The sequence below is a fragment of the Bradyrhizobium sp. Leo78 genome, from assembly GCF_059512425.1.
In genome coordinates this window covers 167413-223848 of record NZ_JCAMOT010000009.1, presented here as the reverse complement: position 1 = coordinate 223848, position 56436 = coordinate 167413, and the positions used below count along the sequence as shown (strand labels likewise).

Sequence of the window (56436 nt, the reverse complement as noted above, 5' to 3'; positions counted from 1 at the left end):
GACGAGGTCAGGAACGAACCGCGCTGGAAAGCGGCGCGCGACGCCTCAATCAATCTTTGCGAGAAATGCCGGCAGTGCAAGTTCATGAATGCTTGCGGAGGGGGGTATCTTCCGCATCGTTTTTCCAAGGCGAATGGTTACGACAATCCGTCGGTATATTGCGACGATCTCTATTCGATGTTCGAGAACATGCAATCCGTCCTGGAGGGCCATCTTTATGTCAGCAAGCCAGGCGGGGAACGTGTCAACGTGCGCGAAGCGTTGACACGCGCTTAGCGGCTGGATGGCGAAGGCGACCGGGAGTTCGAGTCTCGAGCGCTGGATCATGCTCAAACAAAGAGATGAGAACATGATCCGAATCCGCCTAATCGGGTCATGGTCTAATGCGCCTCGTTATGCGGCGAGACATTCCGCTTTGCAGCCGGCGGGTGGGGCGCGGGGCGCGACGCTGGATGCGACGCGGCGGCAACTCGATGTGGCGCTGGAGCAGCGGATGGATGCTGGGGCGGCTTCGGGGCCGCGGCAACGGCGCCGGGTTTTGGCGCCAGTGGGGCGGCGACCGGTTTCGCTGCGACATTTGCCGGCTTCGCTGCGGCATTCAGAGGCTTTGCTTCCGGTCTGACCGCCGCATTCGGCGGCTTGGGCAGCGCTCCGTTGGTCGGCGCAGCATGCTCCGAGCCAACAGATGCCTTGTTTTCAAGTGACTTGTTCGCGGCGGGAGGATCGTTCGCAACAGGCTTATTGCCGGGTGGGGTGGCCGCAAGAGGCTTGCTCTCGAGCGGCTTGTTGGCGACCGCATTGTTCGCAGGCGCTTTGGGAGCGACCGGCTGCGGCAGCGGCGCGGGTCCCGGCTTGGCTTCCCGTGCGGCGACAACACCCTTGCCGGTGAACTCGCCTGGCTTGGCTGTCGCTGCGATTGCCGGGCGACCGTGGTTCTCGGAGGCGAGCAGCGCTCTGTTCGTGCTCGCCAGGTGCTGCTGCTGGATCTGCGCGGGCGCAGGAGCAACGTGGTGATCCTGCGCAGCCACTTGCTCTTGCGCCGTCGGCTGAGACGTGATGCCACCACTGCCGCCGTTGAAACTGACACGCGTGATGTTGTTGTTGATCACGGTCTTACTATAGACGTTGGTGACGTTGACACTGCCGAAATTATTGATGGTGCGGTTGTAGGCCAACACGCCATTGTCCCAGTGGCCGCCTTCATAGCCGACGCCGCCATAGCCGAAACCATAGTTGACGCCACCGTAGAAGCCGACACGCGGCCCCCAATAACCGGTGTTCCACGCGTAAACACCGTCACGCCATGCCCAGTAACCGGGTGTCCACAACAGGCCGACGGCCGGCGGCTCCACCCAGGTGCCCGGAACCCAGTAATAACCGTCCGTGCTGTAAGCCCAATAGCCGGGCGTCCAAATGTACCCAGGGGCTGGAAGCGGCGGTTGCTCATAGACCGGAAGCTCCGGTGGGGCGATCGTAATGCTTATGATTTGGGCTTGGGTGACGGGGGAAATGATCAGCGCGGCAAGGAGCCCGATGATGAATAGAAAGCGTCGCATGCTTGTTCCTTCCACATGAGCAGCTCCCCGCGAGTCGGAACGATGTTGAGCGAATGACGCAATATTATGGCGCACTGGTCTAGTGCAGCAGGCGCTGCTGGATGATGTAGGCGGCGGCGCTGAGCAATCCCAGCGCAATGACGATGATATCCTGGCGCCCGATCTCGCAGGTCCGCTCTCACGTCCGGAAACTCGCTCGCGCGAGTTTCTACCGCCGCTTGTGACCCATAGCGATCAAAGGAAGTCGGCGATAAAGATGTTTGCGTGAAACTAGAGCGTCGAAGTGAGGCCTATGGTTTTCTGGACAGGCTAAGTAGACCGACCCATACGGATTGGGGGACGTCGCGCTTTGACCCGAAGCCGCTGTTAACCAAAGAGCGGAGCGTGTCCGCTCGGCCCGGCAATTCAGACTTCGACTCGTTCCGCAATGTGACGTGCGTCGTCCACGTCGCCAAATTGATATCGAGCGTCACTCCCAATTTTTATGTTGCCGAACAAGAGTTCGGCGTTAACCACCGCTAACGGTTCCAGCCTGAGCGAAATCGCTTCGAAGTTTCTTAAATTTTGCTGGGTACCTCTTCCGGGCATGGTGACTGGGGGAAAGATATGAGTAAGCGGGCCAAACGTGGAAAGGCAGAAGCGCTCGCACTACCAATGGCCGCGAGAGTTGCAGTTGGCGCCGTGGCCGTGGCCGCATTGGGATACAGCTTGCTGTCTCGCCCGACGAGCGTGCAACCGATACGGAAGCCGTCCGCTCCCCAAGCCCTGGCATCGTCAACTCCGGTTCACGTGTTAACTCCAGTTCATGCATCAGCGCCAGCTCCGGCTCCGATTTCGGTCCCGGCGCCTCTGGTCGAACCACCAAAAGCTGCTGACGGTCCCGGAGCATTTGTTCGGCAGGTAGTTGACTACGCGAGCCACCAGACGCCGGGCACCGTGATCATCGATACCAAGAACACATTCCTGTATTTCGTTCTGAGCGACACGCAAGCGTTGCGCTACGGCATCGGTGTTGGCCGCGAAGGTTTCACGTGGTCAGGCGAGCAGACTGTGGCCCGTAAGACGGAATGGCCGGATTGGCGTCCGCCGGCAGAGATGCTTGTGCGTCAGCCTTATCTGCCGCGGTTTATGGCAGGCGGTCCCGGCAACCCGCTCGGCGCTCGGGCGATGTATCTGGGCGAGACCGAATATAGAATTCACGGCACCAACAAGCCCGATACGATCGGGAAGCGGGTTTCGTCCGGCTGTATCCGGCTGACCAATGAGGACGTCGTGGACCTTTATGAGCGGGTGAAAGTCGGAGCGAAAGTGATCGTGCTTCCGGCAACCGCTGCCCGTCGACCATCCCAGGGAGCGCCGCCCGACGCCGCTTTCCGATCGCCGGACCCGGCATCGCCGTCGAACCGGCCCTCGGTAACCAACGCGCAGATGCTGTCATCTGAACCGAAGATCGCCGAGGTCCAGTAACTCAGTCCTCCGTCCTCGGTCTGCAACTGAGGACAAGGAGGCAATTCAAGTCGTCGCTTTTAAGTGAGTGTCTGGTCCTGAGCGGCAGTTCTGGAATGTCTGCTATCACGCCGCTATGGGCGGTTGAGCAGACGTAAACCAAGCCAAGCGACTTATGAATCCAAGTGTCGTAGCCCGGGTGAAGCGCTAGCTAGTGCAGCAGGCGGTACTGGATGATGTAGGCGGCGGCGCCGGCGAAATAGCCGAGCAAGGCAAGGCCGCTGATGCGGCGGACGTACCAGAAGAAGTGGATCTTCTCCAAGCCCATCGCGGCGACGCCTGCCGCCGAGCCGATGATCAGGATCGATCCGCCGGTGCCGGCGCAGTAAGCGATGAACTCCCACAGGAAGCTGTCGGCGGGATGCTGCGTCAGGCTGTACATGCCCATCGTCGCCGCCACCAGTGGCGCGTTGTCGATGACGGCGCTGAGAAGCCCGAGCGCGATGACGATGATGTCCTGGCGCCCGATGGTCGCATCCAGCCACCTGGCCAGTATTTCCAGAACATGGGTGTGCTCGAGCGCTGCGACCGACAGCAAGATCCCGACGAAGAAGACGATCGAGCCCATGTCGATCCGCGTCAGCGCGTGGAGGAGGGTGAGATGCTCCTTTTCGTCTTGCTCCTTGTGTCGATGGATCAATTCGCCAACCGTCCAGAGGATGCCCAGTCCAAAAAGGATTCCCATGAACGGCGGCAGGTGCGTCACGGCCTTGAAGGCGGGCACCGCGATCAGGATGCCGAGGCCGAGGTAGAACATCACGTTGCGCTCGAAGACGCTGGTCTCGGGCGTCTCACGCTCTACCTCTGCGAGCGCTGGAATTTCCTTGCCCCGCAAGAAATAGCAGACGACGAGGAGGGGGACGATCAAGTTGATCAGCGAAGCGAGGAAGACCCCCTTGATGATCGCGAGCGGCGTGATCTGTCCGCCGATCCACAGCATCGTGGTCGTCACGTCGCCGATCGGCGACCATGCGCCGCCTGCGTTGGCCGCGATCACGATCATGGAGGCGAAGAACAGGCGATCGTCTGCATCGTCGAGCAGCTTCCGCATCAGCGATATCATCACGATCGTGGTCGTCAGATTGTCCAGGATCGCACTCAGGAAAAAGGTTACGAAGCCGACCAGCCACATCAGGGTGACTTGCTTCCTGGTGCGGATCAGCGAGGTGATGACTTCAAAGCCGTTATGGGCATCGATCACCTCGACGATCGTCATGGCGCCGAGCAGGAAGAAGACGATCTGCGCGGTCGTGGAGACGGATTCGTTGAGCTGCTTGTCGATCAGGGCCGCGTCGCCGCTCGCGACGGCGTACACCGTCCAGAGCAGTCCGGCGCCCAGCAATGCGGAGGCTGACTTGTTGATCCCGATCGGGTGTTCCAGCGCGATCGCGGCGTAGGCGACGACAAAGATCGCGACGATTGCGGCCAACAAGACCTGATCCCCCCAAGCCCGTCCATACCGATCCCGATCGGCAGCCGTCCAGCAGCTTCGCCGTGGCTATTTGCCCGCGCACCCTCCGGAGGAAGGGCACGGCCAGATCAGTTCGCCAGTTCAATTCTTGGGCTGACCAAAATCGAGCGGCGGCAGGTCGATCTGCGGCACCTCGATTTTCACCTTGGTCAGGTCGACGTCGAGCGGCTTGTCGAGCAGGGCCGTCACCGTGATCGGGAAGGCGATCACCAGCGCGACCATGATCGCCTGCAGTCCGATCCAGGGCATCGCGCCCCAATAGATGTCGGAGCTCTTCACTTCCTTCGGCGCCACGCCGCGCAGATAGAACAGCGCGAAGCCGAACGGCGGATGCAGGAACGACGTCTGCATGTTCACGCAGAGCATGACGCCGAACCAGATCAGGGCGGCATCGGGGCCGACGACCGGCGCCAGGATCTTCTGCGCGATCGGCGCGATCATTGGCAGGATGATGAAGGCGATCTCGAAGAAGTCGAGGAAGAAGGCCAGGAAGAAGATGAAGAGGTTGATGAAGATCAGGAAGCCCCAGACGCCGCCGGGCAGCGAGGTCAGATGGTGCTCGAGCCAGACGCCGCCGGAGACGCCGAGGAACACGACCGAGAAGCAGGTCGAGCCGATCAGGATGAAGGTGACCATGCAGGTGATGCGCATGGTGGTCTCATAGCCCTGCTTGATCAGGTCGCGCAGGTCGGGAATGCGCACCGCCTCGAGGCAGATCCAGACCACCGCAAGGTAGGTGATGGCGAACATGATCTTGAAGATCAGGTTCTCGCTGTAGAGGATCGCGACGATGGTGCCGATGCCTGCGGCGATGACGCCGGCGATCATCACCTTGTGGCCGGTCGAGCTGAAATCCTTGTGGTGGATCGCGGCGAGCACGATGGCGCCGACCGCGCCCATGGCGCCGGCTTCGGTCGGGGTCGCAAGGCCCATCATCATGGTGCCGAGCACGACGAAGATCAGCACCGCGGATGGGATGATGCCGAGCAGGCATTTCTTCCATAGCGCCCAGCCGGTCAGCGTGCGCGCTTCCTTTGGCACCGCCGGCACGTGGCTCGGCTTGATGATGCCCAGCACGAAGGTGTAGCCGGCGAACAGGAGGATCTGGAAGATCGACGGCCCCCAGGCGCCGAGATACATGTCGCCGACCGATTTGCCGAGCTGGTCGGCGAGCACGATCAGGACCAGCGACGGCGGCACCAGTTGGGTGATGGTGCCGGAGGCCGCCAGCACGCCGGTGATGTAGCGTATGTTGTAGCCATAGCGGATCATCACCGGCATCGAGATCAGCGCCATCGCGATCACCTGCGCCGCCACCGTGCCGGTGATCGCGCCCAGGATGAAGCCGACGATGATGACGGAATAGCCGAGGCCGCCGCGGATCGGGCCGAACAACTGGCCCATCGAATCCAGCATGTCCTCCGCAAGCCCGCACCGTTCCAGGATCGCGCCCATGAAGGTGAAGAAGGGGATCGCGAGCAGCAGCTCATTGGACAGCACGCTGCCGAAGATGCGGCCGGGGATCGCCTGCAGGAAGTTGAGGTCGAAGAAGCCGAGATAGATCGAGAGGAATCCGAACGAAAGCCCGACTGCGGCCAGCGTGAACGCCACGGGGTAGCCGATCAGCATGGCTATGATCATGCCACCGAACATCAGTGGCGGCATCATCTCCAGCGTAATCATTGGGTCGGCCTCTCGTACTTCGCGTCGATCGTCACATAGCCCTGCAGCGCCGCGATGCGCTTGATCACCTCCGAGACGCCTTGCAACGCCAGCATCACGAAACCCGCCGGAATGACGAACTTGATTGGCCAGCGGACCAGGCCGCCGGCATTGCTTGAGATCTCGCCGACCGCATAGGACTGGTAGAAGAACGGCCAGGACAGATAAGCGAGCAGCAGGCAGGCCGGGATCAGGAAGAACAGCGTGCCGATCAGGTCGAGCCAGAGCTGGCCGCGTTCGGACAGCATGAGATAGAAGATCTCGACCCGGACATGCTCATTGCGCTTGAAGGTGTAGGACGCGCCGAACATCACGAGGACGGCGAACATGTACCACTGCGCTTCAAGCCAGCCGTTCGAGCTATAGGAAAAGGCGTAGCGGATCATCGCATTGCCCGCGCTGACGAGACAGGCAATCAGCACCAGGAGGTTGCAGATATAGCCGATCTTCTCATTGAGCCGGTCGATGGCTGTACTCAATCCCATCAAAGGGCGCATTATGGTCTCCGCGGCCGCGCCAAACGCGCGCCGTTTGTGTCAACGAGCATCGCTACGCCACTGCGCCAACGCGCGCGGTGCCAAAGCTCACCTCTACGAGCGATTGCAATGCCAGTCCTCCCCATCGGTGTGCTTCTGCCGTCTTGGCTGCACCGGGTAGGGCAGCGGCCTGTCCGGCCGAGCTGGCGTGAAAGCTGCCGCACCATTTCAGCGTGGGGTGATAAGGTCAATTGGAAAATGGGCAAATTGACGCGGCCCCAAGCCGCTGCATGGGCTTGGTGAAGCCCGGTCCGATCGGCCGTTTTCGAGAGGGCTGGCTGGGCCAAGGCGGGCGGCCCTCAGCCGCCGGTGACGCTCATATGCCGGCTGACGCTGGGGCGGTTGTGGCGGCGATCGATGATGAAATCGTGCCCCTTCGGCTTCAACCCGATGGCGCGGTCGATCGCGGCGGACAAGAGCTCGTTGTCTGCCGACGCGCGCAGCGGTTTGCGCAAATCGGAGGCATCCTCGTGGCCCAGGCAGGTGTGCAGCGTGCCGGTGCAGGTGATGCGCACGCGGTTGCAGGATTCGCAGAAATTGTGGGTCATCGGCGTGATGAAGCCGAGCTTGCCGCCGGTCTCGCTGACACGGACATAGCGGGCAGGGCCGCCGGTGCTCTCTTCGAGATCGGTCAGCGTGAATTGCTTTTCCAGCCGCGCGCGGAGAAGCGACAGCGGCACATACTGATCGATACGGCCGGCGCCGATGTCGCCCATCGGCATCACCTCGATCAAGGTCAGCGCCATGCCCTTGCCGTGCGCCCACTCCATCAGCGAGGGGATCTCGTCCTCGTTCATGTTCTTGAGCGCCACAGCGTTGATCTTGACCGCAAGCCCCGCGGCCCGTGCCGCCTCGATCCCGGCCAGGACCTTGTCGATGTCGCCCCAGCGCGTGATCGCGCGGAACTTGTCGGCATCGAGCGTGTCGAGGGAGACGTTGATACGGCGCACGCCGCAATCGGCGAGTTCGCCGGCGAAGCGCGCGAGCTGTGAGCCGTTGGTGGTCAGTGTCAACTCATCGAGCGCGCCGCTGGCAAGATGCCGCGACAGCGAGCGCACCAGCGTCATCACGTTGCGCCGCACCAGGGGCTCCCCGCCGGTCAGGCGGAGCTTGCGCACGCCCTTGGCGATGAAGGCCGAGCACAGCCGGTCGAGCTCTTCCAGCGTCAGGAGATCGGCTTTCGGAAGAAAGGTCATGTCTTCCGACATGCAGTAGAAGCAGCGCAGGTCACAGCGGTCGGTGACGGAGACGCGCAGGTAGCGGATCGTCCGGCCGAACGGATCGGTCATCGGACGGAACAGGGATTCGGAGGGGGGAAGCGAAATCGCGCTCATTCACACGCCTTGCCAACGCCTTGCTCGACGGAGCCGGACGAAAGGGAAGTGGCTCCGCGAGCACAATCTAGGCAGCTTGTTACCGTCCGACAATGCGCGCCGTCAAATAGTGCAGTGCGAACGTGTAATTTAGAGCGTTTTCGAGCGAAGTGGACGCCGGTTCGCATAGCAATCAAGTTTACGCAGATTGCGTAGACTTATCTGCGCAGAAAACGCGTCAAAACAAGAATCTGGAGCTTCGGTTCTGATTCAATCAGAATCGAATATGCTCTAGCGCTGCACCGGCGCGTTCGGATCCGGGAAAGGCGTACCGGCAGCGGTGGCCGGCTCGGCTGCGGGGGCTGCCGCAGCGGCGGCCGGCTTCGGCCGCTTCGGCCGTGGCTTGCGCGCCTTGGGCGGCGGAGCCGTGGGCTTCAGTTCCGCAACCACGGGATTTGGATCGACGACGGTCGATGCCGCAGTGGTGAGGTCGCCGGGGTTGCGGACCACCGTGACCGGAACCGTGGCCGATTCATACTTCGGCAGATTGAAGGTGACGGAGAAGCCACTGTCGGGCGCTGCCACCGAGACGGTGCAGGGCGTTTTGCAGCCCGGTCCGACCGAGGTCACCGCGTCCGCGCCCGGAGGCGTCGATTCGAGCTGAACCTGGACCGGCGCAGGCGCCGACTTGAACGAATCCCAAGAAAAAGACGAACAGCCCGCCAGGCTTGCCCCGGCGACGGCAATCGCGATGACACGACGCATGATTGATCCACCTAACTGTGGCTGAGAGCCACAATCCCCGGCCGGACCATAGGAGGGTGGGCACTGCGGCGCAACGGCGCAGGGCAAATTCGCTAAGCGATGGTTAATAAGGATGCGTGGCGTTGCAGAAAAGCAACGTTATCTCAGTAGGTTAAGAGATATTCACAGCCCTGGCGAGGCTGTCGACGGCCGCCGGCAGCTCCCGCATATGGCCGATCAGCCGATCCGGCTTCAATTCGGCAATAGGTATCTCGGTATAGCCGAATTCGACCCCGATCACCGGGATACCTGCCCGTCGGGCGACCCCGACATCCGGCCCGCCATCGCCGACCATGATTGCGGAGGATAGCTGTCCCTCCGCCCGCGCCACCGTTTGCCGGAGGATCGCGGGATCCGGTTTCGAGATTCCGAAGGTGTCCGCGCCGCAGATTGCAGCAAACCGGCCGCTTAGGCCGAGCTGATCGAGCAGGAGCTTTGACAGGAACTCGAGCTTGTTGGTGCAGACCGCAAAGCGGAACCCCTGCGCGGCGAGTTCGTCCAGGGCGGTTTCCAGGCCTTCGAACGGGCGCGATTCGTTGGCGATATGGGCGGCGTAATAGTCGATGAAATCCTTGGTCAGCCGGCTGACGTCGTCCGTGCTGATCTGGCGGCCCTCGACCTCGAGCGCGCGCTCGATCAATCTGCGTGCTCCGCCGCCGATCATGGTCCGCGCCGATTGTAGCGGCATCGGGGCCAAGCCCTCGCGGTCCAGCACGTAATTGAGCGCGCTGATCAGGTCGGGCGCGGTATCGACGAGGGTACCGTCGAGATCGAAAACGACAATGCCGGGAGAGTTCATCCTCCTTTGGCTATCGTTTCCGGCGCCGTCATGCAAGAGAAGAGGGCGGACTTCGCTGCGCATAGAGCATGATCCGGAAAAGTGGAGACCGGTTTTTCCCTCGCGACAAACGCGAAGCGTTTCCGCGGGAAGATCATGCTCAAACAAAAGATCCGAGGGAGGGCGTTCCATGCGTGAACTTGCCGGCAGAACAGCCTTTGTCACCGGCGGGGCCAGCGGCATCGGCCTTGCGCTTGGTCGTGCGTTCGCGGAGGCCGGCATGAAGGTGATGCTCGCCGACATCGAGGCGGACGCGCTCGAACGCGCCGTCAAAAGTCTGGCTGAGTTTGGCTCGAGCGTCAGAGGCACGCTCTGCGATGTCGCCGATCCCGCAAGCGTCGAGGACGCCGCCGGTGCCGCGTTCGATGCCTTCGGCAATGTCCACATTCTCTGCAACAATGCCGGCGTCGCCGCCGGCGGCGGCATTGACGCGATCTCGCTCGAGAGCTGGCGCTGGGTGATCGATGTCAACCTGATGGGCGTCGTGCATGGCATCGCAAGCTTCCTGCCGCACATGCGCAAGCACGGCGAGGGCGGGCACATCGTCAACACCGCCTCGATGGCGGGGATAAACGGCGGCCTCGGCTTCAGCCCTTACTCGGCGACGAAGTTCGCGGTCGTCAGCATGTCCGAGGGGCTGGCCCTGCGGCTCAAGCCGCTTGGCATCGGCGTCAGCGTGCTGTGCCCGAGCTTCGTGCGGACCCGGATCGGCGAGAGCGGACGCAACCGCCCTCCGCGCTACGGTCCGACGCCTGCACTCGATCCTGACAGCCCGGCGGCCGCTATGGTCGCGGAGATCGCGCGGCAGCTCGAGGCTGGCATCGATCCGGCCGACGTCGCCGCACGCGTCCTTGCCGCCATACGGGAGGATCGCCTCTATGTATTTACCCATCCCGGGATGCGGGCCGAGGTCGAGACTCGGTTTGGCGCGATCCTGGCCGCGATGGACGAGGTCTGAAAGTTAATCTTTCGGTAGAGGACGAAGCGTCGCGTCGCCGGAAGAAAGCGTGGAAAAACAGCGCGCTGGCGCCGGGTTCTGATCGAATATTAAAACTGCGTTGCGCGGCCGTATAAGGCGCTATTGGCGCTGTCCCTGCGCGCAAAAGGCGGCTAGATATGCGCCGCCGGAGCGGGGATGGGGCCGCTCCCAAGCCTTGACAACTGGTCCCGCGAACAAGTTCTGGGAAATCGTCGCACGTGGACATGGACGGATTGAAACGACAGGCCGCCGCGCGCGCCCTGCAAGAGGTGCGCGACGGCATGAAGCTCGGGCTCGGCACCGGGTCGACCGCCAAGCATTTCGTCGACCTGCTTGGCGAGAAGGTGCGCGGTGGCATGAAGGTCGTGGGCGTGCCGACCTCGGAGGCGACCCGCGCGCAGGCGGAAGCCTGCGGCATTGCGCTCGCCACACTGGACGAGATCGACCATCTCGATCTCACGGTCGACGGCGCCGACGAGGTCGATCCCGCGCTCAACCTGATCAAGGGCGGCGGTGGCGCGCTGCTCCGCGAGAAGATCGTGGCGGCCGCATCCGATCGCATGGTCGTGATCGCCGGTGAGAGCAAGTGGGTCGATCCGCTCGGCCGTTTCCCGCTGCCGATCGAGGTGATCCCGTTCGGCCTCGCGGCGACCAAGGCGGCGATCGCCAAGGCCTTTGCGGAGGCCGGCGTTGCCGGCCAGATGGTGCTGCGGACGGCCAAGGATGGCCACGTTTTTGTCACCGATGGCGGCCACTGGATTGTCGACGCCCATCTGGGACGGATAGGGGATGCGCCGCGCCTGGCGGGACTGCTGAGCGTGATCCCGGGCGTTGTCGAACACGGGTTGTTCATCGGTCTCGCCGGCACGGTCGTGCTGGCGGGCGCGCAGGGAATTCGCGTTGTTGAACGGCGCTGACGCCGTAAATTCTGGGAGAATTAGAATGACGAGCTTTGTACGGATTTTGTCGGCCACAGGCCTCGGATTGGCTGTGGCCCTGACCGCCGTATCGGTGAGCGCGCAGCAGAAGGCGCCGGCTCCCGCGGCGGCGCCCACGCTGAAGGAAGGCTCGCCGGCGGCGATCGCGGCGGCCAAGGAAATCCTCAAGATGAAGAACGCGAGCGCGATGTACGCCAACGCCGTTCCCAACATCGTGCTGCAGACCAAGGAAAGCCTGCTGCAGTCCAACCTCAACTACCAGAAGGACCTCAACGAGGTCGCCACCATCGTCGCCAAGAACCTGGCCGGCCGCGAGCAGGAGATCGGCGATGGCATGGCCAAGGTCTATGCCAACGAATTCACCGAGCAGGAACTGAAGGACCTCGTCACCTTCTACAAGTCGCCGCTGGGCCAGAAGCTGCTCGCCAGCGAGCCCCGGGCAATCCAGTTTTCGATGTCCTATATGAACCAGTGGGCGCAGCAGTTCGCCGAGACTGTGAACGCCCAGTTCCGGGCCGAGATGCGCAAGCGCGGCAAGGAGATCTAATTCTCTGGAGTAGGACATAGAGCGCCATGGCTGAATACGACGTCGATCTGTTCGTCATCGGGGGCGGTTCGGGCGGGGTTCGCGCCGCCCGTATCGCCGCCGGCCATGGTGCCAAGGTCATGGTCGCTGAAGAGTACCGGATGGGCGGTACCTGCGTGATCCGCGGCTGCGTGCCGAAAAAGCTGTTCGTGATCGGCTCGCACGTCCAGCAGGAGATCGAGGATGCCGCCGGCTTCGGCTGGACCATCCCGCAAGCCTCGTTCGACTGGCCGACGCTCGTGGCCAACAAGGACAAGGAAATTGCGCGGCTAGAGGCGGCCTATACCACCAATGTCGAAAAATCCGGCGCGCATATCGTCAAGACGCGGGCCGTCTTCGAGGACGCGCACACGCTGCGTCTTGCGACCGGCGAGACGGTCAAGGCCAAGTACGTGCTGATCGCGACCGGCGGCGCGCCCAACCATGGGGCGGTAATCCCCGGCCTCGAGCACGTGATCTCGTCCAACGAGGCGTTTCACTTGCCCGAGTTGCCGCGGCGCATCGTGATCCAGGGCGGCGGCTACATCGCGCTGGAATTCGCCGGCATCTTCGCCGGCTTTGGCTCGGACGTCACCGTGATCTACCGCGGCGACAACATCCTGCGCGGCTTCGACAAGGACGTCCGAGAGCATGTGCGCGACGAGATGGAGAAGCGCGGCATCACCATCCTGACCGGCTGCACCGTTACCAAGGTCGATCGTCACGGCAAGGAATTCACCACGCATCTGTCCAACGGCTCGAGCCTCGCCTCCGAAAAGGTGATGTTTGCGATCGGCCGGCATCCTAACGTCGCCAATCTCGGCCTGGAAAAGGCGGGCGTCGCCATCAACGCGGACAATGGCGGCATCGCGGTCGATGCCTGGTCGAAAAGCTCGGTGCCGAACATCTACGCCATCGGCGACGTCACCCATCGCCACAACCTGACGCCGGTCGCGATCCGCGAGGGCCACGCCTTCGCCGACACCGTGTTCGGCAAGCGCCCGGTCCAGGTCGACCACGCCAGCATTCCGACCGCGGTGTTCTCGCAGCCGGAGGTCGGCACCGTGGGTCTGACGGAGGCCGAGGCGCGCGCGCAGTTCAGCCACGTCGACGTCTACAAGACCAGTTTCCGCCCCATCAAGGCGACGATGTCAGGCCGCGACACCCGCGTGCTGATGAAGCTCGTGGTCGACGGCGTAAGCGACCGCGTGCTTGGCTGTCACATCGTCGGCGATTGCGCCGCCGAGACCATCCAGGTGGTCGCGATCGCGGTGAAGATGAAAGCGACCAAGGCCGACTTCGACGCGACCTTCGCGCTACACCCCACCGCCGCCGAAGAACTCGTGACCATGCGCACGCCAAGCGCGCGATACGTCAGGCAGGCCGCGGAGTAGTACCCCGCTCGTCATTCCGGGGCGCGCGAAGCGCGAGCCCGGAATCCGTCTTGCCATTCGCGTCCGCGGTCCGATGGATTCCGGCCCTGCGTGCTGCGCACGCATCCCGGAATGACGAGGGCGGAGGGGCAACGCTCCCGTCTCACTGCACAAGACTGCGCACCGCCCACAGCCCTGCGAACACGGTGCGCAGCGGGGGCGATCCGGCCATGACACCGGAAACTTGAATGCCCATGCGACGCATTTTGCTTCCGCGGCGGCGCCTCCGCGCCAGCAAGCGCTCAAGAACCTTTCCGGAGTTCGGCGATTAGGCGAACGAGGTAGCCCCTCAAAACCTGCGGAGAGTTCCATGCAAGTCCAGGAAATGATCAGTCGGCACCCACGGGCCCATGGCGAGGGCGATGGCCTGCTCGTCCGCTGCATCGAGCAATGCTATTCCTGCGCCCAGATCTGCACGTCTTGCGCCGATGCCTGCCTCGCGGAGGAGATGGTCAAGTCGCTGACGCAATGCATCCGCCTGAACCTCGACTGCGCGGACGTCTGCAATATCACCGGCAGGATGGCCACCCGTCAGACGGGTTGGGACGACGAAATGATCCGCCGCATGCTGCACACTTGCACCGCGGCCTGCCGGCTTTGCGCCGACGAATGCCAGAAGCACGCAGGCGAGCACGAGCATTGCCGCATCTGCGCCGACGCCTGCCGCCGCTGCATGCAGGCCTGCGAAGAGGCCGGGCGCAGCATGGCGCATTGAGGGAACTGGCCGATGGCCATCTGTCGATCCGGCTATTCCGCGCCTTGCCGCCGGAACGAAGCGGCCGCTCTTGGCTTATGAGAACAGGAGTTTTGGTTTCGAGCAGAGCGGCGAGGAGCACATGCTCGCCCTGTCCATCATATGGAGCTGTCCAAACTGTCATCTGCCGCTGACGCACGTGGAGACAGTTTGGGACATGGAGAAAAGAGAGCGTATTCGGATATTCGAGTGTGGTCGCTGCACCGAATTGATCTGGGAGGATTCGTCGTGCGCGGTGGCCGCTTCACGCGCGAAGCGCTCGACTGTCCGTCAGCCTCACCACGTTAGGCGAAAGGCCACCTTGCGCCCATAGCGGGGAGAAATCTCACCTGCCAGGAGCATCGGCGGCGCTGCGGGGGCTCCCGCCGGCCGCCATCCGAGGCTAACCGGGGCGGTCGAGTATCTCGCGGACGCGCAAAGCAAGCTTTGCTTGCGATACGGGCTTTTCCAGGAGATCGACCCCTTGATCCAGCCGGCCTTGGTGCACAATGGCGTTGCGCGAATAGCCCGTCATATAGAGGATTTTGAGTTCCGGCCGGATTTGGATCGCTCGTTTGCCCAGTTCCCTGCCGTTCATGCCGGGCATCACCACGTCCGTCAGCATGAGATTGATGTGCGGCTGATCCTGCAGCAGCAGCGTGAGCGCCGCTTGCGCGCTTGGAGCGGTGAGCACGCGATAGTTCAGGTCGCGCAGCAGCTCACCTACATAGGCGCGGAGATCTTCGTCGTCCTCAACGACAAGGATTGTCTCAACCTTGTCGCCTTCGGCGAAAGGCTCGCTGATCTCTTCCGCTTCCATGACCGCGCCATGGTGGCGCGGGAAATACATCTTGATGGTTGTTCCCTGTCCCACCTCGCTGTAGATCTTGACGTGTCCGCCCGACTGCTTGACGAACCCGTAGACCTGGCTGAGACCGAGGCCCGTGCCGTGGCCGGCTTCCTTTGTCGTGAAGAAGGGCTCGAAGGCGTGATGCAGCACGTCCTGGTTCATGCCCACGCCGTTGTCGGTGACGCATACGACCACATACTGGCCCGGCGTCAGCTCGGGATTGCGTGAGCAATATTCCTCGTCGGCGGCGACGTTCACCGCTTCGATCGTGAGCTTGCCGCCCTCCGGCATGGCATCGCGCGCGTTGATCGCGAGGTTGACGAGCGCCGATTCCAGGTGGTTGGGATCGACCTCCACCTGCCAGAGGCCGGCGCTGCCGACGGTCTGCACTTCGATCCGCTCACCAAGGGTCCGCTGCAGGAAGTCCTGCAGGCCGGCCAGGAAGTTGTTGAGGTTGATCGACCTGGGGTCAAGCGCCTGGCGGCGCGAGAAAGCGAGCAGCCTGCTGGTCAGCGCGGCCGCACGTTGGGCGCCGCGCTTGGCGTGAGCGAGCGCGCGTTGGATGCTGCTGTTGGCCGGAACCTGCTTGAGATGGCGTTCGGCGGTTTCGAGATTGCCCATCACGATCATCAAGAGGTTGTTGAAATCGTGCGCGATGCCGCCGCTGAGCTGTCCGACCGCTTCGAGCTTCTGCGAGGCGACCAGCTGGTTTTGAATTTCCGCCAGCTTATCCTGGGCCTCCTTGCGCTCGCTGATGTCCCGCGTGACCTTGGCAAATCCGATCAATTCGCCGTTCTCGTCGGTGATCCTGTCGATCACGACGGAGGCCCAGAACTTCGAGCCATCCTTGCGGATTCGCCAGCCCTCGGCCTCGAACCGGCCCTGGCGCGCGGCCTGCTCCAGCGCCTTCCTCGGAATCTCGAGGGCGCGATCCTCTTCGCTGTAGAAGCGTGAGAAATGCTGGCCGATGATCTCGTCCGGCTCGTAGCCCTTGATCCGCTGCGCACCGGGGTTCCAGGTAACGATGTTGCCAGCAGCATCGAGCTGGAAGATCGCATAATCGACGACCGCTTCGATCAACCGCCGATAGCGCTGCTCGCTCTCCAGCAGCCTCTGGTGGGCCTCCTGCCGCTCGGTGATGTCGCGGGTCAACTTGGCGAAGCCAAGCAGCCTTCCTTGTTCATCCTTGATGGCGTCGAGCACGACCATTGCCCAGAACCGGCTGCCGTCCTTGCGCACCCGCCAGCCTTCGGCGGTGAACCGTCCTTTCTCGCGGGCAGTGGCGAGCGCCCGGTCTGGCAGCCCAGCGTCGCGATCCTCGGGTGGGTAGAACATCGAGAACGATTTTCCGATGATTTCATCGGCGCGGTAGCCCTTCAGGCGCGCGGCGCCGGAATTCCAGCTCGCGATCGTGCCATCCGGCTCGACCATGTAGATGGCGTAGTCGACAATGGCGTCGATGAGGAGTTGAAGGCGTTCAGCGTCCGCTATCTGGTTTACGGGGTGTTCCATGCTTGGGAAGGCTGCTCGCGTGTCGAGGCATACTCGGTCGGAGTGATTGGGGCCGTGCAGGTTGTGCGCTACACGATTGGCGGTGTTGCTGACAATAATAGCAGTAGCTCCAGCTAGTTCCGCTATCGGCCAAACGGCTTACCGTGACCGGTAGGCAGTGATGATCGACGGGTCCGATTCACCCCTAGGGATAGATATAGGTTGTGGCGCGAGTCGGCGGCGGCTGTGAGCATGACGTGCCGGACTATTGACACCCCTTGTGAGTCCGGCAGGCCTCCGGTCCCCAGCTCATGCGGAGCTGGGGATTTTTATTCCTGCAGCCGCGGGCTGCGATGGATCGTTGCGGCCGCAGCCTTTTCTGGTTTGTTTGGAAATCCGGCTTGCGTTGGCGCGGATGGAAAGCGAGGAAATCTGGTTCCGGAATTAACCTGAATCCGTAGCATCAAGCTTAATTCCGGTATTGTGCTGCGGCCGGGAAATGTTGGCACTAGGTTGCGGTATGCCAAACCGCAACCGCCGCAATGAGCCGCCATCAGCGCCCTGGATCAGAAACGATCTGCGCGCCCAGTACGAAGAGATTCTTCGCCTGCGAGCCAAGTTGAAGCGCTTGCTCGCGAAGAAGAAGCGCGGCCAATCGAAGCGACGGGCCAGCCACCATTAAAGCGAAGGACGAGCTATGATGTGCTCTTGCACATCAGAGAATCCATTAGGCCACAAGCGTGAACGGCGAAATGGACTCAATGCCGGACTTGGGCAAAATGCGATCTCACTCTCGTGGAATTTGTGCACCCGGCGCGGCGTGACTGTGAGGCCTCCTTTCCGGCGGCGACACAATGCAATCGATTCTACGGCACATAGCCTTGTAGCAATCGCATGCCGCTGCTTCGAGCCGCGGTCTGTCAATCTCAATCAGACCCCGCCGATTGGACCGGATGGCGCGCGACACCCGAAGCTTGTGCACGACCTGCGTCACGGTCGTTCGCCGCACGCCGAGCAACGTCGAAAGTTCCTCCTGCGTCACCGGCAGGATGTCACCATGAATTCTATCGTGGATATGGAGCAGCCACCGCGCCAAGCGGGCGTCGACCGAGTGCAGCGCATTGCAGGCGCCCACGTACTGGAATTGCGTCATCAGGACCCCGGTGTGGGCCCAAACCAAATCCCTGATCGCGCCACTGTGGCTGAAGGCCGCATGAAATCTTGCAGGAGAAATCTGCAACGATGTCCCAGCGACGAGCACGATCGCGGTCGCCTCAGAGCGGGTGGGGCCCAGCGCCGACAACAGCCCCGCGGCTGCCTCATTCCCGATGACAGCGGTTGCCACCGTTTGGCCGTTGGGCATGTCCAGCATGAACGAAATCGTCGCGCTGCATGGGAAATAGATCTGCTCAATTCGCTCCGTCGATCGTATCAGAACCTCGTCGCGTTCAAGCGATACGTTTCGGAGGTAGGGAGCGAGCAAATTAAAATCTGCCGGCGGCAGTGCAGCTAACAGTCGATTACCGACCCTGGTAGGGTGCTCCATCACGGGAAAGCTCCTTCCCTCGACGGACGTGCGGCTCTCTGCAGAGAATTTCGGGGGCCAGGCTGCGGTGCCGCGCCTGATGGTCTTTCATTTCGCTAAGGTGTCCTGCTTGAAACGCAGTGGTGGTAGCTTGGCAGCCTCTTCGCGAAGCGCCTTAGCGTCCGCAGCCGGCGGGAGCACAACCGATCTCTCGGTTACCGACGCCCGCGAATAAACGCCACCAGCAACGCTAAAATTATGCGCCTAAATCCAAAATCGCGCTAGCCCTCCACGATGAACGATTTCGTAAGAACCTCGGGGCGTTTTGATCTGGATCAAGCTCGGCGGATGGGGCGGTGAACTCGTGGAAGGCTTTGATCTAAGTCAAACGAAATGCAGGCTCGCAACGAAAACTGTTGATGGTGCTGGTCCCCCTTTGGCGCGGGCATCTCTGCCGGAGCTATCGGATCGACGGCACTCCACAATCGGGAGGATGCCCATGGCTCGTTACGGTCTCATCGGCTTCGCGGCAGCCATTCTTGTCGCTGCCAGTTTGGTTCCAGATGACGCTTTTGCCCGCCGTGGTGGAGGTGGAGGGCTCCGTGCCGGTGGATTTCATGGCGGCGGCATGCGCGGCGCTCAGTTCCGGGGCGGGGCTGTTCATGCCGGGCGCGTCGGCGGATACGGGGTCGCCGGACGTGGATACGGGTATCGGCCAATAGCGGGGCGCCCGGTCGCCCGCGCGGCAGTTGCCGGAGGGGTTTACCGCAATGCGGCATATCGCGGGGCGTGGAGAGGGGCGGCCTATGGCCTCGGTGCGGCAGCGGTAGGAGCTGCCGCGGCCGGAGCCTACGGCTACTACGGCGGCTACAATAGCTGCTCCTACGACACCTACGGCAATTGGGTCTGCCCGGGTCAGTATCCTTACGGATATCGATACTGACGAACACCATCCATTGCGGACGGCAGTTCGGTAACGCGGCTGCCGCCTGCTCTCAGTTGAGGTTGATCTAACATGGCCGACACTCCCAAGCTCTCAGTTGAGAAAGCGCTTGAAAAGCTGCGCGGCAGCGAGTCGCCGAAATCGAAGAACGAGCGGTTCGGCGAAAAAATGGAGGAGCTCGACGAGGAGATAAAGCGCATGAGGGCGCAGAGGCTTCGCCTCGATCAGAACCGGCGCAAGCAGGATTGAGCGCGGTACCAGCAGCCGTTGAGCGGGTTCGTGTCACTCAGATCGGCTCGTGCGATCCGGGTGGCACCATATACAGCGTCATGGCGAAGATCGCGTAGATGAATAGCAGCAAGGCACCAATAAACCATGCTGACCGTCCGCTGTTGGTGATGAAGCAGGATGTAACGGTGGCGATCATCACCATGGTGACGGCGCCCGGCCAGAACTGCAGGTCCATTGGTTTCGGACCGATAACGTAGCTGAGAAGCACCAGTACCGGCGCAACAAACAGGGCAATCTGCGAGGCGCTTCCGAGCGCAATGCTGACGCTCATATCGAGGCGGTTCTTCCGGGCCGCAGAAAACGCCACCGCCATTTCCGCCGCAGCACCGACAAGCGCGACGATGATGAAGCCGACGAACGCAGGGCTTATCCGTAGAGTCTCTCCTGCCTTCTGCACGGAACCAACGAATATCTCGCTCACCAGGGCAACTAGCACCGTGACGACGATGAGTGTGCCGCTCGCTAGTCCAATCGGCCAACCAGCTCCGCCCGCCTCGCCGTGATCCTCGCTCGCGAAGAGTTCCTTGTGCGTCTTGAGCGAGAACAGCAGGCCCAGCGCGTAGGCAAGTATGAGCAATACGGCAAGGCCTGCACTGAGCTTCTGTGCCATCACCGCGCCTCGTGCCAGATCGAGGTCGGCGACCGCTGCCGGTGCGAGCAGAGCGATCGTGGCCATCAACAGCAATGCCGAATACAGCCTTCCTCCGGCGCGATTGTAGTCCTGAACGTGATGCCTGAGCCCGCCGAGCAGAAATGAAGCTCCCAGCATGAACAGCGAATTGGTGACGATGGCGCCAGCGATCGATGCTTTCACCAGCATGTACTCTCCAGCGCGTAGCGCGGCTATCGCGATGATCAGCTCGGTTAGATTTCCTAACGTGGCGTTGAGCAGGCCACCTATCGCATCACCGGTCTTTTCAGCAACGCTTTCGGTTGCGTGACTAAGCAGAGCCGCAAGCGGTACGATAGCCAGCACAGCGAGTACAAAGAGGACTGTGTGGGCGGAAGGCGCCGTTCTTTCGACCACGAGCACGACAGGCACGAAAACCAGCATCCAGAGCAGCGGATTGTGCCTGATTTCCTTGAGCAGAAGGTTCATTGTTCTACCCCTCCGCAAGCAGTCGACGGCACGTTTCTGAGCGCAGAGCCCCGTTTGTTATTGATCTAGCTCAAGGCGGGACTCTTCAGCTTCCCGATGCCCTCTGCATGACGGGCTGCTCACCCCCGTCATTCCGGGGCGCGCCTCTTGGCGCGAGCCTGGAATCCATTCGTCCACTTGCGCGGGTGGTGAAATGGATTCCGGGCTCGATGCTGGCGCATCGCCCCGGAATGACGGCGGAGAAAAATTCGCCAGCGTATTCAACCTGATTTGCCTCGTCCACTCCTGCAGCGAAAAACATTCCGCTTCCGTCGTCGGGCAAATCAGTGATTTAACTCCGCGCGTCTCACGGCGGATGAGGGGCGGGTCGCGATCGTCACGAACGTTGCGGTGGGATGCGGTGGACGAGAGTGTCACGACTGACGAGCGTGGCATTCACGGACGGCGAAGTCGTGTGGTCCTGGCGCCCCGACGCTGGCGCTAAGCTTGCGAGCAGCAAGAGCTGCCGCGGGTGACGGTGGCAAGAAAGCCCGGTCACCGAGGAGAGCACGAAGGAAACCGTAACACCATCGCGCAGGGAAAGCCGGAATGCTTCGGTTGAACCTGTGGTCCTACCCCCGTGCTTTTTGTTGCACGGGACCCACGGGTGCAACCGGCACCCGGCTTTCCCTGCGCCCTCTAAGTCGAGGAGGGTGAAACGAGACGCAAAGCTCGGGCAATACATGCCGCGAGAATGCAGATTCACGTTTTTTCCTCAAACTCTATCGTCATGCCCCGCGAAAGCGGGGCATCCAGTATCCGGCGGCCTCTCGGCTCAAGCACCGCCGCCTCTGAATACTGGATCGTTCGGTCAAGCCGGATGATGACAGCGGAGAAGCTGTTTGACATTTGAATCAAATGAATCAGAGCTCGCAATGACGATAGCGCTTGAGCTACTCACCCGCCTCGAGCCATTCCGCGGCGCCGCGCCAGAGCGTGTCGCGGTGCTCGGGCGGAAGAAACCGAAATGGCCGATCTTCGCAACGCCGGCATCATCAGGCGTGATCGCGATGATCTCCGGTTTGGCGGCACCAAATCCCGAGCACAGCAATTCGACCGCGGGCCGCGTCGCCCAGGGATCGTCGCTGATGCAGAGCGCGCGCAGGGCGCCCTCGAACTTCGCGAAGTTCGATAGCGTGGTGAGCGCAGCATCATCGAACAGATAGCGCGGGCGGTTCACCCAATTCGTCCACTGCTCGAACACCCCCTTCGGCAAATCCATGCCGAGCCCGGCCCAGCCGGGTGTGTAGCCGAGCATGCGGGTCAACGGCAAAAGGATGTAGTTCATGGCGCCGTAGACACGATAGCGTTCGGGCGAGGCCATCAATCGCCAGGTCGCGGCCTGCGAGGCGACCAGCAGCGCGCGCGACACCTCGATGTTGTTCGGGATCAGTCCCAGCGCCTGGCCGCCGAAGGAATGGCCGATATAAGCGAGCGGCAGCGCCCGGTTGCGCTCGCGCATCCATCTCACGGCGGCGGTGACGTCGAGCGCGGCCCAGTCCGACATCGAAGCCTTGAAGCCGACCAGCGATTTCGGCTGCTTGTCTCCGCTCACGGACTTCGGCCCGGAATCGCCGGTGCCGCGATAATCGTAGGTGAGGACGACGGAGCCGCGCTTGGCGAGATAGGCGGCAAAGCCCTTGTAGACCTTGCGCGGCACGGCGGTCGCCGAATTGATCAGGACCGCTTGCCACTTGGCGCCGCGGGGCAGGAACAGCGTCGCTCCGAGAGGGTAGCCGTCGATGGCGGGTACAATGATGTCGTCGGCGAAGACGTCGTCGAGCGCAGCCTCAGCCACTTACGGATTTTCCTTAAGCGTTGACGTTTTGCTCTAACAAATGCGAATTCGACTGTTGTTGCAAGAGCTTGAGCGGACAGATGGAATTCCGGCTGGCGGTCCTTCAACAGCCTGTATATATAGCTTCGCTTTCCCGGATAAGTAGCGGTTTTTGCTCAGGAGTTAACGCCCATGTCCGAGCGCTGGACACCCGACAGTTGGCGCGCCAAGACGGTCTTGCAGATGCCGGACTATCCGGATGCCAAGGTACTGGCCGACGTGGAGGCGCAGCTTGCGACCTTTCCGCCGCTGGTGTTCGCGGGCGAAGCCCGCAACCTGAAGAAAGCGCTGGCGCGTGTCGCTGCCGGCGAGGCTTTCCTCTTGCAGGGCGGCGACTGCGCGGAGAGTTTTGCCGAGCACGGCGCCAACAACATCCGCGACTTCTTCCGTGTGCTGCTGCAGATGGCGGTGGTCCTGACTTATGCCGGCGCGCTGCCAGTGGTGAAGGTTGGCCGCATCGCCGGGCAATTCGCCAAGCCGCGCTCCTCGCCGACCGAGAAGGCAGGCGACGTCGAACTGCCGAGCTATCGCGGCGACATCATCAACGACATTGCCTTCACGAAGGAGGCGCGCACGCCCGATCCGCAGCGCCAGTTGATGGCCTATCGGCAGTCGGCGGCGACCCTCAATTTGCTGCGGGCGTTCGCCACCGGCGGCTTCGCCAATCTTGGGAGCGTGCACCAGTGGATGCTCGGCTTCCTGAAGGACTCGCCGCAGTCACGCCGCTACAAGGAACTCGCCGACCGCATCTCGGAAGCGCTGAACTTCATGCGTGCCTGCGGCCTAGACCTCGAGAGCCATCCGGAACTGCGATCGACCGATTTCTATACCAGCCACGAGGCCCTGCTGCTCGGCTATGAGCAGGCGCTGACGCGGGTCGATTCCACGACCGGCGACTGGTACGCGACCTCGGGCCACATGATCTGGATCGGCGACCGCACCCGCCAGCTCGAGAACGGCCATGTCGAATATTTCCGCGGCATCAAGAATCCGATCGGCCTGAAATGCGGCCCGTCGCTGAAGGCCGATGAGTTGTTGAAGCTGATCGACGTGCTGAACCCTGACAACGAGCCCGGCCGGCTGACGTTGATCGCCCGCTTCGGCGCCGACAAGGTTGCCGAGCATCTGCCGGCGCTGATCCGGGCGGTGCAGCGGGAAGGGCGCACGGTGGTGTGGTCCTGCGATCCCATGCACGGCAACACCATCACCTCGACATCAGGCTACAAGACCCGTCCGTTCGACCGGGTGCTGTCGGAAGTGAAGTCGTTCTTCGCCATCCATCAGGCCGAAGGCACCTACGCCGGCGGCGTTCACCTGGAGATGACCGGGCAGGACGTCACCGAATGCATCGGCGGCGCGCGCGCGATCACGGACGAGGATCTCAACGACCGCTACCACACGGTCTGCGATCCCCGTCTCAACGCCGAACAGTCGATCGATATGGCCTTCCTGATCGCAGAGCTCCTGAAACAGGAGCGGGCGAGCAAGGTCAAACCGATGCCGGCAGTAGCGGGGCTCTAACACTTGCTGCGGTTCTGGCGGGCCACCATCAATTCGTGGAACGGCCTTGGTTTTGCGATCCGTTCCGAGCAGGCGGTTCGCGAGGAGGTGGTGGCGCTGTTGTTGTCGGTGCCGGCGGCGTGGCTGATCGGCGCCACCGTGATGCGCTCCGTCGAGCTCGTTGCATCGGTGGTGCTGGTGCTCGTGATCGAGCTGCTCAACACCGCGATCGAGAAGCTCGCCGACCGCCTGACCACGGACCATGATCCGCAGATCGGTCGGGTCAAGGACATGGGCTCCGCCGCGGTCGGCGTTGCGCTGGTGATGGCCGGGCTGTTCTGGCTGTTCGCCCTCGCCGAGCGCATGGGCATGATCTAACGCAGGCGATTGCAGTTTACAGGGGTGCAAGGCACCATTGATCCCATGAGCGAACCTGAGTTCATTGTTACACTGGCGCAACTCAATCCGACTGTCGGCGACGTCGCCGGCAACGCCTCGAAGGCGAGCGCCGCGCGGCAGACGGCGAAGGCCGCCGGCGCCGATCTCATGGTGCTGTCGGAGCTGTTCATCGCCGGCTATCCGCCGGAGGACCTGATCCTGAAGCCGGCGTTCCAGGCCGCCTGCCGTGCCGCGGTCGAGGAACTGGCGCGTGAGACGGCTGATGGCGGTCCGGCGGTCCTGATCGGGACGCCCTGGGTCGAGGACGGCAAGCTCTATAACGCCTGCGCGCTGCTCGACGGCGGCCGCATCGCAGCGCTGCGCTTCAAGGCCAACTTGCCGAACTACGGCGTGTTCGACGAGAAGCGGCTATTCGCACGCGGACCGGCGCCGGGGCCGGTCACGGTGAAAGGTGTCCGGGTCGGCGTGCCCATCTGCGAGGACATCTGGCTCGAAGAGTCCGAGGATTATGAGAACGTCGTCGAATGTCTCGCCGAGACCGGCGCGGAAATCCTAGTGGTGCCAAACGGCTCGCCCTATGCGCGCGACAAGAACGATCTCCGGCTTTCGATCGCGGTCGCCCGCGTCACCGAGAGCGGCTTGCCGCTGATCTATCTGAACGAGGTGGGCGGGCAGGACGAATTGGTGTTCGACGGCGCCTCGTTCGCGCTCAACGCTGATCTGTCGGTGGCGGCGCAGCTTCCGGCCTTCGAGGAGAGCATCACGACGCTGCGCTGGACCAGGAGCGAGGCGGGCTGGCGCTGCAACGGACCGATCATGCCACTGCTGGAGGGCGACAAGGCGGACTATGCGGCCTGCGTGCTCGGTTTGCGCGACTATGTCCGCAAGAACGGCTTTCCGGGGGTGCTGCTCGGCGTCTCCGGCGGCATCGATTCGGCGCTCTGCGCGGCGATTGCGGTGGACGCGCTCGGTACTGAGCAGGTCCACGGCGTAATGCTGCCGTTCCGCTACACCGCGCAGGTGTCGCTGGATGATGCGGCAAGCCTGACCAGGATGCTCGGCATCCGCTACGAGGTGCTGCCGATCGCGGACGCCGTGAACGGGTTCGAGAAGATCCTTGCCGAGCCGTTCAAGGGCCTGCCGCGCGACATCACCGAGGAGAATTTGCAGGCGCGGACCCGCGGGACCTTGTTGATGGCGCTCTCCAACAAGACCGGCGCGATGGTGGTGACCACCGGCAACAAGTCGGAGATGTCGGTCGGCTATGCCACGCTCTACGGCGACATGAATGGCGGCTTCAACCCGATCAAGGACATCTACAAGACCGAGGTGTTCCGGCTTTCCGCCCTGCGCAACACCTGGAAGCCGGACGGCGCGCTCGGCCCGTCGGGCGAGGTGATCCCGCCCTCGATCATCACGCGGCCGCCGACGGCCGAACTGCGCGAGAACCAGACCGATCAGGACTCGCTGCCGCCTTACGACGTGCTCGATGCGATCCTGGAACGCCTGATCGAGCGCGAGGAGCCGCTCGCGTCGATCGTCGCCGCAGGCTTCGATCGCGAACTGGTCGCGCGTATCGATCGCCTGCTTTCCATCGCCGAATACAAGCGCCGGCAGGCCGCGCCCGGCGTCAAGGTCACGCCGAAGAATTTCGGCCGCGACCGCCGTTATCCCATCACCAACCGCTTTCGCGATCGCGGCGAGGCGTTGCCGCAGCCGGAAGAGAAGCTGGTGACGCGCGGTACCCGCGCTTCGGTGGAGGCGTTCGAGGGCTGATTATTGTTGTTTCTTCGGGAGGAAAGTCGGGCCAACGGTGCGGATCGGCCGATCTCCCGGCGGGGTCTGGTCGACCGGCGCTGCCGGTGCGTCGGGCGCCGGGCTGGCATTCGCTGATGTCGCGCCCTTCTTCCCGGCCGGGGCTTGCTTGGTGGACTGCTGTTGCGCGCGTTGCTGCATCTTCCGCGCGCTCTCCTCGGTGACGATGATGTCGCCCTGCTGCTCGACGGCGGCCCTGTCGTCGACCGATTTCAGCGCTTCCGCCCAGGTCTGCCCCGCCGGCTTGCAGGAGCAGGACGGGTTGAACTCGGTGCGGAACTTGAACGCGTTCGGCAGCGACGTGTAGGGCTGGCCATTGACCGAGACCGCCTGGTTGATGTCCTCGCCGGGATTGCGATAGGCGAACAGGGTTGCTTCCGCCGCCGGGCACTGCGCCTTGCAGGTCTTCTCGTCGTCGGCGAAGCGTCCCTGCACCGTCGCAAACGAGATCGGGAAATAGGCGCCGTCACAGCTTCGCACGCAGACCGTACGGTAGGTGCCGGATTGCGGGGCGAGGTCGCCGGTCGGCGGCGCAATGGTCACGTTATCATCGTTACGATTGCCAAAGAGATTGTCGAGGAAATTGCCAGGCCCCCGCACGGCATTGGCATATTGCGGGCCGCAATTGTTCTGCGCGAGCGCAGTCAACACCGAGCGGCGCTGGTTCTCGCGGTCGCCGCCGCCGAGCCCGCCGCTGCGCATCCGCTCCAGGGTCATCATGATTTGATCGAGATTGCTGCGCATCTGCTGGATCTGGGTGTTGATCGGACCGCATTGCGCCGGGCCGTTGTTGAACAGCGAGAAGAAGCCGGAGCCATCGCAGCCCATGCGCCGCCCCTGCGCGATCACACGGTCGAGCTCGGCCTGCTGTCTCGAGGCGGCTTCCTGGTAGCGGCGGATCTGCTCGTCCCTGATCGAATCGCCGCTGCCGCCTCCGCGGTCGATGCTCGCAAGCTGACCCTCGAGCCGGATGCAGATCGGATTGGACGGCGCGCCCGGCGGCGCGTCCTGAGACATCTGCGCGTAAGCATCGTCAGGCGTCTGCGCCAACGCATCAGTGGCCGGCAGGGCAGTGCCGACCAGAAGGGCGCACATCAAAATCCAGCGGGAGAAGCAAGAGTTCAGGCGATTGGGCATGTCCAGTCACAGAATGACGCCGCGCGGCGGGCGAGCCCGACGGCGCGGCCAAGGCCGCCTGCAATAGCCGTTTCTCGGGGCAGCGTCACGTCGTTTCCGGGGCCCCGATGTGGCAAAACCCCGTGAGAATACCGGCCCTTGGCAGGCCCTTGGCTGCCCCTTGGCCGGATCAGCGCTGGCAGGTGATGGCGATATATTCGCCGCAGGCGGCGCCGCTGCAGTTTCCCGCGGCCTTCGGAACGGCGCCGGTAATTTCGTCAGGATCGACGCGGCGATAGGCGGTGGCCTGGGCAAAATCTCGTGACTGGCAATAGGAGCGGGCGGCGTGCGCCCCGCACTTGTCGCCCCGCGCGAGGCATTCGTCGACACCATAGCCGTCATCATGGTTGGCGATGATGAAGACGCGGCTGTCGGCCAGTGCGGCGGAGGTGGCTAAAATGAATGTGCAGGCAAGGAATGCCGATCGAAATCGCATGGAGCACCGAGTGGGGAAGGGAACCAGTGCCTATCCGATTACGCCCAATACGTTAATAATGATTAACCATGGTGCGTTTGGAATCATCGGAAGGGGCGGAATCGCCTTCAGAACGGGCGCAAACAGCCCTTGACGCCGTCCCCCGGATGGCGCCATGGTGGAACCATGAACGGCCACCTCGCCATCTGCAGCATTTGCCGCGAGATTATTAGCTAGCGATTCGCTGGCTGAGGCCGTCTTTTCTCACATCGAGATCACGTGACGACCCGGCCACAAGGGACGGGTATTCCATGCAATTGCGTCTGTACGATACGTTGACCCGGGAAAAGCGGCCCTTCGTGCCGCTCGATCCCAACAATGTGCGCATCTATGTCTGCGGGCCGACGGTCTATGACTTCGCCCATATCGGCAACGCGCGCCCGGTGATCGTCTTCGACGTGCTGTTCCGCTTGCTGCGGCACGTCTATGGCGACGACCACGTCAAATATGTCCGGAACATCACCGACGTCGACGACAAGATCAACGATCGCGCGGCGCGGGATTATCCCGGCCTGCCGCTGAACGAGGCGATCCGCAAGGTTACCGAGCAGACGGAGCGGCAGTTTCACGACGACGTCGATGCGCTCGGCGCGCTGCGTCCCACGGTCGAGCCGCGCGCGACCGAGCACATCGCGGAGATGCGGGTGCTGATCGAGAAGCTAGTCACAGATGGTTTTGCCTATGTCGCCGAAGACCACGTGCTGTTCTCGCCGCAGGCGATGAACGCCGCCAACGGCGTGCTGCCGCGTTACGGCGCGCTCGCCAACCGCTCGCTGGATGAGATGATCGCGGGCGCCCGCGTCGATGTTGCCCCCTACAAGCGCGACAACACCGATTTCGTGCTGTGGAAGCCGTCCAAGCCCGGCGAGCCGTCGTGGCCGTCGCCGTCAGGCATCGCAGCGCCGGGACGTCCGGGCTGGCATATCGAATGCTCGGCGATGGCGTGGAAGCATCTCGGCGAGCAGTTCGACATCCATGGCGGCGGCATCGACCTCGTGTTCCCGCATCATGAGAACGAACTCGCGCAAAGCTGCTGCGCCTTCCACGAAGCGCGGATGGCGAACACCTGGATGCACAACGGCTTCCTGCAGGTCGAAGGCGAGAAGATGTCGAAGTCGCTCGGCAACTTCGTCACGATCAGGGAGTTGCTGGCGGATTGGCCGGGCGAAGTGCTGCGCCTGAACATGCTCAAGACGCACTATCGCTCGCCGATCGACTGGACGCTGAAGGGATTGGAAGAAAGCGCCAGGGCGCTCGACGACTGGTACGCCGTGGCAGCAGATGCCGTGGGCGATCGGCCGGCTGAGGGCGTGGTCGAGGCATTGTCCGACGACCTCAACACGGCGCAGACGATCACGGCGCTGCACGGGTTGCGGAATGCGGCTGTGAGCGATGGAGAGGCGCGCGGCACTTTTGCGGCATCGCTCCGCTTCCTGGGCTTCCTCGGCCAGAGTGCCGCGGAATGGAAGGGCCGCAAGCAGCAGGCGAGTGGCATCGATCCGAAATGGGTTGAAGGCCTGATCTTGGATCGTGCGGCCGCACGTGCGCGGAAGGATTTCAAGGAGTCCGATCGCATCCGCGACGAGCTTGCGGCCAAGGGCGTCGTGCTGAAAGACGGCAAGGGGGCCGACGGCAAACCCGTGACCACATGGGAGTTGGCATGATGGCACAGGCACTCCCACAACCCGGACTGCGACCGTTCCTGCCGGCGGATACGCCGATGCTGGCGGCGATCTTCGTGGCCGCGATCCAGGAACTGACCGGCGACGACTACGGCGAGACGCAGCAGGAAGCCTGGGCAGCCGTGGCTGATGACGAGGTGGCCTTCGGCAAGAAGCTCGCCGGGGAGTTGACGCTGATCGCAACCATCCAGAATTCGCCGGTCGGCTTTGCTTCGCTGAAGAACAACAACCAGATCGACATGCTCTACGTGCATCCGAGCGTGGCCGGGCAGGGCGTCGGCGCGATGCTGTGCGACGCGCTGGAAAAGCTCGCCGGCGCGCGCGGCACCAAGACGCTTTCGGTCGATGCCAGCGACAACGCGCTCGATTTCTTCCGCAAGCGCGGCTACGTCGCCAAGCAGCGCAACAGCGTGAGTATTGAGGGCGAGTGGCTCGCCAACACCACGATGCAGAAGACGCTGGCGAATGGCACTGCCGCGGGAGGCACGCCGTGAGCCGCGAACGTCTCTATCTCTTCGACACCACCCTGCGTGACGGCGCGCAGACCAATGGCGTCGATTTCACCTTGCAGGACAAGCAGGTGATTGCGCAGATGCTGGACGAACTCGGCATCGACTATGTCGAGGGCGGTTATCCCGGCGCCAACCCGACCGACACCGAATTCTTCTCGGCAAAGCCGAAATTCGACCATGCACGCTTCACCGCCTTCGGCATGACGCGGCGTCCAGGCCGCTCGGCGTCCAACGATCCCGGGTTGGCGACGATCCTGGAGGCGAAGGCGGACGCGATCTGCTTCGTCGCGAAATCGAGCGCCTATCAGGTGCGCGTCGCGCTGGAGACCACGAACGAGGAGAACCTCGCTTCGATCCGTGACAGCGTCGCCGCGGCGACGGCTGCCGGGCGCGAGGTGATGGTCGATTGCGAGCATTTCTTCGACGGCTACAAGGAAAACGCCGAATTCGCGCTGGCGTGCGCCAAGGCCGCCTATGAGGCCGGCGCGCGCTGGGTGGTGTTGTGCGACACCAATGGCGGCACCATGCCGCACGAAATTGAAACCATTGTCGGCGATGTCGTGCGCCACATCCCCGGCAGCCATCTCGGCATCCACGCCCATAACGATACCGAGCAGGCGGTGGCGAACTCGCTTGCCGCGGTGCGCGCCGGCGTGCGCCAGATCCAGGGCACGCTGAACGGGTTAGGGGAGCGCTGCGGCAACGCCAATCTCTGCTCGCTGATCCCGACGCTCAGGCTGAAGAAGGAGTTCTCCGAGAGGCTTGAGATCGCCGTTACGCCAGAGAAGATGACGACGCTGATGAAGGTGTCGCGCACGCTCGACGACATGCTCAACCGCGCGCCCAACCGGCACGCGGCTTATGTCGGTGAAAGCGCCTTCGTCACCAAGACCGGCATCCATGCGTCCGCCGTGCTGAAGGACCCGCAGACCTATGAGCACGTGCCGCCGGAATTCGTCGGCAATCACCGCAAGGTGCTGGTGTCGGACCAGGCCGGACGTTCCAACGTCATCGCCGAGCTCGACCGGGCCGGCATTCCCTACGAGAAGAACGATCCAAAGCTGACGCGGCTCGTCGCTGAGCTGAAGGAGCGCGAGGCCGCGGGCTTCGCCTATGAATCCGCCAACGCCTCGTTCGAGCTGCTGGCGCGGCGCACGCTTGGAAAGGTGCCGGAATATTTCAAGGTCGAGCAGTTCGACGTCAATGTCGAGCAGCGCGACAATGCCCTCGGCCAGCGCGTCACGGTCGCGCTCGCGGTAGTGAAGGTCAACGTCGCCGGCGAGCGGCTGATCTCGGCCGCTGAAGGCAACGGCCCCGTCAACGCGCTCGACGTCGCCTTGCGCAAGGACCTCGGCAAGTATCAGAAATACATCGAGGGATTGAAACTGATCGATTACCGCGTGCGTATCCTCAATGGAGGCACGGAAGCGGTGACGCGCGTGTTGATCGAGAGTGAAGACGAGACCGGCGAAAGCTGGACCACGGTCGGCGTGTCGCCGAACATCATCGATGCTTCGTTCCAGGCGTTGATGGATTCGGTATTCTACAAACTGGTGAAGTCAGGCGCGACGGGGTAAGGGGCGCGGCGACCCATCGGCAAACACCGTCATTGCGAGCGCAGCGAAGCAATCCATCTCTCCACGCGTGGAAGCATGGATTGCTTCGTCGCTTCGCTCCTCGCATGACGGTGAACCTGGGGTGAGGGTAACGCATGATCGACCATCTCTCTGTCGGTGTCAGCGATCTCGAACGTTCCGCGCGCTTCTATGAAGCAACGTTCGCGCCGCTTGGCTTCTCGCGCCTGGTCACGCGTCCGGCCACGATCGGGTTCGGCAAGAGCTATCCCGAATTCTGGATCAACCTGCGCGCCGGGATGAAGCCGGTCGCGTCTGATACGGGCAGTCACATCTGCCTGCGGGCGAAATCAACCGCCGAGGTCGATGCCTTCCATGCCGCGGCCCTGAGTGCCGGCGGCCGTTCCGACGGCGCGCCTGGGCTGCGCCCGCACGACCGTATCAGATACTACGCGGCGTTCGTCACCGATCCCGACGGCAACCGCATCGAGGCGGTGACGTTTCCGAGCGAGTGAGCCTCTTCGTTGGAGCATGATCTCCGCGCAAACGCTTCGCGTTTGTCGCGAGGGAAAACCGGTTTCCACTTTTCCGGATCATGCTCTTACAGTCGCCGCGCCACGTCCGGCGCGAGTTCCTTGCCGGCCTCGGGCGCGCGCGCGGCAGCGGCGCGCAGGCGCGGCACGATGTCCTCGACGCGGTCGGCCGTCAGCACCTCGAGCGGCAGCGTCGGGCGGATGAAGGCCGTCGAGCGCATATGATCGAGCAGCGCGAGCAGCGGCTCCCAGAAGCCGTCGATATTGGCGAGCAGCACCGGCTTGGTGTGCCGGCCGAGCTGCTGCCAAGTGAGCTGCTCGACCAGCTCCTCCAGCGTGCCGATGCCGCCGGGCAGCGCCACGAAGGCATCCGAGCGCTCGAACATCAGCCGCTTGCGCTCGTGCATGTCGGGCGTGACGATCATCTCCTGGACGCGGGTGAGCGCGTTCTCGCGGGCGCGGAGAAAATCCGGGATGATGCCGGTGACCTTGCCGCCATGGTCGAGCGTGGAGGTCGCGACCGCGCCCATCAGTCCGATCGAGCCGCCGCCATAGACGAGGCGGATATCACTCTCGGCAAAGATCCTTCCGAGCGCGTTGGCTGCTTCGACAAAGCTGGGGCTGGTGCCGGGGCCGGAGCCACAATAGACGCAGACGGTTTTGATCTGGTTCATAGGTCTGATTTGGTTCATCCGCTCATGTGGCACTGCAACGAAAAAAACGTCAAGCCCGGCATTTCCCGTGTCGTGGCGTAAAAGTGGCGTAAATCGCTGAAAATCGTGAAAGATCCACTCCATGAGGGTTTCCGCGAGGTCAAAATCCCCTATATGACGGGCACAATGCGGATCCATGCAAATCACGTGACAGCGAACCGGCGCGCCGTCCTAACGTCGGCGATGGCTTAATGTCGTCCCAACCCCAACCGCGCCTGAACGATATGTCATCTGCCGACGCAAGCAGCGCCGAGAAGGCGACCCTGGTCGGTACGCTCGCGCATCTGTGGCCCTATATCTGGCCTGGCGACCGCACTGATCTGAAGATGCGCGTCTTGTGGTCGATGGTGCTTCTGCTCCTCGCCAAGCTCGCGACGCTGTCAGTGCCCTTCACCTTCAAATGGGCGATCGACGCGCTGAACGGCACGCCCAGCGCGCCGCTGCAATCGTCGAACTGGACGATGTGGCTGATCGCTTCGCCGCTCCTGTTGACGGCTGGGTACGGTGCGGTGCGTGTCCTGATGGCGGTGCTGACGCAATGGCGCGACGGCATCTTTGCCCGCGTCGCCATGCATGCGGTGCGGCGGCTCGCCTATCTCACCTTCGTGCACATGCACGAATTGTCGCTGCGTTTTCACCTGGAACGCAAGACCGGCGGACTGACGCGCATCCTCGAACGCGGCCGCACCGGCATCGAGACCATCGTGCGGATGGTGATCCTGCAGTTGATCCCGACGGTGGTCGAGGTTGCGCTATTGGCGGCCGTGCTGCTTTGGCAGTTCGATTGGCGCTATGTCGGCGTCGTCGTGATCACTGTCGCGGCGTTCATGTACTACACCTATGTCGCGACCGAATGGCGGATCGAGATCCGCCGCAAGATGAACGACTCCGACACCGAAGCGAACACGAAAGCGATCGACTCGCTCCTCAACTACGAGACCGTGAAATATTTCGGCGCCGAGGCGCGCGAGGCCGAGCGCTACGACCGCTCGATGGAGCGCTATGAGCACGCCAGCATCAAGACCTATACGTCGCTGGCGATCCTCAACACCGGCCAGGCGATCATCTTCACCGCCGGCCTGACGGCGATCATGCTGCTGTGCGCGATCGGCATCCGCAATGGCAGCAACACGGTGGGCGATTTCGTGCTGGTCAACGCCATGATGATCCAGCTCTACCAGCCGCTCAATTTCATGGGCATGGTCTATCGCGAGATCAAGCAGGCGATCATCGACATCGAGAAGATGTTCGGCGTGCTTGCGCGCAAGGCGGAGATCAAGGACGCAGCCGATGCCAAGCCGCTCGTGGTGACGGCGGGCAGCGTGCGGTTCGAGGACGTGCGGTTCGCCTACGAGCCTGATCGCCCGATCCTGAAAGGCCTCTCCTTCGAGGTGCCGGCCGGCAAGACGGTCGCGATCGTCGGTCCCTCGGGCGCCGGCAAGTCCACGATCTCGCGGCTGTTGTTCCGCCTCTACGACGTCTCCAGCGGCAGGATCCTGATCGACGGCCAGGACATCCGCAACGTCACGCAAAATTCGCTCCGCGCCTCGATCGGCATGGTGCCGCAGGACACCGTGCTGTTCAACGACACCATCCGCTACAACATCCGCTATGGCCGCTGGGATGCCGACGATGCCGAGGTGGAAGAGGCGGCGAAGCTCGCGCAGATCGATACGTTCATCCGGATGTCGCCGAAGGGCTACGAGACCCAGGTCGGCGAGCGCGGCCTGAAACTGTCGGGCGGCGAGAAGCAGCGGGTGGCGATCGCCCGCACGGTGCTGAAAGCGCCGCCAATTCTGGTGCTGGACGAGGCGACGTCCGCGCTCGATAGCCACACCGAGCATGAGATCCAGGCTGCGCTCGAGCGGGTCTCGCGCAACCGCACCTCGCTGGTAATTGCACACCGGCTCTCGACCATCGTCGGCGCCGACGAGATCATCGTCATCGACCAGGGCCGCATCGCCGAGCGCGGAACCCACCCCCGGCTTTTGGCGCAGGGCGGGCTTTATGCCAGTATGTGGAACCGGCAGCGCGAGGCCGAGGAGGCGCGGGAGAAGCTGGCGATGGTCGACGACGGAAGCGAGGCGCCGAACCGCGAGCCGCCGCCGGTCGACGAACCCGAGCCTGATCCCGTCGAGAAGCCCTTGCCGACGGCTGCCGAATAGGCTCCATCTCCGTCGCGAGCCTGATCCAATTAGACGGAATCGGATCATGCTCTCATCTCTTTGTTTGAGCATGATCTTTTCGGAAAACCGGTTTCCACTTTTCCGGATCATGCTCTAGGACCGGAAAACCGAGTGAGATTCGATGTCGATCGCCAATTCCATCCGCGCGCAGATTCCGCCCATTCATCCTGAGGGCTATCCGTTCATCGGCGGCTTCGCGCTGGCGAGCCTGATCCTGTTCTGGATCTGGACGCCGCTGGGCTGGATCGGGACCGTGCTGACGGTCTGGTGCGCGCTGTTCTTCCGCGATCCGGTGCGGGTGACGCCAGTGCGGGACGGGCTGGTGGTGGCGCCCGCCGACGGGCGCGTCTCGATGATCACCCAAGCCCTGCCGCCGGCCGAACTGGGGCTAGGCGACCGGCCGCTGACGCGGGTCTCGATCTTCATGAGCGTGTTCAACTGTCACGTGAACCGCAGTCCGGTTGCGGGGCGGATCGACCGGATCGCCTACCGGCCGGGCGTCTTCATCAATGCGGAGCTCGACAAGGCCAGCGAGGACAATGAGCGCAACTCGCTCGTGATCTCGACGCCCAACGGCCGCATCGGCGTGGTCCAGATCGCAGGCCTGGTGGCGCGGCGCATCGTCTCCTTCGTGCGCGAAGGCCAGTCGATCGGCGCCGGCGAACGGTTCGGCCTGATCCGGTTCGGCTCGCGGCTCGATGTCTACTTGCCCGAAGGCACGAAGCCGCTGGTATCCGAGGGCCAGACGGCGATCGCCGGCGAGACCGTTCTGGCCGATTTCCGCACCCCCGAGCCGGGGTGGACGTACCGGGCCGATTAACCATCGGCACCGCCAATTGCGGCGCCTTGCCGCTGCAATGGCGGAGGGCGCCGGCGCTTGCTATATAATCGCGAGCCATGATGCCGATCGATTCCAAATACCCGGAACTGCGCCGCCGGCGGTTTCGCCAGATTCCGGTCCGGTTGCTGGTGCCCAATGTCATCACGCTGCTCGCGATCTGTGCCGGCCTGACCGCGATCCGCCTGTCGACCGAAGGGCGGATGGAGCTCGCGGTCGCGGCGATCGTGTTCGCTGCAGCGCTTGACGGCATCGACGGGCGCATCGCGCGCCTGATCAAGGGCCAGTCGAAATTCGGCGCCGAGCTCGACAGCCTCGCGGATTTCGTCAATTTCGGCGTGGCGCCTGGTCTGATCCTCTATTTCTGGCAACTGCACGAATTGGGCAATGGCGGCTGGATTGCGGCCATGGTGTTCGCGATCAGCGGCGGGCTGCGGCTCGCCCGCTTCAACGCCTCGATCGACGATCCAAACAAGCCGGCATTCGCGGCGAATTATTTCACCGGCGTGCCGGCGCCAGCTGGCGCCATCACGGTGTTGCTGCCGGTCTATTTGGGCTTCCTGGGCATCACTACGCCGCCGACGATGCTGACGGCCTTCTACACGCTCCTGATCGCGTTCCTGATGGTGTCGCGCCTGCCGGTGTTTTCCGGCAAGACAATGCGCATGCGGGTGCCGCCGGAAATGCTGCTGCCGGTGTTCGTGTCGGTGGTGTTCTTCATCGCGCTATTGGTCAGCTATCCCTGGCACATCCTCTCCGCGGGCTCGGTGCTCTATCTGATCAGCCTGCCATGGGGCTGGAAAACCTATCGCGACCACGCGCGCGCCGCGGAGGCGCAGGCCGCTGTGCCGGCCGGAGCCCCGACGTCGGCAACTCCGTCGCCGAGCTATCCGGGTGTCGCTGACGCCGACCACGACGACCGTCCGGCGCGGCTTAATTGATGTGCCAAACCCTCATGGTGAGGAGCGGCCTTAGGCCGCGTCTCGAACCATGAGGCCCGGCCGGTGGCCTCATCCTTCGAGACGCGCGTTCCACGCTCCTCAGGATGAGGGACGACACCCAAATATCAGCCATGAGCGGAAGCTTGGTTGGGTTCACGGCCGATCTCGGCTATAGGCATGGGCCAAGATCGTCTCGCCAAAAAGCGTCCATTTGCCAGGAGAAACGCCGTGAATAAAGCCGTCACCGCCCCGCTGTCCGCGTCCGTCCTCGAAGCCTTGGCGCGCTATGACACGCCGACGATCTGCAATGCGATGGAGATCGTCGCCCCGGAACGGCGGTTGATCGGCTACACCACCAAGCCATTGGTCTGCCCGTTCCCGGACCTGCCGCCGATTGTCGGCTATGCCCGCACCGTGACGATCCGCTCCGTGCTGCAATCCGGTCTGCCGGCGGCCGAGCAGGCCAAGCGCCGCATCGAATACTACGAATATGTCGGCACCGGCTTTGGTCCGCGCATCGCCGTGATCCAGGATATCGATGGCGCCGATGTCGGCTATGGTGCGTTCTGGGGCGAGGTGCAGAGCAATGTGCACAAGGCGCTCGGCTGTCTCGGTGTGATCACTGACGGCTCGATCCGTGACATCCCGCAATGGGCGCCGGGCTTCCAGGCGCTCGCCGGATCGATCGGCCCGTCGCACGCCTGGGTGCATGCCGAGAGCTTCGGCGGCGAGGTGCGGGTTGCCGGCATGACCGTGCGCTCCGACGATCTTATCCATGCCGACAGCCATGGTGCGATCGTGATCCCGAACGATGTCGCCGCCAAGCTGCCGGATGCGGCCGAACTCTGCGCGCGTCGCGAGACGCCGATCCTGGAGATCGCACGCAGCCCGGACTTCTCGCTCGAGAAGCTGAAGGAAGCGCTGAAGCGCTCGGCTGAGATCCACTAACTCCAATAAGTCGCGGCTCAGAGCGCCGCGACCTTGGCGACGTCGTGGGCGCCGCGAATGACCATGTCGATGGCGACATAGAGGATGACGGCGAGGCCGACATAGGCGATCCAGCGATGCTTCTGCAGCAGCCGCGCGATGAAGGTCGCGGCTGCGCCCATCAATGCGATGGAGAGGATCAGGCCGAAAATCAGCACGCTCGGGTGCTCGCGGGCCGCTCCCGCGACAGCCAGGACGTTGTCGAGCGACATCGAGACGTCGGCGATGATGATCTGCGTCGTGGCCTGGAAGAGCGTCTTCCGGGGCGCCCCGTCTGCAGACGCGCCACCGAGCTCTGCGTCGGCTTCCTCTTTCGCGGTGGCGCGCAGCTCTCGCCACATTTTCCAGCACACCCACAACAGCAGGATTCCGCCGGCAAGCAAGAGGCCGACGATCTGCATGATCTGCGTTGCCACGACGGCAAACATGATGCGCAGCACGGTCGCCGCCAGAATGCCGATCAGGATCGCCTTGCTACGTTGCTTCTCGGGCAGGCCGGCTGCGGCAAGGCCGATCACGACGGCATTGTCGCCTGCGAGCACCAGGTCGATCAGGACGACCTGCAACAGCGCGGTGAGAAATTCAAAGCCAAGAAATTCGGACACGGGTCATGCTCCCCTTCTGGTCTGGAGAGTGACCCGGATGAGATACCGGCTTGATGGCGACGCACATCGGTGAGGGATTCACCGATACGTCCCGCGATCAATGCCGCAGATCAAAGCAGGGCCACTCCAACTTAACTCCAGTCCGACATCGCAGCCTGTCGGCTGCCAGAGGGGCCCGGCCTGGTACGCTTTAGATCATGATCCGATGAGACGGATCATGATCTCATCTCTTTGAGTTCGAGCATGATCTCTTCGGAAAACCGGTTTCCACTTTTCCGGATCATGCTCTGTTACGGTCGCGAATTCGCACGCGCGACGGCTTCTTCCTCGAAGAACATCGCCGCCTGGTCCGGTTCGCCAAAGATTGCCGCTGCACACCCCATGAAGGTGAATGCACCGGCAAAATCCCACCACGTGACTTTCCCTGAGTTCTCCTGAGCCTTGATCAGGCGCGCCAGGATGGCGGCCACTGCGGCCTCCGCGAACAGCAGGATGCTGAACGCAGGCAGCACGAGCTCAGGTTCGAGCACGCGGATCATCAGGATGGCAGGGAACACGGTCAGGGCGCCGAACAGTGCGAACAGACCGAAAGGCTCCAGCGACGGAGCATTTCGCATGATCCAGTTTGAACTGGAGGCCAACATCGGTTCCCTTTGAATGAACGAACGCCCAATAGCAGCCGCGCAGCATCTGCTGACGAGCCAGCTATTGGCGGCAACCAATAGCAAAACACTCTTGCGCGCGGGAGGTTTCTGACCCGTGGCGCAGCGCCGCAGACGGGTGTAGTTGTCCTTCGACCGCCGTGTGGAACCCGGGCGGGCAGGGACCGGAGGTGTGCGATGGAAATGCGTGACAAAACCGTGTTCATCACCGGCTCAACCGACGGTGTCGGCCGCTACGTTGCTAAGAGGCTCGCCATCGGCGGCGCCAGCGTGCTGGTCCACGGGCGCGACAAAGCGCGCGGGGCATCGCTGATCGAAGAGATCAGGCGGGCAGGAGGCCGCGAGCCCATTTTCTATCAGGCCGACCTGTCCTCGCTTGCCGAGACGCGAAAACTCGGCGAGGCCGTGCTCGCGAACCACAAGCGGCTCGACGTATTCATCAGCAATGCCGGGATCGGCTCGCAGAACGAGGGACCGGCGCGGCAGACCAGCAGGGACGGCTATGAGCTGCGCTTCGCCGTGAACTACCTTGCGGGTTTCCTGCTCGCGCGTCTGTTGCTGCCGCTGTTGAAGGCGAGCGCGCCGTCGCGGATCGTCAATGTCGCTTCGCTCGGCCAGCATCCGATCGACTTCGACGACGTGATGATCACGAAGAACTACAGCGGCTCGCGCGCTTATGCCCAGAGCAAGCTTGCGCAGATCATGTTCACGATCGATCTCGCAGAAGAGCTGAAAGCCTCGGGCGTCACCGCAAATTCGCTGCACCCGGCAACCTATATGAACACCACGATGGTGCGCGCCGGCGGCATCACCCCGATCTCGACCGTCGAGCAGGGCGGCGAAGCGATCCTGCATCTGGTGTCGGGAGACGATGTCGCCGATGAGAGCGGGCTGTTCTTCAACGGCATGAACGAGGCCAGGGCCAATCCGCAGGCCTATGAGGCGTCGGCGCGGAGACGGCTGCGCGCGCTCAGTCTCGAACTCACGGGGCTCGATAGCGGTCACTGAGCGGCGCCGGCGATTATGGTTAGCGAAAGATTGAGACCAGCGCTGCGCTCAGGCCTGATCCGGCCACTCGGGATTTTACGGGTTCCTCTTCGGCTTAACCTTTACGGGTCTTTAATGGCGGCCACGTAGGGTTTTCCGGCGCGGTCCGCGGTTGGGTCGTGCACCGTCCAGGACAGGCGGTGTGTAGCGTACGCGTTGGAGTCTCCCATGGATATTATGACGGGCGTCGGGCTCGTGATGGGCATCATCGTGATCTCAGCGATGATGCTGATGGGCGGCGACCTACACATGTTCATTTCCGAACATGCGATGATCATCATTTTCGGCGGATCGATCGCGGCCACGATGATCCGCTTTCCATTGGCCGCGATCCTGCATGGCTTGCCGCTGGGCGCCAAATTCGCCTTCACCATGAGCCGGCTTTCGGCGCGCGATCTCGTCGACGAGCTGGCCCGGATCGCCGAGATCGCCCGCAAGCAGGGGCCGGTGGGGCTTGAAAAGGTCGAGACCAACGAGCCCTTCCTGGCCAAGGGAATCCGCTACGTCGCCGACGGCTACGACCTCGAATTCATCCGCGACAATCTCGAACGCGACCGCGACAATTTCCTGATGCATCTCGACGAGGGCAGCAAGATCTACCGCGCGATCGGCGACTGCGCGCCGGCCTTCGGCATGATCGGCACGCTGATCGGCATGGTGCAGATGTTCGCCAACATGACCGATCCCTCCAAGCTCGGCCCGTTCATGGCGACCGCGCTGCTGGCCACGCTCTATGGCGCGCTGGTTGCGAACCTGTTCTGTCTGCCGATCGCCGACAAGCTGCACGGCAAGCTCCTCGACGAGGAAACCAACCGCACCCTGATCATCGACGGCATCCTGATGATCCGCGATTCGAAGAGCCCGGCGCTGGTTCGCGAAATGCTGCTCGCCTATCTCCCGGAAAAGCACCGCGAAGGAGAGGGCGAGCCGGTGCCGGCCTGACCTTCGGCCTGGCAGCGGTCCGGAGCTTCACCCGATGGCCAAGAAAAAGCGCGGCGACGCACATACCGGAGGTCACGGCTGGTTCGTGACCTTCGCCGACCTGATGGGGTTGATGATGAGCTTCTTCGTGATGCTCGTCGCCTTCTCCAGCATGGACAACAACAAGCTGAAGATCGTCGCAGGCTCGATGCGCGACGCCTTCGGCTCGCAGACCAATGTGCGCTATTCCGGCATCATCGAATCCGACGGCCTGCCGACGCGGCCGAAGTTGAAGAACGTCGAGCATATCTCGCCGGAGGAGACGTCGGACAGGCCGACGCCCGACGAGAAGGAGCGCAACCAGGAGAATGGCGCCAAGCTGCACACCGACCGCGCCTTCGCGCTCGCGTCCGCTTCGCTGCGGCAGGCGCTGCAGGACATGCCGGAATTGACCGAAATGTCCAAGCACATCATGTTCGAGGAAACCAAGGAGGGTCTCAACCTCGAGATCATCGACCAGGACGGCCGCTCGATGTTCGCCGACGGCTCCAAGGTACCTTACGACCGGACACGGCGGCTGATCCAGAAGCTCGCCGGGCCGCTTAAGGCAACGCCGCTGCGCGTATCCATCGTCGGCCACACCGCCGCCGGTTTCGTGCCGGCGCGCAGCGACTACGGAGCGTTCGACCTGTCGGCGGACCGCGCCAACGCGGTGCGCCAGATCCTGGAGCGCGAAGGGCTGCCCTCCTCGCATATCTTCGCCGTCTCGGGCAAGGCCGACAGCCAGCCGTTGTTTCCGGACGATCCTTCGCTCGCGGCAAACCGTCGCGTCACCATCACCTTGATGCGTGAGGATCCGCCGCTGCCGCCCGGCTTGAAGCCGTAATCCGCCGAATTTACTATCGGCCGCCTGTCCAGCCGGAAACCGTTACGCGCTTGTCGCGGCCGCCGCAACCGTTGACAGGGAACGCGGAAGCGTGGATAGCGGCGCCGGATCAAACTAGCAGATGGGGCGTTCCTCCCGCCATGGCTGTCAGCGTCTCATCCAGCGAGGTCCAAGAAGGGCCGGTCACGTCCAACTTCTGGGCCTTGACGCTGGGCAGTATCGGCGTGGTGTTCGGCGATATCGGTACCTCGCCGCTCTATGCGTTCCGCGAGGCAGTCGCCGGCGCGACGCATGGACAGCCGGTATCCCGAATCATCGTCCTGGGTGTGCTGTCGCTGATCCTGTGGGCGCTCTTCATTGTCGTCACGTCGAAATACGTGCTGCTGCTCCTGCGCGCCGACAACAACGGCGAGGGTGGCACGCTCTCGCTGATGGCCCTGGGGCAGCGGGCGCTGGGGCGGAGAAGCTGGCTGTTGCTGGCGCTCGGCGTGGTCGGCGCCTCGATGTTCATCGGCGATTCCATGATCACGCCGGCGATTTCCGTGCTGTCGGCGGTCGAAGGCCTCAAGCTCGCGACGCCCGCACTCCAACATTACGTGGTGCCCGTCACGATCGTCATCCTGGTCGTCTTGTTCTCGGTCCAGCGCATCGGCACCGGGCGGGTAGCTTCCGCCTTCGGGCCCGTGATGGTGGTCTGGTTCGCCACGCTCGCCGTGATGGGGCTGGTCCACATCAAGGATGACCCATCTGTACTGGCGGCGATCAATCCCTATTACGCGCTCCAGTTCCTGCTCACGCATGGCACCATCGGGCTGGTGACGCTGGGAGCGGTGTTCCTGGCCGTCACCGGCGGCGAGGCGCTTTATGCCGATCTCGGCCATTTCGGCCGCAAGCCGATCCAGTCCGGCTGGCTGTTCTTCGTGCTGCCGTCGCTTCTGCTCAATTATTTCGGGCAGGGGGCGCTGGTGCTCTCCGATCCATCCGCGATCGAGAATTCGTTCTATCGGATGGTTCCCGACTTCCTGCTGCTGCCGTTGGTGGTGCTCGCGACCGCTGCCACCGTGATCGCGAGCCAGGCCGTCATCACCGGCGCCTATTCGCTGGTCCGGCAGGCGGTGCAGCTCGGCCTGCTGCCGCGTTTCGAGGTCCGCTACACCTCGGAGTCCCATGCCGGGCAAATCTATCTGCCGCGCGTCAACCGCTTGCTGTTGGTCGGCGTTCTCTTGCTGGTGCTGATGTTCCACACCTCGAGCGGACTGGCATCGGCCTACGGCATCGCCGTCTCCACCACCATGGTTGCCGACGGCATCATGGGCTTTGTGGTGATCTGGAAATTGTGGAACTGGCGCGCAGCGACCGCGGCCGCGGTGATCGTGCCGTTCGTGGTGGTCGACATGACGTTCCTGAGCGCCAATCTCCTCAAACTGTTCGAGGGCGCCTGGGTGCCGCTTTTGTTCGGCGCAGCCATGGCGGCCATGATCTGGACCTGGCGGCGCGGGACGGCCATCCTGATCGCCAAGACCCGGCGCATCGAGGTGCCGCTTGACGACCTGATCAAGAGCCTGGAGAAGCGGCCGCCGCATATCGCCAAGGGCACCGCGGTTTTCCTCACCAGCGATCCCGGCTTCGTGCCGACCGCGCTGCTGCACAATCTCAAGCACAACAAGGTGCTGCACGAGCAGAATGTCATCCTGACCATCGAGACGGCGCAGACGCCGCGCGTTGATGTTTCCGAGCGCGTCTACATAGAACGCATCAGCGACAAGTTTTCCAAGGTGCGCCTCAGGTTCGGCTTCATGGAGTCGCCGAACGTCCCGAAGGCGCTGGTGATCGCCCGCAAGCTCGGCTGGCAGTTCGATATCATGGCGACGTCATTCTTCGTGTCGCGGCGGTCTCTCAAGCCCGCGGCGCAGTCGGGCATGCCGCTGTGGCAGGATCACTTGTTCATCGCCATGAGCCGCTCCGCCAACGATGCCACCGACTATTTTCAGATTCCGACGGGGCGGGTGGTTGAGGTCGGCACCCAGGTAACTATCTGACGGGCGCACGATTGTGGCTGGTTAAACGATCGAGCTATGTGTAAAATGCATGGAGGCAGCCCATTTCTCGCCTAACCTATGCATTCGAGCGGGGATATAGGCCTGCGGCGCTGTTTCGTTGTGCAGTGAACAATAGAGGCTCCCTCCCATGTCGTCCGAGAGTGCGGTCACCGCGGCGGAAACGCCCGCGGCCAGTGGACATGGAGAGGCGCATTCCACGGCAGGGTTCGGAGCGCTGACGCTCGGCAGCATCGGCGTCGTCTACGGAGACATCGGCACCAGCCCGCTCTACGCTCTGCGCGAAGCCGTTGTGGCGGCCAGCGAGCACAGTGGCGTCGCCACGACGCAGGCGGTCCTCGGCGTGCTCTCCCTGATCCTGTGGGCGCTGATTGTCGTCGTCACGCTCAAATATGTGGTGATCCTGCTGCGCGCCGATAACCACGGCGAGGGTGGAACGCTGGCGCTGATGGCACTGGCCGAACGCGCCGTTACCAAGGGCGCCGGCGCGGTCGTGATGCTCGGCATCATCAGCGGGGCCTTGTTCTACGGCGACGCGGTGATCACGCCGGCGCTATCGGTGCTGTCGGCGATCGAAGGCATCAAGCTCGTCACCGCGACCTTCGAACATTATGTCGTGCCGGTCACGGCGTTGATCCTGGTGGTGCTGTTTGCCGTGCAATCCCATGGCACAGCGCGGGTCGCCGCATTTTTTGGACCGATCATGTGCGTCTGGTTTGCGGTGCTGGCGATTGCAGCCGTGCCGCAGATCATCAAGCATCCCGAGGTCCTTCTGGCCTTTAATCCGCTGTATGCGGTCTCCTTCATGCTTCATCACGGTGTGATCGGGTTCGTCACCCTCGGCGCGGTGTTTCTCGCCGTCACCGGCGCGGAAGCGCTCTATGCCGATCTCGGGCACTTCGGCAAACGGCCGATCCAGTTCGCCTGGATGTTCATCGTGCTGCCGGCGCTGGTGCTGAATTATATGGGGCAGGCCGCGCTCGTCATCGTCGATCCCAAGGCGATCGAGAATCCGTTCTTCCTGATGTTCCCGGATTGGGCGCTGATCCCGATGGTCGTGCTTGCCACCGTCGCGACCGTCATTGCCAGCCAGGCCGTCATCACCGGCGCCTATTCGCTGACGCGCCAGGCGATCCAACTCGGCCTGCTGCCGCGTTTCGAGATTCGCCATACCTCGGAAGCCCATTCGGGGCAGATCTTTATTCCCCGCATCAACCGGATGCTGCTCATCGCGGTGCTGTTGCTGGTGCTGATGTTCCGCTCCTCCAGCGCGCTGGCCGCGGCCTACGGCATCGCGGTGACCGGCACCATGGTGGTCACGGGCATGATGGGCTTTGTCGTGGTGTGGAAGGTTTGGCGATGGTCGCCGATCGCCGCCGCCGCGCTGATCGCGCCCTTCCTGTTTCTCGACTTCACCTTCCTGACGGCAAACCTTCTGAAGGTGCTTGAGGGCGGCTGGGTGCCGCTGGCGCTCGGCGGCGCCGTGATGGCGCTGATGATCACGTGGCGGCGCGGCAGCCGGCTGTTGTTCGAGAAGTCGCGCAAGCTGGAATTCCCGCTCGCCGATCTGGTGGCGATGCTGGAGAAGCGGCCACCGCAGCGCGTCTCGGGCACGGCGGTGTTCCTGACCAGCGATCCCGCCAGCGCGCCGACCGCGCTGATGCATAGTCTAAAACACTACAAAGTGCTGCATGAGAAGAACGTCATTCTCACCATCGAGACCGCGCCGACGCCGCGGATCGACCCGTCCGAGCGGGTGCGAATGGAGCAGATCAGCCCGACTTTCTCCAAGGTGACGCTGCGCTTCGGCTTCATGGAATCGCCGAACGTGCCGAAGACGCTGGCGATCGCCCGCAAGCTCGGCTGGCAGTTCGACATCATGTCGACCTCGTTCTTCCTGTCGCGGCGCTCGCTCAAGCCCGCCGCGCATTCCGGGATGCCGCGTTGGCAGGACCATTTGTTCATCGCGCTCAGCCGCGCCTCCAACGACGCCACCGACTATTTCCAGATCCCGACCGGCCGCGTCGTCGAGGTCGGAACGCAGGTCACGATCTAGCTTTTTGCTGGTCCTAAGCTGTTTGCGGTGCTTGATTTTCCCCGCGCAAGAGGCGACTTTGCGCCCGAAACGGGGGCCGGCTGAGCCCAAGAACTGAGCCCAAGAATTGTCTGGAGAACGCGCGTGGCCGACCACAAGGTGCATGATCTAACGCCTCAGGAAGTGTCGAACGGGATAGCGGATGGACGCTATCTCCTGGTCGACGTCCGCGAGCCCAACGAGGTCGCCGCTGAGGCCTATCCGGATGGCGTCGTCGTGCCGCTGTCGACGTTTGATCCGGACGAGATTCCGGATCCGCAGGGTAAAGAGGTCGTGTTTGCCTGCCGCTCAGGCAAGCGCTCAGTGACGGCATCGCTCGCGGCGCAGGCGGCGGGGTTGCCTTACGACAAGCATCTGGCAGGGGGCATGTTGGGCTGGAAGGCTGCGGGATTGCCGACCAAGACGGGCGGCTGACCTTTCCATGGCTTCCATGAACAAGGTCTTTGCGGACCTGCCCGTCACCATTTTCGAAGCGATGTCGCAGCTCGCGCGCGACAACAACGCCATCAATCTCGGCCAGGGCTTTCCGGACGATCCCGGTCCGGAGGACATCCGTCGCGCGGCCGCGGATGCTTCCGTCAACGGCTACAATCAGTACCCGTCGATGATGGGCATCCCCGAGCTCAGGCAGGCGATCGCGGCCCATTACGGCCGCTGGCACGGACTTAACCTCGATCCCATGACGGAAGTCATGGTGACCTCGGGCGGCACCGAGGCGCTGACATCATCGATCCTGGCCGTGGTCGAACCGGGCGATGAAGTGGTCGTCTTCCAGCCCGTGTACGATTCCTATCTACCGATCATCCGTCAGGCCGGAGGCATTCCGCGCCTGTTGCGGCTGGAGCCGCCGCACTGGCGCTTGAACGAGGAGATGCTGCGGAGCGTCTTCAACCACAAGACCAAGGCGGTGCTGTTCAACAATCCGCTCAATCCGTCCGCCGTGGTCTATCCGCGCGAGGACCTCGAACTGCTGGCGCGGTTTTGCCAGGAGTTCGACGTGGTCGCGATTTGCGACGAGGTTTGGGAGCACGTGATCTTCGATGGCCGCGAGCACATCCCGCTGATCACGCTGCCGGGCATGCGGGACCGCACCATCAAGGTCGGTAGCGCCGGCAAGATCTTTTCGCTCACCGGCTGGAAGATCGGTTTTGTCTGCGCCGCGCCGCCGCTTCTGCGGGTTGCCGCCAAGGTGCATCAGTTCCTTACCTTCACCACCGCGCCCAACCTGCAGGCGGCGGTGGCCTATGGGCTCGGCAAGACGGATGCGTATTTTCACGACATGCGCAAGGACCTGGCGCGGAGCAGGGATAGGCTGACAAAGGGACTGGAGAGCCTCGGCTTTCCCGTCCTGAAATCGCAAGGTACCTATTTCCTCACCGTCGACCTGTCGCCGCTCGGGCTCAATGAGACCGACGAGGCGTTCTGCCGGCGCATCGTGACCGACTACAAGGTGGCGGCGATCCCCGTCTCGGCCTTCTACGAAAAGGACCCGGTGACCTCGGTCGTACGTTTTTGCTTTGCAAAGAAGGATGCAACCCTCGACACTGCGCTCGAGCGTCTGTCGGACGCGGTGCACCGTCGAAAGAGGTAGAGAGATGCACGGGCAGGGCCGTCATTCAATTTGTCTCGCCGCCCTGTTTGCCGCGGCTCTGCTCGTCTCTTCATCCGCCCGCGCCGAGGAACGCACGGTCAATTTCTACAATTGGTCGAACTATATGGCGCCGGGGGTGCTGGAGGACTTCACCAAGGAGACCGGCATCAGGGTGGTGTATGACACCTTCGATGCCAACGAGACGCTGGAAACGCGGCTGCTCGCGGGCAAGTCCGGCTACGACGTCGTGGTGCCGACCGGCTATTTCCTGCAGCGCCAGATCACCGCAAAGGTCTTCCTCAAGCTCGACAAGTCGAAACTGCCGAACCTCGCTAATGCCTGGCCGGTGGTGACCAAAGAGCTCGCGACCTACGATCCCGGCAACAACTACGCCGCCAATTACATGTGGGGCACCACCGGCATCGGCTACAACGTCCAGATGGCGCAGAAGATTCTCGGCCCCGACGCCAGGATCGATAGCTGGGACATGGTGTTCAAGCCGGAGAATCTCGCCAAGTTCAAGGATTGCGGCATCCATATGCTTGATTCCGCTGACGACATCCTGCCCGCGGCCTTGAATTATCTCGGCATCGATCCGAACTCCACCAAGCAAGCCGATCTCGAGAAGGCCGCTGACCTCGTCAGCAAGATCAGGCCTTATGTTCGCAAGTTTCATTCCTCGGAATATCTGAGCGCGCTCGCCTCCGGCGAGATCTGCTTCGTGGTGGGCTGGTCGGGCGACATCATGCAGGCGCGCAGCCGCGCGGTCGAAGCCAAGAACGGCATCGAAATCGGCTACGCCATCCCGAAAGAGGGCGCGCAGATGTTCTTCGACAATCTCGCGATTCCTTCGGACGCCAAGAACGTCGCCGAGGCTTATGAGCTGATCAACTACCTCTACCGGCCGGACGTCGCTGCGAAGAACTCGAACTTCCTGTCCTACGCCAACGGCAACCTGGCCAGCCAGAAGCTGATCGATCCGAAGATTCTCAACGACAAGAACATCTACCCGGACGAAGCGACTCAGAAGAAACTGTTCGTCATCACCGCGCGCGACCCGGCCACCCAGCGGATCATCAACCGGCTCTGGACCAGGGTGAAGACGGGGAAGTGAGGCTCGCTGCCGCGGTCATTGCGAGGAGCGCAGCGACGAAGCAATCCGTATCTCCGCAAGTGGCGCAATGGATTGCTTCGCTTACGCTCGCGATGACGCGCTAAGGCAGCAGTCGGCTCACCGCCAGCGGCGGTGCAGCCAGAGCCACTGTTCCGGATATTCGCGCACCCAGCCTTCGATCACGTTGGTGACGGCCTGCATCGTGCCCTGAATATCGATCTGCCCGGACGCGTCGAACACGGGCTTCACTTCCTCCGACAGCTCGCCGCGGAAGCGATTGTCGGGCAGGCGGATGATGCGGGCGCCGTGGATCGGGCATTCCACCTGACGCCGGAGTCGCGCCAGCGTCGGGTTGGCCTTGGTCTTGCGGCCGAAGAAGGTGACCTCGACCCCGTTGGTCAGATATTGGTCGACGAGCATGGCGACGTGCTTGTTGTCTTGCAGCGCCTGCGCAAGCCGGAGCGGCGCATCGCGACCGGCGGGGATCAGCGTGCCCATCTTGATCGCGCGGATCTTCTCGATCGCACGGTCGGCGGCTTCGCTATTCGGCCGGCGGAACAAAATCGCGGTGTCGAGCCCGTGCGCGACAGCCGCCAGCGCCGGCAATTCCCAATTGCCGAGATGCGCGGCAAAGATCAGCGCCGGCTTGCCGTCGTCCCTGATCTGATCGAACAGCTCCATGGTCCGCGGCGACAATTCGATGCGGCTGTTCTCGGGATGGTCGCGGTCGTAGTCCCAGATATGGTCGAGATGGGCGAATTCGGCGCCGATGCGGCCGAGATTGTCCCAGACGCCGGCCAGGATCTTCTCGATCTCCTCAGGCGATTTTTCCGGAAACGCGGCCTTCAGATTCTCGCGACCGATCCGGTCCTCACGCAGCCTGCGACCGATGAAATGCGCGGCGCGCCCGAAGAAATCGGCAGTCTTGAACGGATCGAAGCAGCGCGTGGTGCGCAACAGCGCGATCGTCAGCGCGCCCACCGCCGCCTCGCCCACGGGCTTGACGGCGTCGCGAAGGCGCGCGCGGGCTCGAAGGAGCTGGAGGCGGTTCATCGCGACAAGCGGCGCAGCGTTTGGTTGAGCATGATCTCTTCGGAAAACCGGAGATCAGTTCTTCCGATCATGCTCTAGGCCGGCTCGCGCGTCAGGATCAATGAGGCGTTCTGCCCGCCAAAGCCGAACGAATTGGACATCACGGCAGTGACACGGGCGTCGCGCGCCTTGTTGCCGACCACGTCGAAATGAATGGTCGGATCCGGTACGTCATAGTTGATGGTCGGTGGAATCCGCTGATGCTCGAGCGTGAGCAGCGAGAATACCGCCTCGACCGCACCGGCCGCGGAGATCGTGTGGCCGACCATCGATTTGTTCGACGACACCGGAATCTTCGAGATCTGCTCGCCGAAGACCGCCGAGGTCGTCAGATATTCCATCTTGTCGTTCTCGGGCGTCGCTGTCCCGTGCGCGTTGATGTGATCGATCTGCTCCGGCTCCATCCCGGCGTCCGCCAGCGTCTTGCGCATGCAGCCGATGATCGGCTTGCCGTCCGGGCTCGAGCGGGTGCGGTGGAACGAATCAGTCAGTTCGCCGCAGCCGGCGACGACACCCAGGATCCTCGCGCCGCGCGCGGTGGCCGCCTCATAGCTCTCCAGCACCAGCGCGCCGGCGCCTTCGGCCATCACGAAGCCATCGCGATTCTTGGAGAAGGGCTTGGAGGCACCCTGCGGCGGATCGTTCTGCGTCGACAGTGCCGAGAGCAGGGAGAAGCGGACTACGGCCTCGGGATTTACCGAGCCGTCGGTTGCAACGCAGAGCGCCGCATCCGCCTCACCGCGACGGATCGCCTCGACGCCGAGCTGGATCGCGGTTGCGCCGGAGGCGCAGGCGGTCGACAGCGAGATCGGCGAGCCCTTGGTACCAAAGTTCTCGGCGAGGTATTTTGCGACCGAACCGAACATGAAGCGATCATGATAGGGCGCGAACCTGCCGCCACCGCTCGCGCGCAGCATGTCGTAGTAGTCGAATTCCTTCTTGTCGATCGTGCGCCCGAGTTCGAGCCGCTGCGGCCATTCGGTCTCGACCGGCGCAACTGCGAGGAAGAGCGGGCCTGGAAAGTCACCCTTGCTGCCGATACCGGATTGCGCCAGCGCTTCGTCGGTGGCGATTTCGGCGATGCGCTCGGAAAGGCTGGTCGAGGTGAACGGATCGACGCTGACGAAATCCACCGTTCCCGCCATCGTGGTCCTCAGTCCATCGATCGGAAAACGGGTGACCGTCTTGATGCCGGATTCGCCGGCAACGAGCTTGGCCCAATTGTCGGCCTTGCCGGCGCCGAGCGATGTGACGATGCCCATGCCGGTCACGACAACGATCGGCCTGCCAAACTTATCGCGTGGTGTCGCCATGCTTCCCCCGTCGATGCTCGCGCGAATGCGCCCTACTTGACGGCCTCAACCAGGGCCATCCCTTCGCCCTGCCAGTGACCGGTTCCCATCACTACAATCTGGGTCGGCGGATCGGATTTTTCAACCTCGAAGCCGGTCGGATCGTTCGGCGGAAACAGCGCGCCGCGTGAGACCGAGAGCGCCGCCAGGGCAACGCCGAGCGGGAATTGGGCCTCCACGGTGTGGCCGAACATTGTTCCGGTGGCGCGCACGGCAAGGCCCTGGTGTTGGCGCAGGAACGCGCGCTCCTCTGACGTGACGGGCTCGGCGCCGGTCGCGCCGGTGACCACCACGCCGACATCGTCGTCGACGCCGAGTTTCGACCATAGCGCCTCCAGAGACTTCGTCACCGCGCCCGGCTGTTTGCGCTGTGCGAGGTCGGCGACCACCTTGGAGAGCTTGGCATAAGGCTTGGCGCCGCGCGCCTCGGCGTGCTCACGGGATTCCAGCACCAGGAACGCGCCTGCGGAACCAAGCGCGAATCCGCTGTTGTTCTCGCGGGCCCAGACCGGAGTGAACTCGCCGGTCAGGTTGAAGTCGCCGAATTCGAAGAGGACGAGCAGGTCGAGGCGTTCGCCATTATAGGCGCCCCCGACCAGCGCAATGTCACTTTGGCCGGCCTCGATGCGCGCCACCGCAATCCGCGCCGCGTCGATGCTGGAGGCTTCCTCACCCATGAAAGTGCGCGAGGTGCCGCGGACGCCGTGAACGATGGCGATATTGCCCGCAAGCAGGTTGGAGAGCTGCGCCAGGAACAGCGTCGGGCGCAGCTCGCTCATCAGCCGCTCGTTGAGGAAGCCGGGGCTGAAATTGCCACGCGCATCGGCGTTCAGGATCGCCGTATCGACTGCGAGGTCGCGCTCGCCGCCGCCGGCCGCGACGATCATGTCCATGCGGGACAGGATTTCCTGATTGCCTTTGACGCCGGCCGAATCCAGCGCCAGCCCCGCGGCATAGGTGCCGATGCGCTGCCAGGCTTCCATCTGGCGCTGGTCGCCCTTCTTCGGGATCTGCGCGTCGAAACTGACCGGGGCGAGCGGATGGACGATATAGGGCGCGAACCGCTTGTCGTCGATGTTGATGCGCTTGGCGTTGAGCGCATCCCAATGCGCGTCCAGTCCTTCGCCGAGCGACGAAAGGACGCCAATGCCGGTGATCCAGACTTCCTTCCGCTCAGTCATGCGTCAGCGCCTGCAGCGGAAAGCCGATCTTCTTGGCCATCGCGTCCATGTGCACGCGAAGATCGGGATGGGGGAAGGGGATGTGGCGGAACGTCAGATCGGCGCTGCATTTCAATTCCTTGCCTACCCGAACCTTGGCCGACGTCACCGCAAAGCCCGAACCTTCATGCTCGACCTTGGCCTCGATCGTCAGTACCTCGCCCGGGTTGACGAAGCCACGCATCTTGGCTTCCTTGATCATCGCGAGAAAGGGCATCCGCTCGAACTTCATCAGGCCGAGCAGCAGCCAGCCGGACGACTGCGCCATCGCTTCCGTCAGCAGCACGCCAGGCATGATCGGATAGCCCGGGAAATGGCCTTCGAAGATCGTGCTGGTCTGCGGAACGTCAGCTTCCACCACGATCGTCTTGTCGCCGATGTTGAGGTCGACGATGCGATCGATGAGCGTGAAATATTCGAGCTGCATGGGGCGCTCGGTTACGAGCCCGACGCCGTGCCCGTGCCTGCGTTCTTGGCCGCGACCAGTTCGTCGATGCGGTCAGCGAGGTTCTTCAGCACGAAGTACTGCTCGGTCGTGGCCTTGCCGTCGTTGACTTCCTGGGTCCACTTCTCAAGTGGCATCTTGATCCCGAACGCCTTGTCGATCGCAAAGGCGATGTCGAGGAAGTCGAGGCTGTCGATCCCCAGATCGTCGATGGCGTGGCTTTCCGGCTTGATCGTGTCGCGCGGGATATCGCAGGTCTCGGCGATAATGTTGGCGATCTGCTCGAATGTGGAAGACATCACTAAGCCTTTGATATATTGGCGATAAATTCCGGGACGATCGGGAGGCGGCGGGCTGATTTGCCCCGGAATGCCCTGTTCCCCCGGGCGGACTCGAGTGCCCGTATATCGGAGCGGGGCCGCGAGTTCAATGGAGCTTGGCCTTGTCTGTGGAGCCGCTTTGTTGGGCAGCAGATAGGGCTGCGGTTCCAGCGCTAGCCCCTCGGCATCACCGAAATCCGCGCGCAATCGCGCCGGCCCATCAGGACGCAATCCTGGGTTTTGCGCAGGTCGGCGATGCTCACGGCCAACCAGATGCCGATTGCGGTCAGCGCCACCGTGAAAGCGAAGGCCGCGATATTGGCCAGCATGCGCTGGCGGAAGTCGTCGGGCTCCTCGCGCGGGCGCTCGTAATGGGAAAGGTCCCGGGCCACTTGCCCGGGCTTTCCCGCCTCAAGCGATTGCTCGTGGTGGGCGGGCGGATGGGCGGAGGTGCGCGGCCGGAATTTGAGCACCACGTGCTCACCGTCCGAGCTGATAGGCCGCTGAGTTTTCACTGCCGTCCGTCCGCAGAAGTTGTGATCCTGTTTAGCACGCCGTGCGCGGTCCTCACGTAAAATATTGGTGCGCGCTCTCGCAAGCTGATCCCCGCGACACTTCATGGAACTGACAGTGGGGCGATGGGCGCAAGGCATCGCGGCGATGTGTGCGATGCACCCTCGCGCGTCGTGGGGGATCCTCTGTTCACAGCTCATCGAAACGAGAGACCAAGGAATTCAATCCCTGGTGGCGCCGTGCCATAGTGGAACCGGCCCTCGATGGTTTCCGTCGGCAGCAATAGGGAGTTGAACCATGGCAAATACGCGTGAGCCGATTCTCAAGCCGGTTACGATCATGTCCCTGCGCCCGACTCAGATGACGGTCGGCATGAGGGAGGTCAAGGAGAAGCGTCAGCGTTGGCGCGAGCACAAGTCAGCGAAGAAGCGCGCCGAAATGCTCGGCCAGCACATGATCCCGGTGGTGCTCGGGCCCGATGAGCGCCACTACGTCGTCGACCATCACCATCTCGCCCGCGCGCTGCACGATGAGGGCGTCAAGGATGTGCTTGTCACCGTGATCGGCGATCTCACGATGGTCGAGCGCGATGCATTCTGGGGCGTGATGGACAACAAGCGTTGGGTCTTTCCGTATGACGCGAAGGGTGACCGCAGGCATTTTCGCGATCTGCCGAAATCGGTGGTCGACCTGAAGGATGATCCGTTCCGCAGCCTCGCCGGCGAACTGCGCCGTGCCGGCGGCTTTGCCAAGGATACCACGCCATTCAGTGAATTCCTGTGGGCGGATTTCCTGCGCCGCAGGGTCGCCCGCAAGCTTGTGGACGCTGATTTCGACACGGCGATGGAGAAGGCGCTCGCGGCGGCAAAGAGCAAGGACGCGGTCTACCTGCCGGGCTGGTGCGGTCCAGCGTCCGATGACTAGCCGTTTGCCGGTCCCCGTGGTGGCGTGACCGCCGTATCCCGCTCACCGGGATCGTCGTGGCCGCCCAGTGCGCGATGCAGCAATCGCTCAGTGCGGCGGCCGACGGTCAGGAGCACGAGCGCGATCACCAGGGCCGTCGCGACGATCCGCCACTCTCCGGCTCCGGAGACGATCCCGATACAGGCGGCCAGAAAGGCACAGGCGGCGCTCGTCAATCCACGGACGCGGAAGTGTTCTCTCTCATGGACGATGACGCCGGCGCCGAGAAAGCCGATGCCGGTCAAGATGCCCTGGATCACTCGGCTGGTCGCATCGGTGATCTTGCCAACTTCGGTGAACTGCACGGCGACCACCACGACTGTCGCGGTGGACAGTCCGACGATGCCGAGCGTCTTCAGGCCGATCGGCTTTCCGCGCAGATCGCGATTGAGGCCGATCAGGGCGCCCGCCAGCGTGGCGACGCCAAGGCGCAGGATGATGTCGCTCCATTCAAGCACGCGGCATACCTCGGCGGCCGGCTATTTCGGCAACCGTCCCATCATGTAGAACTCGTCGTTCGGGCGCATCGCGGTGAAATTCGCCATCCGGTTTGACAGTGCAAAGAAGGCGGCGATCGCCGCGATGTCCCAGATGTCGTCGTCACTGAACCCGTGCGCTTCTAGCGCGCTGAAATCGGTCTCCGAGATCGTGCTCGCCTCGCGGCTCACCTTCATCGCAAAATCGAGCATGGCGCGTTGGCGCGGCGTGATGTCGGCCTTGCGATAGTTGACGGCGATCTGGTCGGCGATCAGCGGATTCTTGGCGCGGATACGCAGGATCGCGCCATGAGCGATCACGCAGTAGTGGCACTGGTTGGCGGCGCTCGTTGCCACCACGATCATTTCCCGCTCGGCCTTGGAGAGGCCGCTGTCCTTCTCCATCAGCGCGTCGTGATAGGCAAAGAAGGCGCGAAACTCGTCCGGGCGAAAGGCGAACGCCAGGAAGACGTTCGGCACGAAACCGGATTTCTCCTGCACTGCGAGGATACGCTCGCGGATATCCTCGGGCAATTTGTCGAGGGAAGGCGTGGGAAAGCGTGTTGCGATCGGCTCAGTCATGGGCGGGTTCCGGCTCAAGGCAATGCAGCTTGGCCGGAACCATAGTCGATGATGGCGCGAGCGCAAGCGCCCGGCCGAAAGCGCTCAGCGCAATGGCTTCTTCAGGAGCGAGAAGCGGTCCGGATCGAGTCCCATCGAGGGCTGCAGCATCGGCGCATCCAGCGTGGCGCTGCGCGCGGCGGGCCGCTCGCTGATCGCGGGGTCGTTGGGCACGTCGCGGTGCGAGGTCGCGCCGCGCCAGCGCTCCAGGACGGCCGAGACGAAATGCATGTCGTGGCCGGCGGCAACCGACGGCACGGTCGCGATGGTGGCTTCGCTGCGCGGAAGCTGATGCGGCGGCACCTCCTTGAAGCGCAGCCGCGTCGGCAGCGCCACGCCCTCGCCGAACGCCAACACCTCGCGAGTGCCGAGCGAGGGCACGAACGACAGCAGGTTGGCCGCGGCGTCGGAAACCGCCGAGCGCAACAGCGCCTGGTCGCGGTCGTTGGCGAGCCGCATCGTGAACAGCGTGTTGCACTGGGAGATGATGGTGGCATCCAGCTCGGCCGGGCGCTGGGTGACGAGGCCGAGATAGACGCCGTATTTGCGGCCTTCCTTGGCTATACGGGAGACCGCCTTGCGGGTCGGGCCAAAGCCGATATTGCGGTCGGCGGACGCGTAGCGGTGCGCCTCCTCGCAGACGAACAATAGCGGCG

Annotated in this window: 53 protein-coding genes and 1 pseudogene (2 of these 54 cut by a window edge); 29 read left to right on the top strand and 25 right to left on the bottom strand. The window is 63.1% G+C overall.

Annotated elements, in window-relative coordinates:
* A protein-coding gene (locus AC5ZG1_RS14820; protein ID WP_496133285.1) for a radical SAM protein crosses the window boundary here: on the top strand, positions 1-276 show its end. The gene continues 906 nt to the left of window position 1, outside the view; only the last 276 of its 1182 coding nucleotides appear in the window; the start codon falls outside the window, past its left edge; it ends in the stop codon at positions 274-276.
* Between the two features lie 104 nt (positions 277-380).
* Here the strand turns inward: AC5ZG1_RS14820 and AC5ZG1_RS14815 are convergent, their stop codons facing one another.
* Entirely contained in the window at positions 381-1556 is a 1176-nt protein-coding gene (locus AC5ZG1_RS14815) for a YXWGXW repeat-containing protein (protein WP_496133284.1), read from the bottom strand.
* A 606-nt stretch (positions 1557-2162) separates the two neighbouring features.
* On the opposite strand from AC5ZG1_RS14815, the gene AC5ZG1_RS14810 reads away from it, so the two are divergent.
* A complete protein-coding gene (locus AC5ZG1_RS14810) occupies positions 2163-3023 on the top strand; it encodes a L,D-transpeptidase (RefSeq protein WP_496133283.1) in 861 nt (286 codons plus the stop codon).
* A gap of 190 nt (positions 3024-3213) precedes the next feature.
* Here the strand turns inward: AC5ZG1_RS14810 and nhaD are convergent, their stop codons facing one another.
* The 6 genes from nhaD to gph all read right to left on the bottom strand — a co-directional run bounded on the left by nhaD (position 3214) and on the right by gph (position 9707).
* Positions 3214-4494: a sodium:proton antiporter NhaD gene (gene nhaD, locus AC5ZG1_RS14805; protein WP_496133282.1), complete on the bottom strand. Its 1281-nt coding sequence runs from the start codon at positions 4492-4494 to the stop codon at positions 3214-3216.
* A 120-nt stretch (positions 4495-4614) separates the two neighbouring features.
* Positions 4615-6216 carry a TRAP transporter large permease gene (locus AC5ZG1_RS14800; RefSeq protein WP_130228072.1) on the bottom strand — a complete coding sequence of 534 codons (1602 nt, stop codon included), beginning with the start codon at positions 6214-6216 and terminating at the stop codon, positions 4615-4617.
* Complete coding sequence (locus tag AC5ZG1_RS14795; RefSeq protein ID WP_028166533.1) at positions 6213-6752, bottom strand: TRAP transporter small permease subunit; 540 nt, start codon at positions 6750-6752, stop codon at positions 6213-6215. Before AC5ZG1_RS14795 ends, AC5ZG1_RS14800 begins: the two co-directional genes overlap by 4 nt.
* Before the next feature lie 338 nt (positions 6753-7090).
* Entirely contained in the window at positions 7091-8125 is a 1035-nt protein-coding gene (gene moaA / locus AC5ZG1_RS14790) for a GTP 3',8-cyclase MoaA (RefSeq protein ID WP_496133281.1), read from the bottom strand.
* Between the two features lie 270 nt (positions 8126-8395).
* Entirely contained in the window at positions 8396-8869 is a 474-nt protein-coding gene (locus tag AC5ZG1_RS14785; RefSeq protein ID WP_130228071.1) for a hypothetical protein, read from the bottom strand.
* Between the two features lie 151 nt (positions 8870-9020).
* Entirely contained in the window at positions 9021-9707 is a 687-nt protein-coding gene (gene gph, locus AC5ZG1_RS14780; RefSeq protein WP_208827413.1) for a phosphoglycolate phosphatase, read from the bottom strand.
* 169 nt (positions 9708-9876) lie between these two features.
* On the opposite strand from gph, the gene AC5ZG1_RS14775 reads away from it, so the two are divergent.
* The 5 genes from AC5ZG1_RS14775 to AC5ZG1_RS14755 all read left to right on the top strand — a co-directional run bounded on the left by AC5ZG1_RS14775 (position 9877) and on the right by AC5ZG1_RS14755 (position 14376).
* Positions 9877-10704 (top strand): SDR family NAD(P)-dependent oxidoreductase, encoded by an 828-nt coding sequence (locus tag AC5ZG1_RS14775; protein ID WP_496133280.1) that lies wholly within the window; start codon positions 9877-9879, stop codon positions 10702-10704.
* A gap of 245 nt (positions 10705-10949) precedes the next feature.
* Entirely contained in the window at positions 10950-11642 is a 693-nt protein-coding gene (gene rpiA, locus AC5ZG1_RS14770; protein WP_496133279.1) for a ribose-5-phosphate isomerase RpiA, read from the top strand.
* A 25-nt stretch (positions 11643-11667) separates the two neighbouring features.
* Entirely contained in the window at positions 11668-12210 is a 543-nt protein-coding gene (locus AC5ZG1_RS14765; protein WP_496133278.1) for a DUF2059 domain-containing protein, read from the top strand.
* 26 nt (positions 12211-12236) lie between these two features.
* Positions 12237-13622: a glutathione-disulfide reductase gene (gor, locus tag AC5ZG1_RS14760; RefSeq protein WP_496133277.1), complete on the top strand. Its 1386-nt coding sequence runs from the start codon at positions 12237-12239 to the stop codon at positions 13620-13622.
* A 349-nt stretch (positions 13623-13971) separates the two neighbouring features.
* Positions 13972-14376 (top strand): four-helix bundle copper-binding protein, encoded by a 405-nt coding sequence (locus AC5ZG1_RS14755; RefSeq protein ID WP_496133276.1) that lies wholly within the window; start codon positions 13972-13974, stop codon positions 14374-14376.
* A 421-nt stretch (positions 14377-14797) separates the two neighbouring features.
* Here the strand turns inward: AC5ZG1_RS14755 and AC5ZG1_RS14750 are convergent, their stop codons facing one another.
* A complete protein-coding gene (locus AC5ZG1_RS14750; protein ID WP_456646317.1) occupies positions 14798-16756 on the bottom strand; it encodes a hybrid sensor histidine kinase/response regulator in 1959 nt (652 codons plus the stop codon).
* Positions 16757-17522: 766 nt separating this feature from the next.
* The gene (locus tag AC5ZG1_RS14745) at positions 17523-18281 is read right to left on the bottom strand and encodes a Crp/Fnr family transcriptional regulator (RefSeq protein WP_496133275.1); all 759 of its coding nucleotides are present in this window, start codon (positions 18279-18281) and stop codon (positions 17523-17525) included.
* Between the two features lie 478 nt (positions 18282-18759).
* Between AC5ZG1_RS14745 and AC5ZG1_RS14740 the strand changes: the two genes are divergently transcribed.
* Complete coding sequence (locus AC5ZG1_RS14740; RefSeq protein WP_496133274.1) at positions 18760-19203, top strand: hypothetical protein; 444 nt, start codon at positions 18760-18762, stop codon at positions 19201-19203.
* 72 nt (positions 19204-19275) lie between these two features.
* Positions 19276-19452, top strand: a complete 177-nt coding sequence (locus AC5ZG1_RS14735) for a hypothetical protein (protein WP_196237355.1) — start codon at positions 19276-19278, stop codon at positions 19450-19452.
* A 37-nt stretch (positions 19453-19489) separates the two neighbouring features.
* On the opposite strand, the gene cax is transcribed toward AC5ZG1_RS14735, so the two are convergent.
* Positions 19490-20593, bottom strand: a complete 1104-nt coding sequence (cax, locus tag AC5ZG1_RS14730) for a calcium/proton exchanger (protein WP_496133273.1) — start codon at positions 20591-20593, stop codon at positions 19490-19492.
* 932 nt (positions 20594-21525) lie between these two features.
* A pseudogene (locus AC5ZG1_RS14725) lies at positions 21526-22430 on the bottom strand (alpha/beta hydrolase family protein).
* Positions 22431-22601: 171 nt separating this feature from the next.
* Between AC5ZG1_RS14725 and AC5ZG1_RS14720 the strand changes: the two are divergent.
* From AC5ZG1_RS14720 to AC5ZG1_RS14710, 3 genes are read left to right on the top strand one after another with little or no spacing between them, the layout of a single operon-like run.
* Positions 22602-23990 carry a class II 3-deoxy-7-phosphoheptulonate synthase gene (locus AC5ZG1_RS14720; RefSeq protein ID WP_130226354.1) on the top strand — a complete coding sequence of 463 codons (1389 nt, stop codon included), beginning with the start codon at positions 22602-22604 and terminating at the stop codon, positions 23988-23990.
* A 3-nt stretch (positions 23991-23993) separates the two neighbouring features.
* On the top strand, positions 23994-24347 hold the full coding sequence (locus AC5ZG1_RS14715) for a diacylglycerol kinase (RefSeq protein WP_028166519.1): 354 nt from the start codon (positions 23994-23996) through the stop codon (positions 24345-24347).
* Between the two features lie 45 nt (positions 24348-24392).
* Positions 24393-26144 carry an NAD+ synthase gene (locus AC5ZG1_RS14710; RefSeq protein ID WP_496133272.1) on the top strand — a complete coding sequence of 584 codons (1752 nt, stop codon included), beginning with the start codon at positions 24393-24395 and terminating at the stop codon, positions 26142-26144.
* On the opposite strand, the gene AC5ZG1_RS14705 is transcribed toward AC5ZG1_RS14710, so the two are convergent.
* A complete protein-coding gene (locus AC5ZG1_RS14705; RefSeq protein ID WP_496133271.1) occupies positions 26145-27278 on the bottom strand; it encodes a DUF2865 domain-containing protein in 1134 nt (377 codons plus the stop codon). It lies immediately after the preceding gene.
* Between the two features lie 211 nt (positions 27279-27489).
* Entirely contained in the window at positions 27490-27795 is a 306-nt protein-coding gene (locus tag AC5ZG1_RS14700; protein ID WP_130226351.1) for a hypothetical protein, read from the bottom strand.
* 290 nt (positions 27796-28085) lie between these two features.
* On the opposite strand from AC5ZG1_RS14700, the gene cysS reads away from it, so the two are divergent.
* From cysS to AC5ZG1_RS14680, 4 genes are all read left to right on the top strand, one after another.
* On the top strand, positions 28086-29498 hold the full coding sequence (gene cysS, locus AC5ZG1_RS14695) for a cysteine--tRNA ligase (RefSeq protein WP_496133270.1): 1413 nt from the start codon (positions 28086-28088) through the stop codon (positions 29496-29498).
* Positions 29498-30010 carry a GNAT family N-acetyltransferase gene (locus tag AC5ZG1_RS14690; protein ID WP_130226349.1) on the top strand — a complete coding sequence of 171 codons (513 nt, stop codon included), beginning with the start codon at positions 29498-29500 and terminating at the stop codon, positions 30008-30010. The genes cysS and AC5ZG1_RS14690 overlap by 1 nt, the downstream gene beginning before the upstream one ends.
* Entirely contained in the window at positions 30007-31605 is a 1599-nt protein-coding gene (cimA, locus tag AC5ZG1_RS14685) for a citramalate synthase (protein ID WP_496133269.1), read from the top strand. The genes AC5ZG1_RS14690 and cimA overlap by 4 nt, the downstream gene beginning before the upstream one ends.
* Positions 31606-31739: 134 nt before the next feature.
* Positions 31740-32117, top strand: a complete 378-nt coding sequence (locus AC5ZG1_RS14680; protein ID WP_496133268.1) for a VOC family protein — start codon at positions 31740-31742, stop codon at positions 32115-32117.
* 86 nt (positions 32118-32203) lie between these two features.
* Here the strand turns inward: AC5ZG1_RS14680 and AC5ZG1_RS14675 are convergent, their stop codons facing one another.
* Positions 32204-32809 (bottom strand): LOG family protein, encoded by a 606-nt coding sequence (locus AC5ZG1_RS14675; protein ID WP_028166512.1) that lies wholly within the window; start codon positions 32807-32809, stop codon positions 32204-32206.
* A gap of 230 nt (positions 32810-33039) precedes the next feature.
* Here AC5ZG1_RS14675 and AC5ZG1_RS14670 point away from each other — a divergent pair, with 230 nt between their 5' ends.
* The 4 genes from AC5ZG1_RS14670 (at position 33040) to AC5ZG1_RS14655 (ending at position 37761) form a co-directional block, all read left to right on the top strand.
* Positions 33040-35013, top strand: a complete 1974-nt coding sequence (locus AC5ZG1_RS14670; RefSeq protein WP_496133267.1) for an ABCB family ABC transporter ATP-binding protein/permease — start codon at positions 33040-33042, stop codon at positions 35011-35013.
* Positions 35014-35155: 142 nt separating this feature from the next.
* Positions 35156-35854 (top strand): phosphatidylserine decarboxylase, encoded by a 699-nt coding sequence (locus AC5ZG1_RS14665; RefSeq protein ID WP_028166510.1) that lies wholly within the window; start codon positions 35156-35158, stop codon positions 35852-35854.
* 77 nt (positions 35855-35931) lie between these two features.
* Positions 35932-36813, top strand: coding sequence for a CDP-diacylglycerol--serine O-phosphatidyltransferase (gene pssA, locus AC5ZG1_RS14660; protein ID WP_130226346.1), 882 nt, complete (start codon positions 35932-35934; stop codon positions 36811-36813).
* 228 nt (positions 36814-37041) lie between these two features.
* Positions 37042-37761, top strand: coding sequence for an RraA family protein (locus AC5ZG1_RS14655; protein WP_456641842.1), 720 nt, complete (start codon positions 37042-37044; stop codon positions 37759-37761).
* 17 nt (positions 37762-37778) lie between these two features.
* Here the strand turns inward: AC5ZG1_RS14655 and AC5ZG1_RS14650 are convergent, their stop codons facing one another.
* The gene (locus AC5ZG1_RS14650; protein WP_130226344.1) at positions 37779-38405 is read right to left on the bottom strand and encodes a TerC family protein; all 627 of its coding nucleotides are present in this window, start codon (positions 38403-38405) and stop codon (positions 37779-37781) included.
* A gap of 290 nt (positions 38406-38695) precedes the next feature.
* Positions 38696-39127 carry a hypothetical protein gene (locus tag AC5ZG1_RS14645; protein ID WP_496133266.1) on the bottom strand — a complete coding sequence of 144 codons (432 nt, stop codon included), beginning with the start codon at positions 39125-39127 and terminating at the stop codon, positions 38696-38698.
* A gap of 117 nt (positions 39128-39244) precedes the next feature.
* Here AC5ZG1_RS14645 and AC5ZG1_RS14640 point away from each other — a divergent pair, with 117 nt between their 5' ends.
* From AC5ZG1_RS14640 to AC5ZG1_RS14605, 8 genes are all read left to right on the top strand, one after another.
* Positions 39245-40075 (top strand): SDR family NAD(P)-dependent oxidoreductase, encoded by an 831-nt coding sequence (locus AC5ZG1_RS14640; RefSeq protein ID WP_130226343.1) that lies wholly within the window; start codon positions 39245-39247, stop codon positions 40073-40075.
* A gap of 207 nt (positions 40076-40282) precedes the next feature.
* Complete coding sequence (locus AC5ZG1_RS14635) at positions 40283-41056, top strand: motility protein A (protein ID WP_028166504.1); 774 nt, start codon at positions 40283-40285, stop codon at positions 41054-41056.
* Between the two features lie 34 nt (positions 41057-41090).
* Positions 41091-41921 carry a flagellar motor protein MotB gene (locus tag AC5ZG1_RS14630; RefSeq protein WP_496133265.1) on the top strand — a complete coding sequence of 277 codons (831 nt, stop codon included), beginning with the start codon at positions 41091-41093 and terminating at the stop codon, positions 41919-41921.
* A 140-nt stretch (positions 41922-42061) separates the two neighbouring features.
* Positions 42062-43960: a potassium transporter Kup gene (locus AC5ZG1_RS14625; RefSeq protein WP_496133264.1), complete on the top strand. Its 1899-nt coding sequence runs from the start codon at positions 42062-42064 to the stop codon at positions 43958-43960.
* A gap of 148 nt (positions 43961-44108) precedes the next feature.
* Positions 44109-46034, top strand: a complete 1926-nt coding sequence (locus tag AC5ZG1_RS14620; protein WP_028166501.1) for a potassium transporter Kup — start codon at positions 44109-44111, stop codon at positions 46032-46034.
* Positions 46035-46157: 123 nt separating this feature from the next.
* Positions 46158-46487, top strand: a complete 330-nt coding sequence (locus tag AC5ZG1_RS14615; RefSeq protein WP_028166500.1) for a rhodanese-like domain-containing protein — start codon at positions 46158-46160, stop codon at positions 46485-46487.
* Between the two features lie 7 nt (positions 46488-46494).
* The gene (locus tag AC5ZG1_RS14610; protein WP_496133263.1) at positions 46495-47664 is read left to right on the top strand and encodes an aminotransferase; all 1170 of its coding nucleotides are present in this window, start codon (positions 46495-46497) and stop codon (positions 47662-47664) included.
* 4 nt (positions 47665-47668) lie between these two features.
* Positions 47669-48778 carry a polyamine ABC transporter substrate-binding protein gene (locus tag AC5ZG1_RS14605; protein ID WP_456641837.1) on the top strand — a complete coding sequence of 370 codons (1110 nt, stop codon included), beginning with the start codon at positions 47669-47671 and terminating at the stop codon, positions 48776-48778.
* A 117-nt stretch (positions 48779-48895) separates the two neighbouring features.
* Here AC5ZG1_RS14605 and AC5ZG1_RS14600 read toward each other — a convergent pair whose 3' ends face one another.
* From AC5ZG1_RS14600 to AC5ZG1_RS14575, 6 genes are all read right to left on the bottom strand, one after another.
* The gene (locus AC5ZG1_RS14600) at positions 48896-49831 is read right to left on the bottom strand and encodes a lipid A biosynthesis lauroyl acyltransferase (RefSeq protein ID WP_456641836.1); all 936 of its coding nucleotides are present in this window, start codon (positions 49829-49831) and stop codon (positions 48896-48898) included.
* Between the two features lie 74 nt (positions 49832-49905).
* Positions 49906-51183, bottom strand: coding sequence for a beta-ketoacyl-ACP synthase (locus AC5ZG1_RS14595; protein WP_130226336.1), 1278 nt, complete (start codon positions 51181-51183; stop codon positions 49906-49908).
* Positions 51184-51215: 32 nt separating this feature from the next.
* Positions 51216-52403: a beta-ketoacyl-ACP synthase gene (locus AC5ZG1_RS14590; RefSeq protein ID WP_496133262.1), complete on the bottom strand. Its 1188-nt coding sequence runs from the start codon at positions 52401-52403 to the stop codon at positions 51216-51218.
* Complete coding sequence (locus AC5ZG1_RS14585; RefSeq protein ID WP_028166494.1) at positions 52396-52869, bottom strand: 3-hydroxyacyl-ACP dehydratase FabZ family protein; 474 nt, start codon at positions 52867-52869, stop codon at positions 52396-52398. Before AC5ZG1_RS14585 ends, AC5ZG1_RS14590 begins: the two co-directional genes overlap by 8 nt.
* A gap of 11 nt (positions 52870-52880) precedes the next feature.
* Positions 52881-53186, bottom strand: a complete 306-nt coding sequence (locus AC5ZG1_RS14580; RefSeq protein WP_027583603.1) for an acyl carrier protein — start codon at positions 53184-53186, stop codon at positions 52881-52883.
* 194 nt (positions 53187-53380) lie between these two features.
* Positions 53381-53722, bottom strand: a complete 342-nt coding sequence (locus AC5ZG1_RS14575) for a hypothetical protein (protein ID WP_028166493.1) — start codon at positions 53720-53722, stop codon at positions 53381-53383.
* Between the two features lie 295 nt (positions 53723-54017).
* Between AC5ZG1_RS14575 and AC5ZG1_RS14570 the strand changes: the two genes are divergently transcribed.
* Positions 54018-54644: a ParB-like protein gene (locus AC5ZG1_RS14570; protein WP_130226332.1), complete on the top strand. Its 627-nt coding sequence runs from the start codon at positions 54018-54020 to the stop codon at positions 54642-54644.
* On the opposite strand, the gene AC5ZG1_RS14565 is transcribed toward AC5ZG1_RS14570, so the two are convergent.
* The 3 genes from AC5ZG1_RS14565 to AC5ZG1_RS14555 form a co-directional block, all read right to left on the bottom strand.
* Positions 54641-55141 carry an MgtC/SapB family protein gene (locus AC5ZG1_RS14565; RefSeq protein WP_130226331.1) on the bottom strand — a complete coding sequence of 167 codons (501 nt, stop codon included), beginning with the start codon at positions 55139-55141 and terminating at the stop codon, positions 54641-54643. The genes AC5ZG1_RS14570 and AC5ZG1_RS14565 overlap by 4 nt on opposite strands.
* A gap of 21 nt (positions 55142-55162) precedes the next feature.
* Positions 55163-55741 carry a peroxidase-related enzyme gene (locus AC5ZG1_RS14560; protein WP_464346206.1) on the bottom strand — a complete coding sequence of 193 codons (579 nt, stop codon included), beginning with the start codon at positions 55739-55741 and terminating at the stop codon, positions 55163-55165.
* 84 nt (positions 55742-55825) lie between these two features.
* Positions 55826-56436: the end of an ATP-binding protein gene (locus AC5ZG1_RS14555; protein ID WP_496133261.1), read on the bottom strand. Its footprint extends 1126 nt past the window's final position; only the last 611 of its 1737 coding nucleotides appear in the window; its start codon lies beyond the right edge, outside the window; it ends in the stop codon at positions 55826-55828.

Excerpts from the sequence above, each read along its gene's own strand:
- AC5ZG1_RS14815 (WP_496133284.1), bottom strand. The coding sequence starts at position 1,556 with ATGCGACGCTTTCTATTCATCATCGGGCTCCTTGCCGCGCTGATCATT.
- AC5ZG1_RS14810 (WP_496133283.1), top strand. The coding sequence starts at position 2,163 with ATGAGTAAGCGGGCCAAACGTGGAAAGGCAGAAGCGCTCGCACTACCA.
- AC5ZG1_RS14800 (WP_130228072.1), bottom strand. The coding sequence starts at position 6,216 with ATGATTACGCTGGAGATGATGCCGCCACTGATGTTCGGTGGCATGATC.
- AC5ZG1_RS14795 (WP_028166533.1), bottom strand. The coding sequence starts at position 6,752 with ATGCGCCCTTTGATGGGATTGAGTACAGCCATCGACCGGCTCAATGAG.
- moaA (WP_496133281.1), bottom strand. The coding sequence starts at position 8,125 with ATGAGCGCGATTTCGCTTCCCCCCTCCGAATCCCTGTTCCGTCCGATG.
- AC5ZG1_RS14785 (WP_130228071.1), bottom strand. The coding sequence starts at position 8,869 with ATGCGTCGTGTCATCGCGATTGCCGTCGCCGGGGCAAGCCTGGCGGGC.
- gph (WP_208827413.1), bottom strand. The coding sequence starts at position 9,707 with ATGAACTCTCCCGGCATTGTCGTTTTCGATCTCGACGGTACCCTCGTC.
- AC5ZG1_RS14775 (WP_496133280.1), top strand. The coding sequence starts at position 9,877 with ATGCGTGAACTTGCCGGCAGAACAGCCTTTGTCACCGGCGGGGCCAGC.
- rpiA (WP_496133279.1), top strand. The coding sequence starts at position 10,950 with ATGGACGGATTGAAACGACAGGCCGCCGCGCGCGCCCTGCAAGAGGTG.
- AC5ZG1_RS14765 (WP_496133278.1), top strand. The coding sequence starts at position 11,668 with ATGACGAGCTTTGTACGGATTTTGTCGGCCACAGGCCTCGGATTGGCT.
- gor (WP_496133277.1), top strand. The coding sequence starts at position 12,237 with ATGGCTGAATACGACGTCGATCTGTTCGTCATCGGGGGCGGTTCGGGC.
- AC5ZG1_RS14755 (WP_496133276.1), top strand. The coding sequence starts at position 13,972 with ATGCAAGTCCAGGAAATGATCAGTCGGCACCCACGGGCCCATGGCGAG.
- AC5ZG1_RS14750 (WP_456646317.1), bottom strand. The coding sequence starts at position 16,756 with ATGGAACACCCCGTAAACCAGATAGCGGACGCTGAACGCCTTCAACTC.
- AC5ZG1_RS14745 (WP_496133275.1), bottom strand. The coding sequence starts at position 18,281 with ATGGAGCACCCTACCAGGGTCGGTAATCGACTGTTAGCTGCACTGCCG.
- AC5ZG1_RS14740 (WP_496133274.1), top strand. The coding sequence starts at position 18,760 with ATGGCTCGTTACGGTCTCATCGGCTTCGCGGCAGCCATTCTTGTCGCT.
- AC5ZG1_RS14735 (WP_196237355.1), top strand. The coding sequence starts at position 19,276 with ATGGCCGACACTCCCAAGCTCTCAGTTGAGAAAGCGCTTGAAAAGCTG.
- cax (WP_496133273.1), bottom strand. The coding sequence starts at position 20,593 with ATGAACCTTCTGCTCAAGGAAATCAGGCACAATCCGCTGCTCTGGATG.
- AC5ZG1_RS14720 (WP_130226354.1), top strand. The coding sequence starts at position 22,602 with ATGTCCGAGCGCTGGACACCCGACAGTTGGCGCGCCAAGACGGTCTTG.
- AC5ZG1_RS14710 (WP_496133272.1), top strand. The coding sequence starts at position 24,393 with ATGAGCGAACCTGAGTTCATTGTTACACTGGCGCAACTCAATCCGACT.
- AC5ZG1_RS14705 (WP_496133271.1), bottom strand. The coding sequence starts at position 27,278 with ATGTGCGCCCTTCTGGTCGGCACTGCCCTGCCGGCCACTGATGCGTTG.
- AC5ZG1_RS14700 (WP_130226351.1), bottom strand. The coding sequence starts at position 27,795 with ATGCGATTTCGATCGGCATTCCTTGCCTGCACATTCATTTTAGCCACC.
- cysS (WP_496133270.1), top strand. The coding sequence starts at position 28,086 with ATGCAATTGCGTCTGTACGATACGTTGACCCGGGAAAAGCGGCCCTTC.
- AC5ZG1_RS14690 (WP_130226349.1), top strand. The coding sequence starts at position 29,498 with ATGGCACAGGCACTCCCACAACCCGGACTGCGACCGTTCCTGCCGGCG.
- AC5ZG1_RS14680 (WP_496133268.1), top strand. The coding sequence starts at position 31,740 with ATGATCGACCATCTCTCTGTCGGTGTCAGCGATCTCGAACGTTCCGCG.
- AC5ZG1_RS14675 (WP_028166512.1), bottom strand. The coding sequence starts at position 32,809 with ATGAACCAGATCAAAACCGTCTGCGTCTATTGTGGCTCCGGCCCCGGC.
- AC5ZG1_RS14670 (WP_496133267.1), top strand. The coding sequence starts at position 33,040 with ATGTCGTCCCAACCCCAACCGCGCCTGAACGATATGTCATCTGCCGAC.
- AC5ZG1_RS14665 (WP_028166510.1), top strand. The coding sequence starts at position 35,156 with ATGTCGATCGCCAATTCCATCCGCGCGCAGATTCCGCCCATTCATCCT.
- pssA (WP_130226346.1), top strand. The coding sequence starts at position 35,932 with ATGATGCCGATCGATTCCAAATACCCGGAACTGCGCCGCCGGCGGTTT.
- AC5ZG1_RS14640 (WP_130226343.1), top strand. The coding sequence starts at position 39,245 with ATGGAAATGCGTGACAAAACCGTGTTCATCACCGGCTCAACCGACGGT.
- AC5ZG1_RS14635 (WP_028166504.1), top strand. The coding sequence starts at position 40,283 with ATGGATATTATGACGGGCGTCGGGCTCGTGATGGGCATCATCGTGATC.
- AC5ZG1_RS14630 (WP_496133265.1), top strand. The coding sequence starts at position 41,091 with ATGGCCAAGAAAAAGCGCGGCGACGCACATACCGGAGGTCACGGCTGG.
- AC5ZG1_RS14625 (WP_496133264.1), top strand. The coding sequence starts at position 42,062 with ATGGCTGTCAGCGTCTCATCCAGCGAGGTCCAAGAAGGGCCGGTCACG.
- AC5ZG1_RS14620 (WP_028166501.1), top strand. The coding sequence starts at position 44,109 with ATGTCGTCCGAGAGTGCGGTCACCGCGGCGGAAACGCCCGCGGCCAGT.
- AC5ZG1_RS14610 (WP_496133263.1), top strand. The coding sequence starts at position 46,495 with ATGGCTTCCATGAACAAGGTCTTTGCGGACCTGCCCGTCACCATTTTC.
- AC5ZG1_RS14605 (WP_456641837.1), top strand. The coding sequence starts at position 47,669 with ATGCACGGGCAGGGCCGTCATTCAATTTGTCTCGCCGCCCTGTTTGCC.
- AC5ZG1_RS14600 (WP_456641836.1), bottom strand. The coding sequence starts at position 49,831 with ATGAACCGCCTCCAGCTCCTTCGAGCCCGCGCGCGCCTTCGCGACGCC.
- AC5ZG1_RS14595 (WP_130226336.1), bottom strand. The coding sequence starts at position 51,183 with ATGGCGACACCACGCGATAAGTTTGGCAGGCCGATCGTTGTCGTGACC.
- AC5ZG1_RS14590 (WP_496133262.1), bottom strand. The coding sequence starts at position 52,403 with ATGACTGAGCGGAAGGAAGTCTGGATCACCGGCATTGGCGTCCTTTCG.
- AC5ZG1_RS14585 (WP_028166494.1), bottom strand. The coding sequence starts at position 52,869 with ATGCAGCTCGAATATTTCACGCTCATCGATCGCATCGTCGACCTCAAC.
- AC5ZG1_RS14580 (WP_027583603.1), bottom strand. The coding sequence starts at position 53,186 with ATGTCTTCCACATTCGAGCAGATCGCCAACATTATCGCCGAGACCTGC.
- AC5ZG1_RS14570 (WP_130226332.1), top strand. The coding sequence starts at position 54,018 with ATGGCAAATACGCGTGAGCCGATTCTCAAGCCGGTTACGATCATGTCC.
- AC5ZG1_RS14560 (WP_464346206.1), bottom strand. The coding sequence starts at position 55,741 with ATGACTGAGCCGATCGCAACACGCTTTCCCACGCCTTCCCTCGACAAA.